A 57671-nucleotide genomic window follows, 5' to 3' on the forward strand; every position below is an offset into this window, starting at 1 on the left:
AGCGATTCATCAGCATTCCAAATGCCCGCATATTTCTGTTCAAAGATTTCGGTAACCCTGCGAGCAATTTCATAGACTCCCAGGCAATGTGAAAAACGGCTGTGTTCAGCGCCGTGAAAGGTAAAAGCAGTAGTCGGAACTTGCTTAATGCGCCGAAGCCGCTGAAATTCTTTCGTATTAATCAAATCGTAAATCAGCTGGCTGCTGACATGGATGTAGTTGTGAACAGGATCACGAAAAACTTTTTCATTCATGGCTTCATTATAACAAAAATTGCAACTTTATTCAGAAATTGGTAGAATAAATCTGGCAATATCAATCAAATAGAAAGTTTTGGCATGCAAGTAGAAATCAAAAATATTATTCAGACAGATAAGCAGACAGAGACAATTCGTGAAGTTCATGACTGTCAGCTGGGCCAAAAAAATGGGATGGCTTATATTTTGTATCAAAATACAGATAAAGAGCGGGTTTTGCTGAAGTACAAAGAACAAGAACTGCTGATGGTTCGTTATTCAGAGCCCAGAACGATTATGAGCTTTCAAGAAGACCGTCTAACGGCTGCTCAAATACCGACTCCCTTGGGACTACAGAAATTGACAGTCGAAACGACTCGTCTTTTCATTCAGCCTGAAAATCAGTATATTGCTGCTGATTATGTTCTGAAACAGGCAGAAACGGAAGATGTTTTTGCCCGTTATCAGCTGACTATCAGCTGGTACTAAGTTTTTTTAGAAGTTAATGCATGATTAAAAGTGATGAAGAAAGAGGAAAGAAATGACTGCAAGCTCAACTGAAAAATTGGCAGAGGCACTCTTGGACTGCCTAGGCGGTTCCGCTAATATTAAGGATGTCCGCTACTGCAGCACCCGTCTGCGTTTTCGCCTGAAAAAAAAGAGCAGAGTTGACAGCGACCGTCTTAAGATGATATCAGGTATTGCAGCTGCGGCAGAGCGTAACGGCCAGTATCAGCTTGTTCTTGTTCATTACAAAACAAAGGACGTTTATGATGCCCTAACAGACAATGGTCTTAAAGGTGTTGGTATGGTAGATGCACAGGATGCTTGGATAAATTAGATTTTTAATAGAGTGAATCGAACCGCCCGAAAACGACAGTTCAGCAGACTTGTTTTCGAGCGGCTTTTTGTTTATTTTTGAAACAAAAGCAGTCTATTTAAGAATAAGAAAAAAGAAAACTGTTTCAAATCAAGACAGTTTATTTTTTATTTGACTTACCTAAAAAGGGCGAAAATATTATGATTAATTTGTTAAGCGCTTACATATTAAAATAAATAACTCGAGGTGTCCTTATGACAATACAAATGATTCTTGCTCTGGGGATTTTGCTTCTGATGATTGTGATGATCATGTCAGATAAATTCGCCTTTGGAGCGCCGCCCGTTTTCGCCTGTCTCCTTCTGGTTGTAACCGGTCTGGCTACTGTTCAGGAGGCTTTTGCAGGTTTTATTAACTCGACGGTTGTTATGATTGCCGGCTTTATGGTTGTCATGGCCGGACTGATGAAAACCAGTTTAATCAGCAGGGTGCAGGCCACTATACTGAATTTAGTCAGTAAAGGAGGGTATAAGAGCTATGTTCTCTTGGTTCTGGTTGTTATGCTGGGAGCCAGTCTGGTGGGGACAGGAGCAACCGGTTACTATGTTCTGATTTTATCTTTAGTGGCTACTATTCCTTACAGTAAAAAACTGCCGACTTCTAAACTGATGATGCCCTTAGGATTTGCTACCAACCATCCGCTCTTTCCGCTTAATGTTGCTTTGACTTATGGCGTGACGGTGAGTGTTTTACAGGCAGCCGGTTACACCGAAACCCTGTCGACCGGCCGTTTTGCTCTAGCCAATGCCTTTCTTTCTCTGGGGTATCTGCTCTGGGCTGTGATTGGCTATCGTTTTCTGCCGGATCACTCGGTGAGAGAAGCTGCTGCTGAGGAAGAGCAGGAGCAGTCTATCAGCCAAAACGATCTCCCTGTCTGGAAAGAGTATGTCACAATCCTTGCTTTTGCAGTCAGTGTTGTCGGTATGATGATGATAAACAGCTTAGGTGAAATTGCCTATATTGTTCCGGCTTTGGCAGCTGCTGTTTTGCTTTTTATTGATGTCCTTGATTTTAAAGAAGTCCGAGATAATATGGCAGGGCCGATTGTCCTGATGACTGCTGGTGTTATCGGTGTGGCTGATGCATTGGGCAATACGGGCTTTACTGCTATGATCGGTGAGGCAGTAGCTAAAGCAGTAGGCGGACAGATTAATCCCTTTATTTTCATTTTCCTTTTTGCCTTGTTAACCAGTACCAGTGCGACTTTTACAGGTTCTAACATGGGCTCTGTTTATATTTTTGCTCCGATTGCCATTGCTTCCGGTATCAGTCTGGGAATCAATCCGGCTGCGGTCGCAACAGCTGTTGTTGTATCCGGCTGGAACGGCGGCTATATGCCAATCGATGGGATGCCGGCTATGATTTTAGGTATGGGCAGTTATAAACTGACTGATTTTTGGAAATTTTCCGTTCCTATGTACTTTGTCCGGCTGGTTGCCCTGTGTATCGGTGCTATTGTTATGTTTCCTTAGCTGCAGGCAGCTGACACCCCCTTCCCTAGGTTGGATCAATTTAAAGTCAGCTCTTTAGCCAGCCTGATATCTTAATCCATTTTTAAGTAGCGCCAAAGAGTTGTCCGGCTGATACCCAGTTCTTTAGCTGTTTTTGACTGGTTGTGATTATTTTTTTCTAAGGCTGCAAGGATAATCTCCTTGTCATAGTCAAATAAGGTCTTGCTTGGCTGATTTGCTGATTCAATCAGCTTGCTGCCGTTGGAGCTTCTGTTCCGCCTTTTTTCCTGCCGAAGAAGATCCAGAACCTGATGTTCAGAAATATAGTAGTGGTGGGTGCTTAAGATTAATTTTTTTAGGACCTGTTCCAGCTGATTAAAGTTTCTTGGCCAGTCATAGGCCAGCAGTGCCTCCATTGCCTGAGGCTGAAAGCCGATAACTTCTCTGTTGCATTTAATATTAAGCTTATTGAGTAAGAGAGTGAGAAGACTTGAGAGTTCATTTTTTCTTTCTCTGACCGATGGGGAATAGAGACTGCCGCAGTCCAAGTGTGTCATAATTCGGTTGTAGATGTATTCGTTATGATCGTTGCTCTTTGTGTTATAGGTGAATAGTAGATTGTTTCTCTGCAGCAGTTTTGTGCTGTCAATAACGGTTAACAGCTTTTCGAGATTGGTGGCAGTTAGCTGCTCGACATTTTTGAACAGCAGCGTGTTTTCTTTCTCCACTAAAGGGCCGTTAGCGGAATTGAGCAGATACTTCCAGGTTCTTTCATCAATCAGTTTGGAATTAATAACAATCAGATGCTGGTTGAACTGTTTTTGCTGCAGGAAAGCCGTATAAGCAAGACTGGTTTTAGCTGTTCCGTTCTCTCCAAAAATAATCATGACACTGTAATGGGCCGTCAGTGTATCAATCAGCTGTCGTGATTTTTCTTGAATAAATGATGTGAAAAGCAGATGGCTGTTTATCTCTTTTTCAATATCCTCTTTATCAAAATACTGGACGCCAAAACTATTTCGGATAATCGGCGGTGTGCTCTTTCTGATATCACAGAAATAATAAGTCTCATTTTCAAGTTTAAACGGTTGCATCCCAATACGGTAGAGGTTGCCGTTAAATGTGTGGTAAAAAATTTTTGAAGGGCTGTCTTTGCTTTTCGACCGTAAAAAATCTCTTATAGAATCTGCTAGTGTCTGATTAATATTGGAGTAAACCGTCTGCAGGTCGTCATCAACAATCAGAGCTTTAGCCGTTTGCTCTTTGAAATAAGCCGTCAGCAGTTTATTTTGTTTTTTGATATGCTGGGTATCTTTGAGAGTCATAAGAGCCTGCTGGAAGGCATGTTTTATACTTTCTGTACCAGATGTTACCAGTATAGTGTTCAGTGATTTTTGGATAGCTGTTTTATTAGTAATGGCATCACACAATATCATGCTGTAACCCTGAGCTTTTAAATCTTCCAAAATGGCGGAAGTATCCGCTGAATCTGTTAAGGTGATGATTTTGATATGGTACTGCAGGATATCGCAAATCAGATGAGCAGGTTCTGTAATACTGGCATAACCGACAATAGCGAGATGATCCGTATAATTTTTGGCTAATTCGATAGCACCTAGAATATCGTAGAGAGAAATAGCGATATCAAAGACTGGAATGGGGACGGTATCGCGGATTAAATGGGCTGTTCCGCCGCGAGAAATAACGGCATCATAGTCCTCGGGATAAAGTTTTTGCGCTAATTCCTTTCCCTGCAGCAAATCTGCAGTAAATACATCGATTTCCAAGTCGGTAAATTCTTTGCTGACAGTTTCCATCGCATGTTTGAGCTCTTCGTAGGGAGCTATTCCTAGCAGTTTAAATTTAGGCATGGCGAGACCTCTCTTTTTGTTTCATATACAAACGATTTTAACGCATTTTTGTCTGTCATACAGGTTTTTTTGAGAAAACGTTTCAAAATTAAACACTTTACTGCTTTTCTCAGCTTATAGATTTTGATTATTGTTTATAGAATAAAAAATATCAATAGGGAAGGAGATGGCCGAATGCTGAAACTATTAATCATTGCTGACGATTTTACAGGTGCTTTAGATACTGGAGTCCAATTTTCTGATCAAGGGATAGAAACCTTAGTGACTACTGACAAAGATATTGATTTTCATTCTCTGGCGCCGGATTTGGAAGTTTTGGTGATTGACAGTGAAAGCCGCTATCTCTCCTTTGAAGCCTCTTACACGCTTATCAGCTCTATCATTCAAAAAGCTAAAAATCATGGGGTGGCTTATATATACAAAAAAGTGGATTCTGCACTAAGAGGAAATATAAGCAGCGAACTTAAAGCTTTGGCTGATCAGTTCCCAAATGAAAAAATTGCCTTTGTGCCGGCTTTCCCCGCAATCAACCGCACCGTCAAAAATGGGGAGCTTTTGATAGACGGCAGGCCGGTAGCAGAAAGTGTTTTTGCCAGCGACCCTTATGAGCCGGTTACTGAAAGCAATATCGCTAAAAGATTGCAGGAGGAAGCCTCACTTGGCTCTGCTCTGTGCAGCAAAGAAAGCTCTTCTTTCGGTGCAGCAGCAGAACAGATTCTTCTTTTTGACAGCGAAATCGATGATGATTTACGAGCCATTTCGCAGCATTTGGCTCAGCAGAGATTATTAAAACTAAGTGTCGGCTGTGCTGGTTTTGCCAAATATCTGCCGGCTCTGTTATTTCCGCAGCAAAGAAAGCAAAGATACACAATAGATTTCCCCTTGCTCGTTATTTCCGGATCGGTTAATCCCATCACCCGCAGGCAGATTGACTATGCAGAAAAACAGCAGGCTGCCCGTTTTTCCTTACAGGCTGCCCAGCTGACTGCTGAGGACTTTTGGGACAGTCGGCAGGGACAGGATTTGTTAGGGCGCTATTTAGTAACAATCAAAGAGCATGATTTAGCCGTTTTTGAGACGCTGAATGCGGCAGCATTGCCAGACTTTTCGGATAAGGATGAAAAAGAAAAAACTCAGCCCGCCTTTCGATTTCAAATTGGTCGTTCATTAGGAAAAATTGCCAAATATTTTTTAGAAAAAAAGCTGGAACGCACCTTATTTTTTATCGGAGGGGATACTTTATTTCAGTCGATGCAGGTTTTGGGTTTGGATGAGATTCAGCCTTTATCAGAGCTTTACCCAGGGGTGGTGCTGTCTCGCATTGTCTGGCAGGGACAAAAAATTCAGCTCATTACAAAATCCGGAGGTTTTGGTCAGCCGGATTTATTAGAAAAACTTAACCAATCAATTATTGATAAGGAGGAGATGTAAGTGTTAACGGATTATAGTTTGAAAATGCCTAAAAATATTTATGCAGGATCGCATGCCTTGGAGCAGATAGCTACTATTCTTCCGGCCGGTCTCAAAAAGGTTGCTATTTTTACAGATAAAGGAATTTTACAAGCTAACCTGCTGACAATTCCTCAAGCTGTTTTGGAGGAAGCCGGTCTGACCTATGAAATTTTTGCCGATATTCCCGCAGAACCTGACTACCATCAAGCGCAGGCGATAGTTGATCAGTTTAAAGCAGCAGATGCAGATTTTATCATGGCTATTGGAGGCGGAAGTGTCATGGATGTGGCTAAACTGGCCTCAATTTTGACAGCAGGTGATTATCAGGTGAAAGATTTGCTGGATAATCCTTTGCTGGCAAAAAAACAGGTACCTGTTCTGATGATACCGACAACCGCAGGTACCGGTTCGGAAGCAACACCCAACAGTATTGTGGGAGTACCAGAGCAGGAATTAAAGATTGGAATTGTCAATCCTGAAATGATTGCTGACTATGTTATTTTAGACGGTCGTCTGCTTAAAAATCTGCCGCAGCCGATTGCTGCCGCAACAGGTGTAGATGCCTTATGCCATGCCATTGAATGCTTTACATCTACAAAACGCAATCCATTCAGCAATACTTTTGCTTTGGAAGCTTTTGATTTGATATTTAATAACATTACTGAAGCCTGCACCAATCCCGAAGCGCTGGCAGCTAAAAACAAGATGCTTTTAGGTTCCTTTTATGCCGGTGTCGCTATCACTGCCTCCGGGACAACAGGTATTCACGCCTTATCTTATCCTTTAGGAGGCAAATACCATATCGCTCACGGTGTCTCAAATGCGATTTTGCTGATGCCTGTTATGCGCTTTAATGAACCCGTTATTAAAGACTACTTTGCACAGGCTTATGACCGGGCTGTTCATGATGGCCGGCAGCATTTATCTGTAGACGAGAAATCTCAGTATATTTTAACGCAGTTTGAACACATTGTGACGAAGCTGGACATTCCGACCAGTCTAAAAACCTTCAATGTTCCTGAAACGGATTTGGAAGATTTAGTGGCTGCAGGTATGCAGGTCAAACGGCTGTTAGTCAATAATATGCGGGAAATCAAATCTGAAGATGCCCGTGCTATTTACAAGCAAGTTCTTTGAAGTGAACTGAACACGGCCTAAACGCTGTGTAAAAAAGATAAAATTTCCTAGAGTCTTAGCGACTCTTCGTCAATTTTCCTATTTTTACTTTGCGTTCTTAACGGCCTTTGTATCTTGTTATAAGGAGGAAGTTATGGTTGCGATTAAGGGAATTATCACTCCAATTATTACCCCGATGCTGGCTGATGAAAGTGTCAACTATGATGAGCTGCGCAGACAGATTGACCGTTTGATTGTTCAAGGGATTCATGGCATCTTTGTTTTTGGAACAAACGGTGAGGGTTATATTTTATCAGAAGAGGAAAAGATACAGATTATGCAGACTGCTGTTGAGCAGACAGCCGGACGTGTCCCTGTCTATGCTGGAACCGGCTTGATTGGTACAAAAGATACGATTCGTCTGTCTCAAAAAGCAGAGGAAATCGGTGTCGACGTTTTATCCGTCATCACCCCGTCCTTTGCAGCAGCATCTCAAAATGAACTGTATGATCATTACAAGGCAGTTGCCGAAAGTGTTGACTTGCCCATTGTTCTCTATAATATTCCGGCACGTACCGGAAATGCTTTAGCACCGGCTACTGTTGAGCGTCTCAGTCATATTGAAAATATTGTTGGTGTTAAAGATTCCAGCGGTAATTTTGACACTATTTTGCAGTATATTGAGAGAACCCGCTGGCGGGAAGATTTTGCTGTCCTATCAGGCAACGATTCATTGATTCTTTGGACCTTGATGGCAGGAGGAGTAGGCGGGATTGCCGGCTGCTCAAACATTTATCCGTTTACAATGGCAGAAATTTATAACGCTTATACAGCAGGGGATTTCGAGCAAGCCAGATTCCATCAGGACTCTATTCGATCATTTAGAAACTGTTTCCGCTTTGGCAACCCTAATACCATTGTTAAATATGCGGCAGCCGAATTAGGCTATCCGGTAGGAAAGTGCCGTGCCCCTTTCAATCAGCTGTCAGAAGAAGGACTTAGGGCTTTGCGTCAGGTTTTAGATGAAAACAAGGCTAAAGGTATGGAAAGCTGAACATGAGCCAATTTTCATGCGGAATTTTAACGGCCTTTGTATCTTATGAATTGAACACGGCCTAAACGCTGCGTAAAAAAGATAAAATTTCCTAGAGTCTTAGCGACTCTTCGTCAATTTTCCTATTTTTACTTTGCGTTCTTAACGGCCTTTGTATCTTATGAACTGAACACGGCCTAAAATCCTAGTGAAAAAGATGGTATAACCATGCTTTGTAATAGCAATTGATTAGAAAAGCCGTAGCCGTCTGAAAGCTTTATCGTCCTAACGGCCGACCGCAGCTTTCTAGTCGTCTTGGCAGAGGTGCGTCTGCGAAATCAGAGATTTCGGACTTACCGTCATTTTCATACGGATTTTTAAACGGCCTTTGTATCTTGTTGGAATTGAACACGCCCTAAGAGCTGTGCAAAAAAGACAGCCCTTCCTTGAGTCTTGAATGACTCATCGGTCAGGCTCCTATTTTTGCTTTGCTCTTTTAACGGCCTTTGTATCTTGGTGAAGGAGTGGAGTGGATGAAAAAAATTATTGGAATTACTTTAGGTGATCCTGCTGGAATTGGTCCGGAGATTTCTTTAAAAGCATTTGGCAAAGCAGAACTTTATGAGCGCTGCCGTCCTTTGCTTGTTGGTGATAAGTCGGTACTTGATTATTATTTAGAAAAGCATCCTGAGCTGGATTTAAAGGTTCATGTTGTTAATGATCCTAAAGATGGGATTTATCAGCTTGGGACTGTTGATTTGATTGATTTGGATAAGATTGATATGTCTGAATTCAAAATCGGTCATGTGTCTTCAAGTGGGGGTGATGCAGCATTTTGCTATGTCAAAAAAGTTATTGAATTGGCTCTTGCAAAAGCAGTGGATGCTACAGTGACCAATCCTCTAAATAAGGAAGCCCTTAATCTGAGCGGACACCATTATGCCGGGCATACCGAAATTTATGCTGATTTAACAGGAACGGATAAATATACTATGCTGCTTGCAGATGGTAATTTGCGTGTCGTCCATGTTTCTACTCATGTTTCTTTACGAGAGGCGTGTGACAGGGCGACAATGGAGAGGGTGCTGGATGTTATACGGATAGCAGACAAGGCCTGTCATAATTTAGGAATCTCTAACCCGCGTATTGCGGTAGCAGGTCTTAATCCGCATTGTGGTGAAAATGGACTGTTTGGCCGTGAAGAAATCGAAGAAATTAATCCGGCTGTTGAAGCTGCGCAAGCAGAAGGAATAAATGTGTACGGCTCATTGCCGGCCGATACCTTATTTTCCAAAGCAAATGGAGGACTGTATGATATGGTCGTTGCTATGTATCATGATCAGGGCCATATTCCGCTGAAATTATTGGGTTTTGTATATGATCAGCAAAAAGCCGGTTGGAAAGCTGTTCAAGGGGTTAATATTACACTTGGTCTGCCTATTATCAGAACATCAGTTGATCATGGTACGGCTTTTGACCAAGCCGGTAAGTGGACAGCCAGCGAATTGAGTCTGGAAAATGCCATTGATTATGCTATCCGTCTGGCAGAGCATTCATAAAAAGGTGAGAGCTGCTGGCAAAGACAGTCATCGTGCTGGTACTATTGCAGCAAGCCTTGTATCTTGGTGAACTAAATATGGCCTAAAATCCTAGTGAAAAAGATGGTATACATCATGGCTTTGTAATAGCAATTGATTAGAAAAGCTGTAGCTGTCTGAAGGCTTTGCAGTCTTTACAGCCTGCCGCACCCTTCTAGTCGTTCTGGCAGAGGTGCGTCTGCGAAATCAGAGATTTCGGACTTACCGTCAGCCGTAAACGACTGAAAGCTTTGTCGCCTTAACAGTCGACTGCACCCTTCTAGTCGTTCTGGCAGAGGGGCGTCTGTCAAATCAAAGATTTCGGACTTACCGTCAGCCGTAAACGACTGAAAGCTTTGTCGCCTTAACAGTCGACTGCACCCTTCTAGTCGTTCTGGCAGAGGGGCGTCTGCGAAATCAAAGATTTCGGACTTACCGTCATTTTTACTTTGCGTTTTTAACGGCCTTTGTATCTTATGAATTGAACACGGCCTAAAATCCTAGTGAAAAAGATGGCTGTCATCGTGATGCCAGCATCACTTGCCATCCCCTATTTTCATACGGATTTTTAAGCGGCCTTTGTATCTTGTTGGAGGAGGGGAGTTATGATAATTGATCGTGCTGAACGTTTGGAATACTATCAGCCTATTTTACCTAAAATTAAAGACGCCTTAGCTGTTTTAGAAGCTCATAAAGATGATTGGGCAGCAGGAGTGTCCTATTCTTTTTCAGGAGGCAGGCTTTTTTTCCAAAAAGGGCGGACAAAACCGTTAGAACTTTCACAGTTTGAAGCCCATCGGAAATTTATTGATGTCCAGTTCGTTTTGGAGGGAGCCGAGTATGTTGCACTGGAAGACTTAGCGGAGTTGTCTGTCGCCCTTCCCTATCAGCAGGAAAAGGATGTTGAAAAATATGAGGGGTCAGTTCGCCATTACATGAAAATCACAGAGGGCATGGCCTACGTTTGTTTTCCATGGGACGCTCACCGGGCAGTTTTCCATACAGACGAGGAGTTGACATTTACTAAGGCTGTGGTTAAATTAGCAGTAGAAGAGAGGAGAGAAGAATGACAACTACATTACCTCAAATACGTGTTGACAACCCAGATGGTGTGCTTTATCATGATCGCTATTTAAATGTTGATTTTGCTTTGCTTCCGACTGGCGGTAAAGCAACTGCCCACGCCCCAACACTGATTGAAACAAAGGACGGCGGGCTTTTATGTGCTTGGTTCGCAGGAAGCTTTGAAGGAAGCGGTGATATTTCAATTGCTGTATCAAAGTACCAGCCTGACGAACAAAGATGGTCTTCACCGCAAATTGTTTCTCAAGGTCAAGGCCGCAGTGAGCAGAATCCAGCTTTCTTTCGGGCACCAGATGGTCAAATATGGCTGATTTACACATCTCAGCTCAGCCGTCAGGAAGGCAAGGATAATATGCAGTTTACTTCAGTCATCATGGTACAGAAATCTAGCGATGAAGGCCTTACTTGGGGAGACGCTCAGGTTCTTTTTCCAGAGCAGGGGACTTTTTCCCGGCAAACGATTCAGATTTTAAGCAACGGCCGCTGGCTTTTTTCAACATGGCTATGTGAAGATTCAGCAGATGGATTGACTAATGATCCGACTGAATTTCGACAATCAGATGATGCCGGAAAAACGTGGAAACGCGTACCGATGCCTGAAAGTAACGGCCGGGTTCATGCCAATGTTGTTGAAGACGAAAGAGGACATCTGCTGGCTTTTATGCGCAGCCGTTTTGCCGACAATATCTATGTCAGTGAATCTTATGACTATGGTGATTCTTGGAGCAGTCCGCACAAAACTGTCCTGCCTAATAATAATGCCAGCATCAGTGCTATAAAGCTGCAGTCGGGGGAGCTTGCTCTTGCTTACAATCCCAATAGAGCCGCTAAGCCGGAATTTGGCAAAGTTGCTTGGCCGGGGCTCCGGCATCCTGTTGCTGTATCTTTGTCGGAAGATTTAGGCCAGACTTGGCCGCTGGGCAGAATTTTTGAGCCAGCAGAAGGCTATATCGGTGCAGAAAACAAGACCAACAATTCGCAGTATGAATATCCGACATTGTATCAAAGTCAAGATGGTATGCTGCATCTGGTTTATGCCTATAAAAACCGTTTGTGTATTAAATACCTCCGTTTTCACTTAAGCGATCTTTTAGGAGATAAGCGGGAGAGTGAAGGGCTTTACAACCCAACCTCTGGTCAGGGTGTTGAAAAATAAAATTTAAAATTTCGGTCTTTCTGTTTCATTTTATTTTAAAGCAAGCACTTGCCAAGACGAAAGATTTTTTGCTATAATGAATTTACATCAAGGGAGTAGCAGACGGTTTTTACCGTGGATCCGGTCGTCATTACGAAAGAAATTTCCGGCTGGACCTTAAACAGCGAGACTTGTTTAGCAAACAGGTCTCTTTTTGTTTTAAAAAAAGCTTGGTGAACTGAACACGGCCTAAGAGCTATGCAAAAAAGATAGACTGTCCTAGAGCTTAGCGGCTCTTCGTCCAGTCTCCTATTTTTACTTTGCGTTCTTAACGGCCTTTGTATCTTAATTTAAGGAGAGATATTTTGTCAAAAGAACAAAAGAAAGAGAATTTTTATACACAAGATGTGGCGTCTGTTCTTTCTGCTTTAAAGAGTTCTAAGAAAGGGCTGACAACGCAGGAAGCTCAGCAGCGTTTGGCTGAATATGGACGCAATGAATTAGATGAAGGCGAAAAGCGTACTCTTTTAGCCAAATTTATTGATCAATTCAAGGATTTGATGATTATTATCCTCTTGGTTGCAGCAGTGCTGTCTGTCATTACTTCGGGCGGCGAAGGAGTGACAGATGCCATTATTATTTTGGCTGTTGTTATTTTGAATGCAGCTTTTGGGGTTTACCAAGAAGGACAGGCTGAAGCGGCTATAGCAGCCTTAAAATCTATGTCCAGTCCTTCGGCACGTGTCCGCCGTGACGGTCATGTTAAAGAGGTCGATGCAAAAGAGTTGGTTCCAGGAGATATCGTGATGCTGGAAGCAGGTGATGTGGTGCCGGCTGATATGCGGCTTTTGGAGGCTAACTCGCTCAAGATTGAAGAGGCCGCCCTTACAGGAGAATCGGTTCCTGTGGATAAAGATTTAGGAGCAGAGATTCCGGGTGATGCCAGCATCGGTGACCGTCTGAATATGGCTTACCAAAATTCAAATGTGACTTACGGCCGCGGTATGGGTTTGGTGACCAATACCGGTATGTATACTGAGGTTGGTCATATTGCCGGTATGCTTGCCAATACTGATGAAACAGACACCCCTCTCAAGCAAAACCTCAATCAGCTGTCTAAGGTCTTAACCTATGTTGTGGTTGTTATTGCCCTTATCACTTTTATAGTTGGTGTTTTTCTTCGCGGTCAGGAAGTGCTGACAGGGCTTATGACTGCTGTAGCGCTTGCTGTAGCAGCAATTCCTGAAGGACTTCCGGCTATTGTGACAGTTGTTCTGTCATTAGGGACGCAGACATTAGCTAAACGCCATTCTATTGTCCGTAAACTTCCTGCAGTTGAAACATTGGGATCAACGGAGATCATTGCTTCAGACAAAACAGGGACACTGACAATGAATCAAATGACTGTTGAAAAAATGTATTACAATGGTCAGCTGTATGATGCTAATGATGATATTGAGCAAAATAATATGGCTCTCCGCGTTATGAATTTTGCTAATGACACGAAGGTGGATCAAAAAGGGAAACTTATTGGGGATCCTACAGAAACAGCACTTGTCCAGTACGGTTTTGATCATAATTTTGATGTGCGGGAGGAGCTGAAGACTGAGCCGCGTGTAGCAGAACTTCCTTTTGATTCTGACCGTAAGCTTATGTCAACTGTTCATAAACTGGGGGACAGCACATTTTTAGTGGCTGTTAAAGGAGCGCCGGATCAGCTGCTTAAGCGTGTGACGCAGATTGAGGAAAACGGTGCTGTCCGTGCTATTACAGAAGCGGATAAGGACACGATTCTGGCAGCTAATAAATCACTTGCCAAACAAGCTCTGCGCGTGCTGATGATGGCCTACAAATATGAAGACACCATTCCGGAACTGGATTCAGAAACTATTGAAAACAATCTTATCTTTGCCGGTTTAGTCGGTATGATTGATCCGGAACGTCCGGAAGCTGCAGAGGCCGTCCGTGTAGCTAAAGAAGCTGGAATCCGTCCGATTATGATTACAGGAGACCATCAGGATACAGCAGAAGCCATTGCCAAGCGTCTAGGGATTATTGAAGCTGATGACAGTGAGGACCATGTTTTTACCGGTGCAGAGCTGAATGAACTGTCAGATGAAGACTTTCAAAAGGTTTTCAAACAGTATTCTGTTTATGCCCGTGTATCGCCTGAGCATAAGGTGCGAATTGTCAAAGCTTGGCAAAATGAAGGCAAGGTTGTTGCTATGACAGGCGATGGCGTAAATGATGCCCCATCCCTTAAAACAGCCGATATCGGTATTGGTATGGGTATTACCGGAACTGAAGTATCTAAAGGAGCATCCGATATGGTGCTTGCTGATGATAATTTTGCGACAATCATTGTAGCGGTTGAAGAGGGGCGCAAGGTCTTCTCTAATATTCAAAAATCGATTCAGTACCTCCTTTCGGCTAATATGGCCGAGGTCTTTACCATCTTCTTTGCCACCCTTTTTGGCTGGGATGTTTTAGAGCCTGTTCATCTGCTGTGGATTAATTTGGTAACCGATACTTTACCAGCTATTGCACTGGGAGTTGAGCCGGCTGAACCGGGAGTTATGCAACACAAACCGCGCGGCCGACAATCCAGTTTCTTTTCAGGCGGTGTGATGGGGGCCATTATTTATCAGGGAATTTTGCAGACGCTGCTGGTTTTAGGGGTTTATGGCTGGGCCATTATTAATCCTGAACATGCCGGCAACCAAGCTATACATGAGGATGCCCTGACTATGGCTTATGCGACACTGGGCTTGATACAGCTGGTCCATGCCTTCAATGTCAAATCGGTTTATCAGTCTATCTTTAAAGTGGGGCTCTTTAAGAATAAACTCTTTAATTGGTCCATTCCTGCAGCATTTATCCTTTTGATGTCAACAATTGCTATCCCGGGCTTCAACAGCTTCTTCCATGTTGCCCGTCTGAGTCTGACACAATGGGGAGTTGTAGTCATCGGCAGTTTAATGATGGTTCTTATTGTTGAACTGGTTAAGGCTGCGCAGCGAGCTGCCGGTCAAGATAAAAAAGCCATTTAAAACTGTTAAGTAAGAGCGGTTTAAATGACACACTGCTTGAGCTGTCAGCCCTTACTTTCAGACAGTCTGCATTTTATAACAAAATTATAAAGTATGGGACAGACCTGTCCCTGCTTTTTTTATTAAAATTCAAAGGCCGTTTAAAATGCAAAAATACTGAAAGGCCGACTGAAAACAGCTATGAGAAGCTTTTTTGAGACATGATACTTTCATTTTTATCTGAAATCAGCTATGAAGCTAAGCTGTTTTATTTGCAGTTTTTTTCAATTAAGATTAAAATAGCGAAAGAAAGGAATTTTATTATGAAAAAGTTTTTTGCTGAATTGATTGGAACTTTCATTCTTGTCTTTGTTGGGACAAGTGCTGCTGTTTTTGGCGGCGGTTTAGCCGGTATCGGAATTACTGGAATTGCCTTAGCCTTTGGTTTGACCATTGTTGCGTCTGCTTACAGTATCGGGACAGTTTCTGGTGCTCATTTAAATCCAGCTGTTTCTATCGCTATGTTTATTAATAAGCGTATAAGCAGTAAAGATTTGCTGATTTATATTTGTGCGCAGATTGTTGGCGCTTTTTTAGGAACTCTGGCCTTAGAAGGGCTAATAGCTAATATCGGTGTGGTAACGGATAATCTCGGGCAAAACTTGTTTAATGGAGTTGATGCAGCCGGCGCTTTCCTAGTTGAAACAATTTTGACTTTTATCTTTGTTTTAGTCATTGTGACAGTGACTTCAGCCAAAAAGGGGAATGCTAAACTGGCTGGTCTAATAATCGGCTTGACCCTGACACTTATCCACTTTGTCGGAATTCCTTTGACTGGGATGTCTGCCAATCCGGCACGGAGTTTGGCTCCTGCAGTTTTAGCCGGTGGGGATGCCCTCAGTCAATTATGGGTCTTTATTTTAGCGCCGATTCTTGGCGCTGTTCTGGCAGCTCTTGTCGGCCGTTACTTGATCGGAACAGAAGACTGACAGTTTTGCATTAAAATACTGAAATGATGCCGTTTTAAAACCCTTCTGAGCTTTATTCTTATTAAGCTCAGAAGGGTTTTTCTGTTTTTAATTAAGCAAAAAAACAGTCATTGATCGCCTAAACTCTTCAGCCAAATGCTCTTTTTTATAAGCTAAAAAATCTTTTTGTTTTTTTACTGCATTGTAACGTTTGCTCAGATTCCATGTGCCACTGGGATTGTAGATGGGGTGCTGATTGACAAAGTCAATGGTCAGATTCCATTCACGGATATAGCCTAAAGGCCGGGAATGGTAGGCAATGCCGTCAATAGTTTGACTGCCGTAGGATCTGTGAGCGTGTCCGAAAACCACATCTGAAACAGCATATTTTTTAAAAATATCATGGAAAACCTGACTGCCTAAAAAGGCGTTAAAGGGTCTGAATTTTTCATGGGTCATAGTAAACTGCCTGTGCGGCACAAAATGCATGCTGACAATAAGCTGATGGTGAGGACTAAGATCTGCCAGAATTCTATCAAGTCGCTGAGCAGTTTGCACAGTCAACTCCTTATCTGTCATGCCGCGTTTAAGCCTTCTGTCAAACCAGAATGTTTTTTTAAATTTGAGGTTCTCGTTTTCTGTCCTGTCAGGATAAAAAGAGTAGTCATACCAGCCATGAAAGGCGAGGAGTGTCCTGTTTCCAAGCGGAACAACTTGGAAATCCAACTGTTCAATTTCGCGCTCTGAAAGATCCAGCATATCGTGGTTGCCTAAATTATAAGTAAGGGAAAAATGTTCAGCCAATTTTTCCATAAAAGGCAGAGAAATAGTATAGAAATGATTGGACATATCACCGTTCAAATGCAGATGGCTAATCCTTTTTTCTTCCAGCACGGCAATAAGTGTATCGGTTTCAAAGTCACCGAACTGATTGAGATCTATATGCAGATCACTAATAATAGCGAGTTTAGTCATAGATTTATTTTAACAAAAAAACAGCAATAATGCTTTTGAACTGTTTATGCGAAGTCTCTTGTTTATCAGATAAAAGGGGACAGGGAATCCGATTATATGATAAAATAAAAGCAGAAAAGAGGTTTACAGATGATTAGAGCAGTGATTTTTGATATGGACGGTGTTTTATTTGACACTGAAAGTTTTTACTTTAAGCGCCGAAAGAAATTTTTGTCTGAAAAAGGTATCTCTATTGATCACTTAGAAGCCAGAGACTTTGTCGGCGGCCGGCTGGATCAGATTTGGGGCAGGATATTGGGTGATTTGTCTTCTGACTATGATACAAAAGATCTGGAAAGACAGTATATTTTGTATAAAGAGGAACACAGAGCTCCCTATGAGCAGCTGATTTTTCCCGATACCAAACAGGTGATTGAAAAGCTGAAGCAATCAGGTATCCGTTTAGCCTTAGCATCAAATTCTGAATATGGTGATATATTTTTTGCACTGGACAGTGTAGGGCTAAAAAACAGTTTTGACCCAGTCCTTTCAGGCAGCGATTTTACAGAAAGCAAACCAAATCCAGCTATCTACAATAAAGCTTGTGACTTGCTGGGTTTTGATAAGAAAGAAATTGTTGTAGTGGAGGACAGTTTAAAGGGGATAGCTGCCGGAAAAGCTGCCGGATTGCGTGTGTTTGCGATCCGCGATCATTTATTTGACCTTGATCAGTCACAAGCTGATTTTCTTGTTGATGGCCTGAGCCAAGTACAGAAACATATTGCAGAAGAAAATGAAGGAGGCTGAGACCAAAATCGGCCTAGCCTGAGCGGTTGATTTTCCTTGCCTCTCTGGCCGCAGGTCTAAAAACTCGGAACTGCTTGTCTGGCAAAGAAAAAAATATAAGGGCTTGGGGTATTTTTGCTTAAAATGCGCGCTGCAGATCTGTGAAGTGACTGTAGTTTTGTCAAGATTAATCCTGCTGTTTTTGCCTTTTTTGATGGACCGTTAAGCAGATCAATAGTTAAAAATGAAGTCTCAGATCAATCTTGCAGTCCTTACTTTTTTGCTTTAGAATAATGTTATGGATATCAAAGGAGAAATAAAAAAACTGGCTGCCGATATCGGCATTTCAAAAATCGGCTTTGCAAAAGCGGATAATTTCGCTTATCTAGAAAAGTCTCTGCGACTGGCTGTTGAAGAGAAGCGAAATTCAGGCTTTGAACATAAAGTAATCGAAGACCGTCTTGATCCCAAACGTTCACTTGCTTCTGCCAAGACGATTATCGCTATTGCTGTCGCCTATCCGCATAAACTGCCGTCTAAACCGCCTAAGACTCAGTACCGACGCGGGAAAATATCCCCAAATTCCTGGGGCACAGACTACCATCATGTTTTACAGGAGAAGTTAAATCAGCTGGCTGCAGGTATCGAGGCGCTCTGTGCAGATTTTCCTTTGGAACACAAAGCCATGGTGGATACAGGAGCTTTAGTTGATACAGCAGTCGCCAGACGAGCAGGAATCGGTTTTATCGGTAAAAATGGTTTGGTCATTTCGAAAGAATTCGGTTCCTATATGTATTTAGGAGAATTGATTACAAATTTAGATCTTGAACCCGACCAGCCGGTTGATTATGGCTGCGGTGACTGCAGACGCTGTCTGGATGCCTGCCCAACTTCCTGCTTGCTTGGCGATGGGACTATGAATGCTAGACGCTGCTTGTCTTTTCAGACACAGGACAAAGGCATGATGGATTTGGAATTTCGTAAAAAAATCAAGACGGTTATTTACGGCTGTGATATCTGCCAAATCTGCTGTCCCTATAATAAAGGGATTATGAATCCACCTGCCAGTGCTATTGACCCAGACTTGGCTATGCCTGAGCTGCAGCCTTTTCTGGATTTAAGCAACAAGTCTTTTAAAGAAAAATTCGGTCAGCTTGCTGCAGCCTGGCGGGGCAAGAATATTCTGCAGCGCAATGCGATTATCGCCTTAGCCAATATTCACGATAAAAGTGCTCTGGTTAAGCTGATGGAAATTATTGATAAAAACAATAATCCTATTCATACAGCAACAGCTATTTGGGCCATAGGAGAGATTGTCAGAGAACCAGATGCTGCACTGCTGGATTTTTTGCATCAGCTGAATCTTAAAGAAGCAGACAGTCAAAAAGAATTGGCTTTAGTATTTGCAAAATGGCAAAAGTAACATTTTTATGATAGACTAGTAAAATAGGTAGAGCTCCAGAATGATACGCATTTTTTGCGTTTCTTACCGGAAATTTACCTGTCTTTACAGAGCTATTATCGTTATAAAAATTGAACACGGGCTAAGAGCTGTGCAGTGAAATCATCCAGTGGAAGATTTCAGCCCGAACCTAGAATCGGGAGAGTGAGGGGCTGGAAATTTTTGTCGTTACTTAGTTACCGCCAGCCGTAAACGACTGAAAGCTTTGTCGCCTTAACAGTCGACTGCACCCTTCTAGTCGTTCTGGCAGAGGGGCGTCTGCGAAATCAAAGATTTCGGACTTACCGTCAGCCGTAAACGACTGAAAGCTTTGTCGCCTTAACAGTCGACCGCACCTTTCTAGTCGTTCTGACAGGGGGGCGCAGACGAAATCAGAGATTTCGGACTTACCGTCAGCCGTAAACGACTGAAAGCTTTGTCGCCTTAACAGTCGACCGCATCTTTCTAGTCGTTCTGGCAGAGGTGCGTCTGCGAAATCAAAGATTTCGGACTTACCGTCTTTTTGCTTTGCTCTTTAAACGGCCTTTGTATCTTATCGGAACTGAACACGGCCTAAGAGCTGTGCAAAAAAGATAGACTTCCCTTGAGTCTTTGGTGACTCAGCGGTCAGGCTCCTATTTTTGCTTTGCTCTTTTAATGGCCTTTGTATCTTATTTTAAAGGAGTGGTATTGTGGAATTAGCTGAAATTCGTCAAAAAATAGCAGAAAATCAAGAGAAGTTGACTGACTTCAGGAGGTCTCTTTGACTTAGAGCGATTGGAAGAAGAGATTGCCCTTCTTGAACATCAAATGACTGAACCGGATTTTTGGGAGGACAATAAAGCTGCTCAGAAAACATCGCAGGAACTCAGTGAGCTGAAATCAACCTATGAAACCTTTCAAAATATGGCCGAGCTGTGTGATGAAACAGAGCTCCTTCTGGAAATGCTTCCGGAGGATTCGTCTTTGCAAAAGGAATTAGAGGAAAAACTGGCTGAGCTGGCTAAAATCATGGCTAATTATGAGATGACTCTGCTTTTATCAGAGCCTTACGACCATAATAATGCTGTTTTAGAGATTCACCCGGGTTCAGGCGGGACTGAGGCCCAAGATTGGGGAGATATGCTTTTGCGTATGTATACCCGTTTTGGTAATGCTAATGGTTTCACGGTTGAGCTTTTAGATTATCAGGCTGGCGATGAGGCCGGCATTAAGTCAGCCACTTTAGCTTTTACTGGAGCTAATGCTTACGGACTTTTGAAGTCAGAAATGGGCGTGCACCGATTGGTGCGCATCTCTCCTTTTGATTCTGCAAAACGCCGTCATACTTCTTTTGCGTCAGTTGAAGTGATGCCTGAGCTCGATGATACTATCGAGGTAACCATCCGAGACGATGATATCAAGATGGATACTTTTCGTTCCGGCGGTGCCGGCGGTCAAAATGTTAATAAGGTTTCCACCGGTGTCCGTCTGACCCATATCCCGACAGGGCTTGTGGCGGCATCAACAGTTGACCGTACTCAGTACGGTAACCGTGAACGAGCGATGAAACTTCTTCAGGCTAAGCTTTATCAGCTGGAAGAAGAAAAAAAAGCACAGGAGATCGATGCCCTCAAAGGAGATAAAAAAGAGATTACCTGGGGCAGTCAGATTCGTTCTTATGTCTTTACGCCTTATACAATGGTCAAAGACCATCGAAGTGGATATGAAATCGCTCAGGTTGACCGAGTGATGGACGGTGAACTGACAGGCTTTATTGATGCTTATCTCAAGTGGCGAATGGCTGATTAGGTATTTATTTCTGGTCAATATGAGATGCTGGCTGGACTGGCAGTGCCTTGTGATAGCGGGCTTGCATGGACAGTCAGCAATATGAAAATGGATAAGTTTTAGTCAGGTCTTATACTTTTTGCGCAGAAGAGTTAAGATCATACTTCAAGACTTTTTCTGCGTTAAAAATTTAAAGAAAAGGAAAGAAAAACATGGCTTTAATTGAAATGAACGGTGTCAGCAAAAAGTACCACCGTTCAACCACTGCCCTGAGAGATATTACCATTTCGGTGGATCAGGGAGAATTTGTCTATCTTGTCGGTCCATCAGGAGCTGGGAAATCGACGTTTATCAGACTGCTTTACCGGGAGGAAGCGCATACTAAAGGAACGCTCAAGGTTGGCAAGTTTAATCTGGATAAAATAAAGAAAAGGGAAATTCCTATGCTGCGCCGCAGTATTGGAGTTGTTTTCCAAGATTATAAGCTGCTTCCGGCTAAAACGGTCTATGAAAATGTTGCTTATGCGATGCAGGTTATCGGTGCCAAAAAACGTGACATTCACAGACGCGTTACAGAGGTTCTTGATTTAGTCGGATTGAAACACAAGATGCGTTCTTTCCCCGATCAGCTGTCAGGCGGTGAGCAGCAGCGTGTCGCTATTGCCCGGGCAATTGTCAATAACCCTAAAGTACTGATTGCCGATGAACCGACAGGAAACCTTGACCCTGAAATTGCTTGGGAAATTATGCAGCTTCTGGAGCGGATTAATGTCCAAGGAACGACTGTCTTAATGGCAACTCATAACAGCCAAATTGTTAACTCACTTCGCCATCGCGTTGTCGCAATTGAAGATGGTCGTGTGGTACGTGATGAAGAGGAAGGAGAATACGGTTACGATGATTAGAAATTTTTTCCATCATTTGTGGGAATCTATGAAAAGTTTGAAGCGTAATTTTTGGATGACACTGGCTTCTGTCAGTTCAGTGACGATTACGCTGACCTTGCTGGGGATTTTCGGTGCAGTCCTGCTCAACACTGAACGTTTGGCAAGCGGGATTGAAAATAATATTCAAATCAATACTTACCTGCACGTTGATTCAACAGATAATTCTGAAACAACAACTGATCCTGCCGGCCAGCCAGTTGCTAATGAAAATTTCCATAAGGTCTACGACCAGATTGCGGCCTTGTCAGGGGTTAAGTCCATCACCTTTTCCAGCAAGGATGAGCAGCTGAAGCAGCTTCAGGACACATATGGCGATGACTGGTCGCTTTTTGATGGCGATTCTAACCCTCTGCAGGATGTCTATATTGTTGAAGCGGCTGATCCAGAGGATGTTAAAACCTTGGCAGACAGCATCAGTGGGATTGAAGGCGTAGAATCTGTTGATTATGGCGGTTCTGACTCGGATCAGCTTTTCAGATTTGCCAACCTCATTCGGACTTGGGGCCTTATCGGTACAGGTTTGCTCGTTTTTGTAGCTGTCTTTTTGATTTCAAATACAATTCGGATTACCATTATTTCAAGGCGCCGTGATATCGAAATTATGCGTCTGGTTGGTGCTAAAAATTCCTATATTCGCGGTCCTTTCTTTTTTGAAGGTGCTTGGGTAGGGTTTCTAGGTGCAATCATTCCTTCCCTGATTGTTTACATCCTTTATTTATATGTGTACAGAGCCTTTAGTCCAAGTTTGGAGCTGCAGAGCCTCTCGCTGTACGATCCCGGCTTTTTCATTCCGTCCTTAATTGGCGTTCTGTTTCTTATCGGTATTGTAATCGGTTCAATAGGTTCACTGCTCTCAATGCGCCGTTATTTGAAATTCTAAAATAAACATAAAAAACCTGCCCTTTAAAGGGCAGGTTTTTTAAGATAGCAAAAGCAATCAAAAGAGAAGCAAACTAGCAAGTTTGGCTTCAAACGAGTACAATTTTGACAAGTGCTAGGATAGCTAGTTGCTTTTAGCCGTTTTACTGTAAAAAAGGGTTGAAATTTTTTTCATGAGCAATGGTGGTATTCATTCCATGGCCGGGATAGACTTTATAGTGATTGGGCAGAGTGAAAAGTTTCTGCTTAATACTGGAGATCAGCAACTCCAAATCACCGGTCGGCAAATCGGTCCGTCCGATAGTTTCCTTAAAGAGTGCGTCTCCTGTCAGAACCAGTTCATCGTCAGGGAAAATAAAGGAGACCCCTCCGGCAGAATGGCCCGGCGTTTCAACAACGGTAAAGTGAAAACCGGCAATATGATAGGGAATTTGATAAGTAAAATAATGCTCTGCAGGCCGCGCAGTGATATCTGCCATATCTTGATGCCGTTCAAGACCTGAAAGATTGTCTTTAGGGGAGTCCAGCCAGTCGGCCTCTTTTTCTGAAACATAAACCGGCGGGCTGCCGAAAGCATCACGCACAAGGTCCAGACTCATAATATGATCATAATGCGTATGGGTTAAAAGGATAGCAGCAAGGGGCTTTTTTAAGGTCTTGATTCGCTCAATAATCGCACTGCCCTTGCTTCCGGGATCAACTAGGATAAGGGCCTGCTCATTGCAGAGAATATAGGTGTTTTCACGAGCAACCGGATTTAGTAATTTATAAACTTCCATATCTTTTAGTCTAACAAAAAATCCTTGATTTTAAAATAAAAAGCAGGGTCTTTTGCTCTTTTTTAGAGGGAGCTGTTTTTGAAGTCTTATGCCTGCCAATTCTCTTTATTTGAAGAGACAGCTCACTGGAAATTATCTGAATTGATATTATTTTCAGAAAACTTACTAGAAATCAGCCTTGAATTATGGTACACTGGAAGAAAAATAAAAATGAGGTAAATGAAATGACAAGACCAATGAATTTTGTGATGATTTCTCCCCATTTTCCTGCTAATTTCGAGACATTTGCTCATCGGCTGCATGAAAGTGGTTTTCATACACTTGGTATTGCAGATGCTGCTTATGATGAGTTAAGCACCGGTCTCCGGGAAAACCTGACAGAATACTATCGTGTAGATAATATGGAAGATTATGATCAGGTTTATCGTGCAGTAGCATATTTTGCTCATAAATACGGCCGGATTGATCGCATAGAATCACACAATGAATATTGGCTGGAATTGGACGCTGCTTTACGGACGGATTTCAATGTTTTTGGCTATAAAAATCAAGATATGCTGGCCATTAAAACTAAGGCACAGATGAAAGAGATTTTCCGCCAGCATGGGCTGAAGGTTGCCAGAGGCCGAGTATTCCATACAGATGACGAGGCGCGTGCCCTCGCTGCTGAACTGGGTTTTCCTGTTATTATTAAACCCAATTCCGGTGTCGGTGCTTCGGATACCTATAAACTGAGATCTCCCGAAGCCTTAGAAGACTTTTTTACTTATAAAAATGCCGATGTCGAGTATATCATGGAAGAATTCGTTGAAGGCGATATTATAACCTTTGACGGCTTAACAGACCATGATGGCAATATTGTCTTTTATTCCAGTTTGGAATACTCTGAGGCAGTACTGGCAACCGTGGAAAAAGATCATGACATGTTTTACTATGTACCGCGGGTTATTGCTGATGATTTGATTCAAGCCGGTCAAATCTGCGTCGACGCTTTCAAGGTCAAGGAACGTTTCTTCCATTTTGAATTTTTCCGTCTTAAGGAGACCAAGGAGCTGATTGCTCTTGAAGTTAACTGCCGGCCGCCTGGCGGACTGACAATTGATATGTGGAATTATGCTAATGACTTTGATATCTTTAGAGAATATGCCAATATCGTACGGGATAATATTTTTGAAGCTGAAATTACACGTCCTTACAATGTTGTTTATATCTCCCGTAAGGCTAATCAGAATTATGCTCACAGTGTCAATACTGTTGTTGATAAATTCAGGCCTAATATTATCAGCGTAGAGGCAGTACCGGGCATTTTTTCTAAAATTATGGGAGAAGTAGGGATTTTAGCCCGAACCGATCAGATGGAAGAAATGCGCGATATTGTTCAATTTGCACATGCTAAGCAATAAGACTAGCTTAGATGAAAAGCAGCTAGTTAAAACCTCAGACAGGTATAAGTCAACTCCCTTTGTCATAGCCTCCTGCAGTCAGTTTATGTCAGCTTCTCTCAGATTTTAACAATCTGTTAAATGAGACAGTCAAAGCTAGGAAAATTTAAAATAAAAAACAGCAAAATACAGTAGGGCTGGCTGCATTTTGTCTATGGGCTGAAGCGGCGTGCTAGGGGGTTATATCTAAGTCGCTTGAGATAACATTAAGGAGAGAAGAAAAAATTATGCATTTTGAAAGAAGAAGTCACTGGTCCGGGGAACTTGGAAGGGAAATGTATTTTAATATCTATGGTCATGCCGGAAAACCGATAGTTGTTTTTCCTTCATCAGGGGGGAGTCAAAATGAATACGGTGATTTTGGTATGATCGAAGCCTGCCAGCACTTCATTGAACGCGGTCTTATTCAATTCTATACTCCGGAATCGTACGATAGCGAATCCTGGTTGAATTTAGGAAAATCCGGTCACGACATGGCTTTGGCCCATGAAGCCTATGACCGCTACATTGTCAATGAACTAACTCCGCTTATCCGTTATGAGTCCGGCTGGCAGGGTGGCCTTGCTGCCACAGGCTGTTCAATGGGAGCCTATCACACCGTTAATTTCGCCCTGCGCCATCCAGATCTTTTCGATCTTTCTATCGCACTTTCTGGTGTTTATGATGCCCGCTTTTTTACAGGAGAATACTTTGGCGATAATGCCGTTTACTACAATTCTCCGATTGACTATCTTTGGAACCAAAATGATCCGTGGTTTCTTTACCATTACCGGAAAAATCGCTTTATTATTGCTGTTGGTCAAGGGGCTTGGGAAGAGCCGCATATTGCAGATACCAAACGTTTAGAAGAAGCTTTTGCAGCCAAATCCATTCCTGCTTGGTTTGACTATTGGGGAAGCGATGTGGCTCATGACTGGGACTGGTGGAGACAGCAAATGCCGTATTTTCTAGGAAAAGTTGAAGCAGAAGGACGAATCTAAGTTTTTTTGCAGTCTCGATTTCTATCTGCAATTATCTGATGGCAGACTTTGCTCCTTATAAAATAAATGAAGCTGAGACTCTTTTTCTCAGCTTCATTTTTGGCATGTCAGTCTTTTAGAGTAAACTGTAAAAATTCAACAAAATGATCGGCCCAGTGTTTTTCATGGTGAATCTCATTAGCCATAATACGTAGCCGAATATTCTCCAAAGGCAGTCCTGTTTTTATGAGAGACTGGTAATAGTGGAGACTGCAGTCAATGTAGGCCTGATTCATATCTGGAGCAAAAGCCTCATCCACCTCATCACCTTCTTTTGTTCCAACCTGAATGTAGACTTTGCTTTTTTGATTAAGGCCATGGTGATTGCAGTAGCGCAGGAAATCCCGTTCACTAAACCATGAGGCTAATGAGAAGACACCTAAGCTGCCAAATATGTGAGGATAAGCAGCTCCCATATAGGCTGTGATAATACCGCCCATAGATGAGCCGGCAAGCAAGGTATGGGCTCTGTCTGGTTTGGTACGGTAGTGCCTGTCAATAAAGGGTTTAACAGTATTAACGACCCATTCTCCATACTCCATACCATCTCCTCCTACGCTGGCAGTTTCCGGTGTCGACCCCACATCGGTCATCCAGGGAGCATATTCATTGAGCCGGTTTTCTTCAGCATTATCAATGCCAACGATAATGAGCTTAGGAAATTCCTTATGTTTTTTTATAGTGGGGATAATTTTCCAAGAATAGCCGGAAAAAGATTCCTTGCTGTAAAAAATATTCTGACCGTCATGCATGTACAGAACAGGGTAGTCAGCCCATTCTTCCTTTTTATAATCTTTGGGAAGCAGCACCCGGATTCGCCGCTCCTCATCATAATAAGGGACATACAAATAGTGCTCTTTCATTTCGAGATAGTAATTGTTCAGTTTGGTCCGTCTCATGGTTACTCCTAGGTATTGCAAATTCTTCTGTCTGAGTTTTCATTATACCATAAAGAGCCTGAGAAAAACACTTGGCTAGACCTCCGGAGCAGCTCTACATTTGCTGGTCCAAAACGTACAAAATGGCTGTATAAGTTGCTTCAAATAATTTTACAGTGTTTTCAGGCTTATTCCCTTTAAAAATGATAGGAATGCAGCAGCTTTTGCCTGTCAGAGAAGAAGCTGACTTACGGCTGATAAAAGCCGGCTTATTATGGTATAATCTTAGTGTTATGACTGATAAGAATGATAGAAAATACGCTATTGTTGATTTAGAAGCAACCAGTGCCAGTTCCTCGGCGATGATTATTCAGGTGGGGATTGTCATTATCAAAAATGACCAAATTATAGAGACATACCAAACGGATGTCAACCCTCATGAAAAATTAACGCAGCATATAACTGAACTTACAGGAATCACTGACAAGCAGCTAGCACTGGCTCCAGAGTTTTCTCAGGTGGCGCCGGCTATTTATGATTTGATAAAAGACTGTGTCTTTGTCGCCCATAATGTCAAATTTGATGCCAATCTGTTAGCCGAACATTTATTTTTGGAGGGTTTTGACTTACGTACGCCAAGAGTTGATACAGTAGAGCTGGCTCAGGTTTTTTATCCGCATTTTGAAAAATATTCTCTGACCAGTTTAGCAGCAGAACTTCAGCTTGATTTAACTGATGCTCATACAGCTATTGCTGATGCACAGGCAACTGCTCAGCTTTTTTTAAAATTAAAAAAGAAGGTGGAAGCTCTGCCAAAAGAAGTTTTGGAAAAACTGCTGCCTTTGGCTGACAGCCTCCTATTTGAATCGCGTATTCTGCTTGACGATGCACTGATAAAAGCTCCTCTGCTATCAAAAAAAGATTATGTTGAAACAGGTCAGTTAGTTTTAAGAAGGATAAAAGCACAAAAAGACAGCCGGGAATTATCGCAGGATTTTTCGGTCAATATAGCCTTGCTCGGACTGGATGTGCGCGAAAAGCAGGAAGCTTTTGCCCAGTTAGTTGAGGACGGATTTAAGGACAGCCGTCCCAGCTTCTTAGAAGCTCAGACCGGCCTTGGAAAAACCTATGCTTATCTGCTGCCTCTTTTGAGTAAAATTTCTGGGGAGCAGCTGATTGTTTCAGTGCCGACAAAGGTGCTGCAGGATCAAATTATGGCTAATGAAATCCAAAAAATTGAGTCTGTCTTCCATATCCCCTGCCACAGTATTAAAGGACCAAATAATTACATTAAGCTGGATGCTTTTGCAGAAAGTCTCAGACAGCAACATGATAACCGGCTGATTAACCGTTATAAAATGCAGATTCTAATCTGGCTGCTGGAAACTGAAACCGGAGATTTGGACGAAATTCAGCAGAAGCAGCGCTTTGAGAGCTATTTTGACTCTCTCAGGCATGATGGCAAAATCAGCAAAAAATCTCTTTATGCCACAGTCGATTTTTGGCAAAAAAGCTATGAAAAAGCTAAGACAAGCCGCCTGCTGCTGATTAACCACGCCTATTTTTTGGAACGTGTACAAGATGATAAAGCATTTATTGAAAAGAAAGTGCTTGTTTTCGATGAAGCCCAGAAGCTGTTACTCAATTTAGAAAATTTCTCACGAAAAAGCCTAGACTTGACTTATTTTTTGTCAGTTATTCAGGAATTAAGCAGCAAAAACCTTAATCTTTTAGAAAAACGTCTGCTTGAAAGTCTGACCTTTAATCTGGATGATATTGTGACACAGTTTCATCAGACAAGCAAAAATCGTCTGCCCTCACAGGCAATCAGCCGCCTGAGGCAAAATCTACTGGAACTGAACTTAGCGGAACTGGCCCCGCTTAGAGAGCTGTTTGCTGAGCCCTTTTCTGAATTTTGGCTGTCTTCAGAAATGAATCAGGAAAAGCGGCAAATCTACCTGAATGCTGGCAGAGACGATTTTCTTGACTTTAAGCATTTTTTGCCGGAAGTCAAAAAACTTTATTTCATTTCAGCAACTTTAGATATCAGTCCCAAAGTTCATTTAGCGCAGCTCTTGGGATTCAGGGAAGCTGTTTTTGCGGGGCTGCCAAAAGCGAAGACTGACAGTCAGCATATCTGGCTTGACTCAACGATGCCGATGCTTAATCAGCTTTCTTCAGCGGAATATGCACAGGAGACTGTTTGGCGCCTGCTCAGACTGTTAAGACTGGGAAAACCAATTTTAGTGCTTTTCACTTCTGTTCAAAGTATGATGACAGTTTCCCAGCAATTAGAAAAAGCTGGTGTTTCACATTTAACTCAAGGAAAAAACGGTTCTGCCTCAAAAGTGAAACGAAAGTTTGAGGAAGGTGCCAGCCAGCTGCTTTTAGGCACAGGAGCTTTTTGGGAAGGGGCGGATTTTGTTGCTGCTGATCGGATGATCGAAGTCATAACACGTCTGCCTTTTGATAATCCTGAAGATTTTTTTGTCAAAAAAATGAATAGCCGTTTAAGGCAAGAAGGAAAATCACCTTTTTACGATTACAGCCTGCCCTTGATGATTTTACGGCTGAAACAGGCAATCGGGCGAACCATGCGGAGAAACAGCCAGCGTTCCGCTGTCCTGATTCTGGATAAACGTGTCTCACATGCCTCCTATGGTGATGTGATTTATCAGGCTCTGGATAAGGAATTTTACCTTTCTGAGCAAAAATTTACTGACTGTCTGGCAGAAATAGAAAATTTTTTGATATAATGTTATCAATAGTGTATTTTAGGAGATAGTCATGAAAAAGGCAAAGCTGTTAAAATGGAGTCTGTTTGCTTTTAGCCTGTCTGCTTTTCTGGTTCTGCTGGCAGTTTTTTTGGTTTTATTTTTTGCGATGAAACCTAGCTTTGATGCTCAGCATTCTGCTGAACAGATAGCGAAAAAACGGACAAATTTGGTACATTTCACTGATTTTCAGCTTTATCACGGAAAAGAGACTTACTACAGTCTGTTTGGCACAACAAAATCTGGGATTAAAGAAGTTGTTGCGATTGCTAAAAATAGCCAGAAAGTTTATACTTATCGTTTAAACAGTGGCATCAGTCAAAAACAGGCAAGGCAGGCAGCAAATAAAAATGGCGCTAAAAAGATAAAAACAATTACTTTTGGTGTCTACGATGATTTTCCTATATGGGAAGTTGCAGCGGAAAACGGCTACTATCTTATTGATTTTGAAACAGGTGACTTTATAAAAAAGAATTGACTAGAATCCGCACAAGCAATAATAAATGGTTTTGTAAATAAGGAGGAACTATGGAACTAGCAAGGCGAGTATTGAATATGGAAGAGAGTATCACTTTTGCAGCCGGAGCTAAGGCACAGGCACTAAAGGCTAGCGGGCGCGATATTTTGAGCTTAACCTTAGGAGAACCGGATTTTGTGACACCTGAGAATATTCGGCAGGCAGCACAGGCAGCTATTTTAGACGGCAGGTCAAGCTTTTATACACCTGCTGGTGGCTTGCCCGAATTAAAACAAGCGATTGCTCGCTATTTTGAAACGTTTTACGGATATTCTGTTAAACCCAATCAAATCGTCGCCGGAACCGGTGCTAAATTTTTGCTTTACACTTTTTTTATGACAGTTTTGAATGAAGCAGATGAAGTGATTATTCCTACGCCTTACTGGGTCTCTTATGCCGATCAAGTTAAGCTAGCAGCAGGAGAACCGGTTTTTGTTCAGACCAGTGAGGAGGAAGCTTTCAAAGTCACAGTTCCGCAGCTGGAAGCGGCCAGAACATCTAAAACTAAGGTTCTTCTTCTTAACAGTCCGTCCAACCCGACAGGGATGATTTATACTCCGAATGAGCTGGAAGCAATCGGCAACTGGGCTGTTGAGCATGATATATTGATTTTGGCAGATGACATTTACGGCCGCCTAGTATACAATGGCAGTCAGTTCACACCAATTTCTACTATCTCGGAAAAAATAAAAGATCAGACTATTGTGATTAATGGACTATCCAAGACCTATGCCATGACTGGATGGCGGGTTGGTTTTGCAGCCGGAAGTGAAGATATTATTGCCGGTATGGCTAAAATTATCAGTCAAACAACCTCCAATTTAACAGCTGTATCACAATACGCAGCTATTGAAGCCTTGACTGGACCTCAGGATTCTATTGAAATCATGCGCCAGTCTTTTGAAAAGCGGTTAAACACAATCTATCCTCTGCTTGAACAAGTACCAGGATTCGAACTTATTAAGCCTCAAGGCGCCTTCTATTTGTTTCCTAATGTCAAAAAAGCGATGGCTTTAAAAGGCTACAGTGATGTGACGAATTTTACAAACGCTGTTTTAGAAGAAGCAGAGGTTGCTCTGGTAACGGGAGCCGGATTCGGCGCCCCTGAAAACGTACGCCTCAGTTATGCTGCTGAACTTTCAACATTAGAAGAAGCAGTCCGACGTCTTAAAGTTTTTATGGAAAAATAAAGGAATTAGAAAAGAGAAAATATGTCGAAAAACTATGTTTCTATTGCTGATGTTAAAGACTATGTCGGTCAGGAAGTGACAATTGCTGCCTGGGTTGCTAATAAATCCGGTAAGGGGAAGATTGCCTTTCTCCAGCTTCGTGACGGTACAGCTTTTTTCCAAGCTGTAGCTTTTAAGCCAAATTTTATCGAAAAATTTGGTCAAGACAAAGGAGAAGAAAAATTCAATACAATCCGGCATCTTAACCAAGAGACGGCGATTCTTATCAAAGGGATTGTCAAAGAGGATAAACGTTCAAAATTCGGTTACGAGCTTGATGTGCTTGATCTTGAAGTGGTAGGCGGCAGCGAGAACTACCCTATTACACCTAAAGAACACGGAACTGACTTTTTGATGGATCACCGTCATTTATGGCTTCGTTCACGTAAACAAATGGCCATTATGCAAATTCGAAATGCTATTATTTATACAACCTACGAATTTTTTGACCGGAATGGATTTATTAAATTTGACAGCCCGATTTTATCCGGCAATGCTGCTGAAAATACAACTGAACTGTTTGAAACCGATTATTTTGGGACACCGGCCTTCCTCAGCCAGTCGGGCCAGCTGTATTTAGAAGCTGGTGCCATGGCTCTCGGACGTGTTTTTGACTTTGGCCCGGTTTTTCGTGCTGAAAAATCGAAAACCCGCCGACATTTAACAGAATTCTGGATGATGGATGCAGAATACGCATTCTTAAGTCATGAAGAGTCACTTGACCTTCAGGAAGCCTATGTTAAAGCCTTAATTCAAGGTGTTTTAGACCGTGCTTCACAGGCTTTAGAAACCTTGGAGCGCGATACAGACCTGTTAAAAAAATATATTGAGGAGCCTTTCAAGCGGATTTCTTATGATGACGCCATTGATTTGCTTCAAGAACATGAAGCAGACCAAGATACGGACTATGAACATTTAGAACATGGCGATGATTTTGGATCGCCACATGAAACTTGGATTTCTAATTATTTTGGTGTCCCTACTTTTGTCGTTAATTATCCGGCGGCTATTAAGGCCTTCTATATGAAACCTGCCCCGGACAATGAAGATCGGGTTCTCTGCGCCGACCTTCTTGCGCCGGAAGGTTATGGAGAGATTATCGGCGGATCTGAACGTGAAACAGACTATGATCGCCTACTTAAAAAGATTCAGGAAAACGATCTGAATCCGGCCGACTATGATTTTTACCTTGATCTTCGTAAGTACGGTTCGGTACCGCACTGCGGCTTTGGACTGGGGCTGGAGCGTTTGGTAACCTTTATTGCCGGCACCAAACATATCCGTGAAGCCATTCCTTTTCCGCGCATGCTTCACCGTTTGAAACCATAAATAAGCAGCAGTCAACTATTTTAGACTTAAAACAGCTTTTTGTACACAGTAAAATGAAGGAGAGTATTATGGGAAACATCATTCATACTGATAAAGCACCTGCGGCCATCGGCCCTTATGTTCAGGGAAGGATAGCTGGTCCTTTTCTCTTTGCTTCGGGCCAGATTCCTCTGTCTCCTTCCACAGGCGAAATTATCGGCAGCACGATTGAAGAGCAGACTCGGCAGGTCTTGAAAAATATCAGTGCCATTCTGGAAGAAGCGGGAACAGATTTTGACCATATCATCAAAACAACTTGTTTTTTGAATGATATCAATGATTTTGCTGCATTTAACCAGACCTATGCTCAGGTTTTTAAAGATGACTTTCCGGCTCGTTCGGCAGTTGAAGTTGCTCGTCTGCCAAAAGATGTTAAAGTTGAAGTGGAAGTCATCGCCTACATTGATTAAATAACAAAACTAGGTGACTTGCAGTGACAGTGCGCTAATCATCCTTAAGCCGCTATATTTTCGTTAAAAAGAACATTTGAACCGGAGCAGATATCCACTGTTCTGGTCTTTTTTATTCCTGCTGATTTTTTAGTTTATGTGTTTTTTTAATGGAGGAGCAGCTAGGTACCGAGAAACAGTAAAATCTCAATAAACGGATTTAGAAAATTAAGATGACTGGTTAAAAAGAGCTGTACAGTCTGCAATGGACATCTCAGCACTACTTTTGTGGCGTTAGAATAAGTTTTTATTTTCCTTTATCATATCATTTGAAAGAACAAATACTTTGAAGAGTGCTATAATATTTGAAAATATTACGAAAAGGAGTTAAAATAGAAACGGTGCGGACATGAAATGTAATAATCCGAATGACATTGTAAAAAATTACAATGACTATTAAAAATTGAACAAGGGCAGAGCTTCAGAAAAGACAGTCTGCTTTCATGCCGGTTGTTGCATGAATCAGTTCTCTGTTTTTGACAGCTTTCAGTTGCCTTCTGTTCTGATGTAAAAGGAGAGGTCAACTTGAAAACATTATTAATTGGTAACACAAAGGCTGTTACAAAGTCTTTCATCGAGGCAGCATTTCCAAAAAGCCGGGTATTGATTTTAGGAGAAACCAGTTTAAAGACATCCCGATTGGATAAAATCACTGTCTTTTCAGATTATGTTAAAGAAAACTTTATCGAAGAAGTTTTTGAATCTTATGAGTTTGATCAGATTATTTATTTTTCTAACACTCTGTCCTTTAAAAATGAAAGTGTCGGTGAGCTGGAAAGGCTGCAGGCAGTGCTTCGTTATACGCAGGATCAGGAGAACCTTAAAGTTATTTATCTCACTGGTCCCGAAATTTCCAGCTATAAACAGGTGCTGGATAGAACTGCTGAGGACTTATGTCTGAATTGGAATAAGCGTTCCAATTCAGGTATTAAAGTCCTCCATAGCCCTTATCTTTATTCAAAACAGTCAGTGCAAATCTTAGCAGGACTCTTGAAAGACACAGGCGATCAAGAAATAAAGGAGCTTTCTGAAAATTCTCAGGAAATAGCTAATTTTATCGATTTAGAGGAGTTAGCTGACCTTTTTTATAAGATTTTAGACAGTTGGGATACCAATAGCGATGTGTTCACAATTACCAATCCTTATAAAATAACTTTGCAGGAAGCAGTTTCTGCATTTAATCAACTGGCTGAAAGAGAAGTCATCTCATTCAAAAAGAAACAAGCCCAAAAGCGTGTTTATACGGAAAAACAAGAGGATATCCTTAAAAAACGCTACGGCTGGACGATGACAGCTTCCGTTTTGGATAGGCTTCCTGAGCTCTATCAGCTTGCTGTCAAAGAAGCGAAAAAAATTCAAAAGCGGCGTCGGATCACTCATATTTTGCGAAGAGTCCGCTCTCAGGGACAGATTCAAAAATTGGGAGAAGTCGGAGTTCTCTTTCTATTATCTGAAATTCTTAATTCCTATACGAGCGCTAATCTGCAATTCAGACTTGTAGATATTCGCTTGCTTTTTGTAGTGCTTATCAGTACAGTGTTTGGAACTTATTTTGGTTTATTTGCTGCGGGGCTGTCAGCTCTGGCCCTCTTTTTTTCCAATATGGCTTCGGGTACTGACTGGCGGATTATGCTTTATAACACTGAGCAGTGGGTGCCCTTTATTGCTTACTTGTTCGTTGCTGCTGTTTGTGGTTTTGTACAGACCAAAAATCAGGATGAGAACCGTTCACTGCAAAAAGAAAATGCTGTTTTAAAGGAGCAAAACACGTTTGTACAAAGTGTTTATGCCAATATTATACAAGATAAGCAGAAGCTAAAATACCAAATCATCAGCAGCCGTGATGGGGCAGCGAAATTATTCCATGTCTTTGAGGAGCTGGATAATCATCCTTATGATGATATTCTGCGTAACAGTACAGCTATTTTGGCAGAGTGGCTGGATTCTGATGATGTTCGTATTTATACCTTCCGAAACAGTGTGTTTACCGGGCAGCTCCAGGCTTCTTCCAAAGAACTTCCTGCTGGACAGCAGACCGTAGAATTGATGGATTACCCTAAGGCTATCCGGCAAATCAAAAATGACGATATCTGGGTGAATAAATCGTTATTGAAGCAGTATCCGACTTATGCTGTCGGCATCAGAATAGCGGGCAAGCTGCAGCATTTGCTGTGGGTTTCTGATATTAATTATGCCCAGCTGAGCCAGTACCAAATTAATGCTTTTCATATGGTCAGCCAAATGCTGAAATCAGCTCTGGAAAAGGCTTACTATCAAGAAAAATTTCAACGAAATATTGCTCAGGAACATTCTCCGTTTGATAGTTCCGGTAATGATAGTATCATTCATATTGAAGATAGAAGGGCTGATTAACATATGGAAATAAGACTTGGTTTAGTTATCCTTATTTTTTATCTGCTACTTTGTTTAGGCTTCTATCTGTTTATTCGTAAAAAATTTGCCTTTCCTGCCTATTATATAATTTTTATCTGCGGATTACCTCTCATCGGTCTTTTGCTGATTGGGATTACGGCTGCTACGCGGCAGGCGGCTTCTGGCAGAATAGATATTGACAGTGACGAAGACGATATCAAACAGGAAGGGCCTAGTGACCGAGAGCTAATCCCGAATGATGAAAAAGACAGTAAAAACCTGATTTCTTTGGAAGAAGCTCTTCTTTTGAAAAATTCTGATTTGGCCAGAGATATTCTATTGGATATTATCGGTGAAAATCCGGAAGAATTTTTGGATTTGTTCTACTTGGCCAGACTTAATGAAGATGCTGAGGTTGTTCATTATGCAACGACAGTTATTGCAGAACTATCCAGGCAGTATGATTTAAAAATGGCTCAGATGGAAAAGGCGCATGCCAAAGAACCGAATAATCTGGAGATTTTAGCAGAATACTGTAATCTGATGGATGCTTATATAAAAAATGCATTTGTGACAGGACAGATGGCTCACTCACTGCGCACAGATTTGATAAGTCTCCTAGAGAAAAAAATCCGATTGAAGGAAAGCTTGGTTGATTATGCTAATCTGGTTGAACATCTTTTGAGTGTGCAAAATTATGACCGTGCTCAAACCTACATAGACTACATGATGCAAAGCTGGCCCGAAAATGAAAACCCCTGGCTGCTTCAGCTGCAGCTTTTTCTTGGATTGCAGCAAGGAGATGAAGCCGTGGCTTTAGCCCAAAAAATGAAAGAAAAGAACATCTATATTTCTGCCGAAAATAGAGAAATCGTTGACTTTTGGCAGGTGGCATAAATTGAACACGCCCTAAACGCTGCGGGAAAAAGACGGTCAAATACACAATTGATTTCACAGTTAGGTAGCCGTAAACGTCTGAAAGCTTTGCAGTCTTAACAGCCAGCCGCACCCTTCTAGTCGTTCTGGCAGGGGTGCGCAGACGAAATCACAGATTTCTGGCTTACCGCCATTTTCCTTTTGCGTTTTTACGGGCTTTGTATCTTGGTGTAATTGAACACGGGCTAAGCTCTTTGCAAAAAAGACATAGTAAGATTAGAATTGATTTCAAGTCAGCTAGCCGTAGCCGTCTGAAAGCTTTGTCGTCCTAGCGGCCGACAGCAGCTTTCTAGACATTCTGGCAGGGGTGCGCAGACGAAATCACAGATTTCTGACTTACCGTCATTTTTGCTGTGAGCTTTTACGCCCTTTGTATCTTGGTGAGGAGTGAAAGAGTGATAAAGAAAAGAAGGAAAATTTTCCGAAAAGAGGCTGTTTTTGTTTTAATTATTTTTTTAGCTATTACGGGTTTTCTTTTCGTACAAAAACGAGGGGAAGTCTACAAAGTGGATTCACAAAATGATACATATCTCACAGGGGATGTTCCCTCCAGCAGTGAAGTGTTTGCGTCTTTAAGTAAGGATACTTTGCTTATTGTTGACTCAGCAGATCCTTCCAGTCTGGCTGCTCAAGAACAGTTTGAACAGATTCTAAAAGATATGAGAATGGGCTATCAGACTGTGGATGTCGAAAAAGAAACTATTCCTGATTTTTCAGCTTATCAAAAAGTCGTTGTTCTGTTATCAGCACTTGACCTTATGCAGGAGCGAACTCCTGATTTAATGTCTTGGGTTTCTGACGGCGGCAATGTTCTGTTTGGGACAACTTTATTTCAAGAGGAAATCTTAAAGGGAATCGATCGGGATTTGGGTGTTGTGGATTCAAAAGTTGAAAATGCCGTAGTTACCAGTGTTTTTATTGATGAAGCTTTTATGATTGGCGGCGGGAAAGCCTATAAAATTGATGAACCTTTTGATGCTGCCAGAACAGTTTCTCTGACTGATGACAGCAAGGTTTATGCTTGGGTTGATGATGATGCTAAAAATCCGCTGGTTTGGGAAAAAGACTATGGTTCCGGTCATTTTGTCATTGATAATTTAGGTTTTTATAATAAATCTGTTCGTGGGATACATGCTGCTTCTTACAGTCTGCTTACTGATATAGCTGTTTATCCTGTTATTAACGGATCAACTTATTATCTGGATGATTTCCCTTCTCCTGTTCCAGCTGGAGATGCCAGCTTCATTAAGCGTGACTACAATATGTCGGTCTCAGATTTTTACACCAATGTCTGGTGGCCGGATTTATTAAAGCTCCATGAAAAGTACGCTATCAAATACACTGGTCTGGTTATTGAAAATTATGAGGACGATACGTCTGGAAACATTAAGCGTCAGGATGATACAGAAAGATTCAGTTATTTCGGCAATTCTCTGCTGGCAAATGGTGGTGAAATCGGTTATCATGGCTATAATCACCAGCCTTTCAGTCTGGATAATGTTGATTATGGTGATATTTACCCTAACTATAAAACCTGGGCCAGTACAGAGGCTATGGCAGCCTCACTGACAGAACTAGACAGTTTTATTAAAGAGCTTTTTCCCAATATCGAGACGTCAGTCTATATCCCGCCGTCTAATGTTCTTTCAGCTGAAGGCCGGCAAATGCTGGTCAGCCAGTTTCCTCAGATTAAAAGTATTGCCAGCAATTATTTTTCGGATGACCTTGCTTACAGTCAGGAATTTGAAATTGCCGATGACGGGATGATTGAACAGCCACGGACGGTTTCAGGGACAATTTGGGATGATTACACTAAATTGACAGCTTTTTCTGAATTGAACATTCATTTTGTCAATAATCACTTTATGCACCCTGACGATGCCTTAGATGAAGACCGAGGTGCTGCAAATGGATGGGCAAAAATGATTGAGAGCTTTGAGGGCGATGTTGCCTGGCTGCAGGCATCTGCTCCTGATTTACGTAATCTGACAGGTTCTGAGCTTGCTGGAGCTGTGCAGCGTTATGCTATTTTGAAAGTCAGTCAGACCCAAAATGAGAATCGTTTGGCTATTGAACTGGAAAACTTTCATGATGAGGCCTATTTAATGGTTCGGCTCAATAATGATGCCAAACCGGGGTCTGTTTCAGGAGGGGACTTAAGCCATCTGACCGGCAACCTCTATCTTTTGCATGCCAAAAGCGGAACAATCTCAATTGAATTAAATTAAGGAAATACGATGAAAATTTGTTTAGTTTTAGAAGGGTCCTACCCCTATGTCCACGGCGGTGTTTCGACTTGGGCCCACCAGTATATAACTGAAATGAAGGAACATGAGTTTATTATCTGGGCTATCGGGGCCACGAAGAAGAAACGCGGTCAGTTTGTTTATACACTGCCTGAAAATGTTGTGGAAGTCCATGAAGTTTTTTTGGATGATTTAGATACGGATAAGAATGGAGCGTCAGGCCGTGGCCGAAAACAGCTGACAAAAAATGAATTTCAGGCCTTATCTCAGCTGGTATCCTGTGAGCAGCCCAACTGGTCGACTCTGTTCAAACTTTTCCAGTCGGGACAGCTACACCCAACCGAATTTTTAGAAAGCGAAGACTTCCTGCAAATGGTTAGGGAAATCTGCTCAGAAAAGTATCCTTTTATTCCATTATCAGATGTCTTTCATACCATGCGCTCGATGCTGCTGCCTCTGCTTTGTCTTTTGACTAAAGAAGCACCAAAGGCTGACCTTTATCATGCGATCTCAACGGGTTATGGCGGTGTTTTAGCAACGCTTGGCGGCTATGTCTATCACAAACCAGTTCTTTTAACAGAACATGGCATCTATACGCGTGAAAGAGAAGAGGAGATTATTCGGGCTGATTGGGTTTTACCTTCTATGAAAAAACAGTGGACTGACTTTTTCTATATGCTGTCAGAAGTAATCTATTCACGGGCTGACCGTGTTACCAGCCTGTTTACGAAAGCTCGGGAGACGCAGATTGAAATTGGCTGTGACCCAGCTAAGTGTCAGGTCATTTCTAACGGTATTGACTATGACAGTTTTTCCAAAATCGCACGAAAAGAGGCTGATGGCTGGATTGATATCGGAGCAGTTATTCGCTTAGCAGCGATAAAAGATGTAAAAACCCTGATTTACGCTTTTTACGAGGTATCCTCGCGTCTTCCTAATGTCCGCTTGCATATTATGGGCGGCGTAGATGATCAGGAGTATGCGAATGAATGTTATGCTTTGGCAGACAAACTGCAGCTGGATAATCTTATTTTTACAGGACGGGTAGATATTAAAGCCTATATGGAAAAACTGGACTTTACAGTTCTGACAAGTATTTCTGAAGGGCAGCCCTTATCTGTTTTGGAATCAATGGCTGCGGGGCGGCCTTGCGTAACAACAGATGTCGGCTGCTGCCGGGAACTGCTTGAAGGAAAACCAGACGACTCACTTGGTCTGGCAGGCTACTGTGTCCCGCCGACTTACCGCGAAGGTTTAGCTGAGGCAATGATAAAAATGAGTGAACATCCTATCGCCAGAACACAGATGGGAGCCATTGCCCAAAAGCGTGCTGAGCGCTATTATCAATATCCGCAAATGATTCAGCAGTATCGACAATTATATAAGGAGTATGAACGTTCATGGCAGGTATAGGTTTTGAACTAAGAAAAATTCACAATCGGGAAGGATTGCTGTCGAAACAAAAGGCTTACAGTTATGCCGGTATTATTTACGGGGGACCGGTTATCTTAGGAATAGCGCTTAACGCTGCTGTTGTTTTTCTAAGCTTTACGGGTAAAATGGATAATAGTCAGCGTGACGGTCTGATGGTCTTGCTTTCTTATGCTATTTTAGCATCATTGGCAGTGTCTAATCTATTCTCTTTTATTGTTACGCGCTATATTTCGGATATGCTCTACGAACATAAAACAGAACGCATTTTACCTTCATTTTACGCTTCCAGTGCCTGTGCATTGTTTTTGGGAGAAATTTTATACGGAACGTTTCTGATTGTTTCAGGTATTTCCCCCTTGCAGATGATTTTGTCTTTGCTGCTGTTTGGGGAATTAACGCTTATCTGGAATGCTATGAACTATTTGACGGTCATTAAGGATTACCGCAGTATTATCACAGGTTTTTTGGCTGCCGTTGTCACTACCCTTCTGCTTGGCTTTTTCAGTCTCTCTCTGGCTTTTTCAGACGGCCTGCTTTGCAGTGTTGTTTTAGCTTACGGCCTGATGCTTTTGTGGTTGGTTTGGCTTTTAAACCGATATTTTCCTGCTAATCACCGGCCTTCTTTTGAATTTTTAAAATGGTTTGATTCCTTCTTTGACTTATGCAAAGTCGGCATTTATTTGTTTATCGGGCTTTTTGCCCATATTGTTGTGATTTGGTTCAGTCCTTTAGGCAGAGAAATGGCAGGCATTTTCCGCAGTGCTCCGGCTTATGATATTCCGGCTATGTTTGCTTTTTTAACCACTCTTGTGTCAACTGTTAATTTTGTGATATCTGTTGAGGTTTTCTTTTATCCGAAGTTTAAAACCTATTACCGGCTTTACAATGAAGGGGGAAATCTTTTAGAAATTGAAGAGAGTGAAGTCGAGATGCTGGAGGTTCTTAATAATGAATTAAAGTATTTGGGCTGGAAACAGTTGTTAGCCACTATTTTGGTTATGTTTGCTGGGACGACACTTTTAGATTATTTGCCTCTGGGTTTTAATGGTCAGATGCGGGGCTATTTTCAGACTCTTTGTCTGGCTTACGGTCTGTATGCTGTCGGCAATGCCTATTTGATGGCCTTGCTTTACTTTGCTGATTATAAGGGAGCTAAGAAATGTGCAGGACTTTTTGCTGTGGCCAGCCTTTTCTTGACTATTGCTTCGCAGTTTTTTGATAAATATTTTTATGGTTTTGGTTTTCTTGCAGCATCAGCCTTGCTGTTTATCTTTGCCTCTGCCAGATTAAATACTTTTACAGAAGACTTACCCTACCATGTGCTGGGCAGACAGCCACTGAATCATGCAGAAAAGAGCGGTTTTTTCACACATTTGGCAAACTGGCTGGGGAATGAAGAAAAAAACTTTGATTGATAAATAGCTTGTTCAAACAGCGGTAATTTAGTATAATGACAGGGATATTTTACTAACTTAGAAAAGGCGGGATAATGAGAAAGAAAGTGCTGATAAGTTTTATCGTTCTGACTGTTGTCGGTTTAAGTTTTTTAATTTCAACTTATTTCATGAAAAGATCTATATATAAAAGGACTTATTCCTATTCGGATAATATTTTAGCCAATCCCTTGATGGGATATGCACCATCCGCCCTTGAAGATGTAGTATCTGATGATATCAGCTTAGTGTATGTGGACATTACCTGGAAAGAGCTGGAAGCTGAAAAAGGGGTTTATAATTGGGAAGCCATTGAAGAAGAAAATCAATTTGCCAGATGGCGGGATGAAGGCAAACACATCGTCCTGCGTTTTGTTTTAGACTATCCGTCTGATGACAGACACCAGGATATTCCTGAATGGCTGACAGATGAGATGGCTGATCCTGGCGACTGGTACCGTTCGGAACTTGGGAAGGGTTTCTCACCGAATTATGCTGACGAAAATTTAATCAGCTATTACCAAAGGGCTGTAGAAGCAATGGGAGAGCACTGGGGAAATGAAGAGTTAATCAGTTTCATTGAACTTGGCGGCTTAGGACACTGGGGAGAATGGCATGTTGACCTCGAGGCTGGTATCAGACAGCTCCCCGATGCATCTGTGAGAGAACAGTATATAGAACCTTGGCTGTCTGCTTTTCCTAAGGCGGATTTGCTGATGCGCCGGTCTTTTAAAGCTGCTGAGAAGTATCAGCTTGGCCTTTATAATGATATGGCCGGCCATCTGACCAGCACCAATGAATGGCTGGACTGGATTGAGTCAGGCGGTGTTTATGATCAAACAGGAGAAAAGGATCTTGTGGCCATGCCGGATGCTTGGCAGGAATCGCCAATTGGCGGTGAATTTACCAGCTCTAATACGATGAAGACCATGCTGGTGAAGAATTTAGAACAGACCGTCCATCTCATCCGGGAGTCTCACACAACTTTTCTCGGTCCTAAAATTGCTCAGAATGTCAGCGATAATAAAAAAGGCTATAACACGGTTTTAAAAAATATGGGCTACCGTTTATGGCTCTCTGCAGCAGATCTGAAGGAGAGCGGCAGCAGTACAGAACTGACTATGACATGGAAAAATTCTGGGGTAGCCCCTTTTTACAGGGACTGGCAGGCTTATGTCTATGTTCAGGATCTTACGGGAAGAGTGGTTGAAAAGGCGGAACTTCCTCTTGAGCTGACTAGTTTGCTGCCGGATACAGAGCAAACAGTCTCCGTAGATTTAACAACAAAAGATGTGGCTGATGCCACTAAAAATCAATACCGTATTTCAATAGGAATTGTTGATCCAATGACAGGCAAAGATGCTGTCTATTTTGCAGTGAAAGGCCAGGAAGAGCAAAATCGCTTGGTTTTATTTGAGTGACAGATGTCCTGCTATTATTTAGAAAATGAGGTAAAATATGTCCATTTTAGTAACTGGAGGTGCCGGCTATATCGGCAGTCATACTGTTGTCGAACTGATTGCAGCGGGATTTGATGTGGTCGTAGTTGATGATTTTTCTAACAGCTCTCCTGAAGTATTAAACAGGCTAAAGATGATTACGGGCCGGAAAATTCCTTTTTATGAAGGTTCAATCTTGGATAAAGAGTGCCTGGATCAAATTTTCAGGGAGAATGCGATTGAGTCTGTCATTCATTTCGCAGCATTTAAAGCTGTCGGCGAGTCCGTTGAGCAGCCCTTGAAGTATTATCACAATAATGTTACAGGCACTATCACTCTTTTAGAGACGATGGCTGAGAACAAGGTTAAAAACATTGTGTTTAGTTCCAGCGCAACCGTATACGGCATGCATAATCCTTCCCCTTTAACAGAAGATATGCCAACTTCGGCAACCAATCCCTACGGTTATACAAAAGTCATGATGGAACAAATTCTGAATGATGTCGCAGCGGCAGATCCGGAATGGTCGCTGACCAATCTGCGCTATTTTAATCCTATCGGTGCCCATAAAAGCGGTCTGATTGGGGAAGCGCCAAATGGTATTCCAAATAACATTATGCCTTATATTACTCAGGTTGCGGTCGGAAAACTGAAGGAATTGAATGTTTTCGGCAATGATTATGATACATCTGATGGTACCGGTATCCGCGATTATATACATGTTGTTGACTTAGCAGAAGGCCATGTTCTTGCTGTGAAAAACAATCTTAAACGAAAAGGAGCCAAGGTCTACAATTTAGGGACAGGAAGTGGATACAGCGTTCTTGATTTGGTTAAAACGTTTGAAACCATCAATCAAGTAACGATTCCTTATACGATTAAAGCACGACGTGCCGGCGATATAGCGATTTGCTATGCTGACCCGAGTAAGGCAAGGACAGAACTGGGCTGGACGGCTAAAAGAGACTTATCAGATATGGTAAGAGATGCCTGGAGATGGCAAAGCCAAAATCCTGACGGCTATCAAAAATAAGTCTGGAGTTTCTGGCTGCAATAAAAAAGAAAAACACGGCTTTGCCGTGTTTTTATGCTATAATGGAATTTAGAACACAACGTATAGCTGGCTGACAGTAATAAGGCTGCTTCTCAGTCTGACAGACTGAGAGTTCTGCTAAAAACTGCAGTCAGCAACCATATCCAATAAGGAGCGAAATATGCCTGATAATAAAACCAGTCTTGTGATTGTCACAGGAATGAGCGGTGCCGGAAAAACTGTTGCTATCCAGTCATTTGAAGATTTAGGCTATTTTACTATTGACAATATGCCGCCGGCTCTGGTTCCTAAATTTTTAGAACTGGCTGAGACAAGCGATGACAACGACAAAGTTGCTTTGGTTGTTGATATGCGTAGCCGTCATTTTTTTAAAGAACTGCAGAATATTCTGGATGAAATCGAGCTGAATCCGGCGGTTGATTTGCGCATACTTTTTTTGGATGCGACAGACAGCGAACTAGTCTCCCGCTATAAAGAAACCCGCCGCAGCCACCCGCTTGCCCCGGCTGGCCGCGTCATGGACGGAATCAAGATGGAACGAGAGCTTCTGGCTCCTTTAAAAAATTTAAGTCAGAACGTCGTCGATACAACGGATTTAACACCGCGGGCGCTGCGAAAAACGATTTCCGAACAGTTTTCCAGCGAGACAGACCAATCTGCTTTTCGGATTGAAATCGTGAGTTTTGGCTTTAAATACGGTCTGCCCTTGGATGCTGACTTGGTCTTTGATGTCCGTTTCCTGCCTAATCCTTATTATAATCCGCAAATGCGCGAACTGACTGGACTGGATCAGAAAGTCTTTGATTATGTCATGGCGCATGAATCCTCACAAAGCTTTTATCAGCACCTGCTGGACCTGCTTGTCCCTATTCTTCCGGCCTATCAGAAAGAAGGCAAATCTATTTTGACAATTGCAGTTGGCTGTACAGGCGGTCAGCACCGCAGCGTTGCCTTTGCCCACCGTTTAGCTGAAGAGCTCAAGACCAACTGGGCGGTTAACGAAAGCCATCGTGATAAAAACCGCCGTAAGGAGACCGTAAATCGCTCATGAAAAAACCTAAAATAACTGTTATTGGAGGCGGAACCGGCATACCGGTTATTCTCAACAGTCTTCGTTTGGAAGATGTGGATATCACTGCAGTTGTAACTGTAGCCGATGATGGCGGTTCATCCGGTGAAATACGGTCAGCCATGCAGCTGACACCGCCGGGAGACCTGCGTAATGTTTTGGTCGCCATGAGTGATATGCCCAAATTTTATGAAAAAGTATTCCAATACCGCTTTAAAGAGCAAGATGGAGCTTTGGCCGGCCACCCTTTAGGGAATCTGATTATCGCCGGAATCTCTGAAATGCAGGGGTCAACTTACCATGCAATTCAGCTTCTGACAAAATTTTTCCATATCACGGGGAAAATCTACCCTTCAAGTGAGCAGCCATTGACACTGCATGCCGTCTTTCAGGATGGCCACGAAGTCGTAGGAGAAAGTCAAATTGCAGACTATAAGGGGATGATTGATCACGTCTATGTGACCAATACCTATAATGATGAGGTGCCCAAAGCCAGCCGCAAAGTGGTAGAGGCCATTATGCAAAGCGATATGATCGTTCTTGGGCCTGGCTCGCTTTTTACCTCTATCTTGCCCAACTTAGTTATTCCCGAAATCAGACAGGCGCTTGTCGATACTGCAGCAGAAGTAGCATATGTCTGCAATATTATGACCCAGTATGGGGAAACTGAGCGTTTCACAGATGCAGACCATGTTGCTGTTCTCAACCGTCACCTCGGGAAAGATGTCATTGACACTGTTTTGGTCAACGTTGAAAAAGTACCGCAGGACTATATGAATTCCAATAAGTTTGATGAGTATCTGATTCAGGTTGAGCATGATTTTCAAGGCTTAAGCCAGACGGTGAAACGTGTGATTTCTTCAAATTTTCTGCGTTTAGAAAACGGCGGAGCTTTCCATGACGGAGAATCTGTTGTCGAAGAATTGATGAATTTAGTAAGGATGCGAAAAAGATGACCTTTACCCGGACAGTCAAGGAAGAGATTCTAAGAGTACAGACAAACGACAAAAACGAATTGGCGGCAATTATCAAAATGTCCGGCAGTCTCAGTCTAACTGACCACAGCCTTAACTTATCCATAACGACTGAGAACGCAAAGATTGCCAGATACATCTATGCTCTTATTGAAAGTATTTACCATACTGTACCTGAGGTCAGCTACCATCAAAAGCCTAATTTACGCAAAAATCGAATTTACACTGTATTATTGGCTCAGCATGTAGCAGAGCTGCTATCCGATCTGAAATTGGCCGATTCATTTTTTGGCCTTGCAACTGGGATTGAACCGCATATTTTAGATGATGATGAAGCCGGCCGCTTTTATTTGCGGGGGGTCTTTCTTGCTGCCGGAACTATTCGCGATCCTGAGTCAGGGAAGTATCAGCTGGAAATATTTTCAGTCTATCAGGATCATGCTGAGGATTTAGCCAATCTGCTGCACAAATTTATGCTGGATGCTAAAGTGATTAACCGTAAAAACGGAGCTGTAACTTATCTGCAGAAAGCAGAAGACATCATGGATTTTCTTATCCTAATCGGTGCAATGCAGGCGAAAGAAGTTTTTGAGGAAGCAAAGATAATGCGTGAAACACGCAATGATTTAAATCGTGCTAATAATGCAGAGACAGCCAATATTGCTAAAACGGTGGCAGCCAGCATGAAAACCATCAGCAATATCCTTAAAATAAAAGAGACCATCGGTTTTGAAGCACTGCCTGCCGAACTCAGGCAGGTTGCCCAAATCAGACTGGATCATCCGGACTATTCTCTGCAGGAAATCGCTGATAAATTGGAGACACCTCTAAGTAAAAGCGGTGTTAATCACCGTCTGCGCAAGATTAATAAATTAGCAGCTGAGCTGTAGGAGTAATTTAAGGATGCTTTTTTGTTCTGCTGTACATACTATGTGAAGCACTAAGAGAAGGCAGGCATAAATGAGGTGCCAAAACCGCTTGATCTGCATTTAGACATGTTTATCGAAAGGAGAAAGCCAAATGGGCTGTACAACAATTTTAGTGGGGAAGAAGGCAAGCTACGATGGCTCTGCCCTGATTGCCAGAACAGAGGATTCACAAAAGGGTAGTTTTTGCCCAAAAGCATTCAAGCTTATTCAGCCAAAGGATCAGCCTGCTGAATACCAGTCAGTTTTGTCATCATTTAGGCTGCCCTTGACCGAGGTGCCTCTGAGCTATACCTCTGTGCCAAATGCTCTTGCTGATGAAGGCATTTGGGGAGAAGCTGGGATTAATGAAGCGAATGTTGCCATGAGCGCAACTGAAACAATTACCAGCAATGCGCGTGTGCTAGGTGCTGATCCTCTGGTTGCCTCTGGTATCGGAGAAGAAGATATGCTAACCTTAGTCTTGCCTTATATCCGATCAGCAAGAGAAGGGGTGGAGCGTCTGGGAGCCTTACTTGAAAAATACGGCACTTACGAGGCCAATGGTGTAGCCTTTGCCGATCTTAATGAGATTTGGTGGCTGGAAACCGTCGGAGGCCATCACTGGATTGCCCGCCGTGTGCCGGATGACTCTTATGTGACGAATCCTAACCAGCTGGGAATAGATTATTTCGAGTTTAATAATCCTAAAGACTATCTCTATGCCAGTGATTTACGCCGATTTATTGAAAACCATCATTTGGACTTGACCTATACCCATGAGCATTTTAATCCGCGCTATGCTTTTGGCAGTCAAAGTGATAAAGACCGCCGTTATAATACACCGCGCTCATGGATTATTCAGCGTTTTTTAAATCCCGACATCCAGCAAGATCCTCAGTCTTTTTTCCTCCCTTGGTGTCAAAAACCTTATCGTAAAATAACGATAGAAGATATCAAATATGTCTTAAGCAGCCATTATCAGGATACCATTTACGATCCATACAGTTCTGCAGGCAGCCAGACGAGCCAGCGTCTTTTTCGTCCAATCGGGATTAACCGGACCAGTCAAACTGCTATCCTGCAGCTGCGTCCTGATCAGCCTCAGGAAACAAGCGGTATTCAGTGGCTGAGCTATGGCTCGATGCCATTTAATACCATGGTTCCTTTTTTCACTCAGGTAAGCACAACACCAGCTTATTTTGCAGAAACAGGAGAGAAAGTGACCACTGATAGTTTTTATTGGACTAATCGACTGATTGCTGCTCTGGCAGACAGCCACTATCAGGAGCATGAAGAGACTATTATGGCTTATGTAGAGAAAACTATGGCACAAGGGCATGCCATGATTAATAAGGTTGATTGTGCTTTGGCTAATGGCCGCTCTGTCGATTTTGAAGCTGAAAACCAAGCAATGAGCGACTTTGTCGAAGAGGCTACTCAAAACCTGCTTAGTCAAATCCTTTTTAAAGCCAGCGAATTGATGACTAATCGCTTTTCTGCCAGCGATTAAAAGTTCAAAACTAGGTGAGGCAGACTGCTTTCTATTTCTAAATTAGATAATCAGAAACCAGCATCGTGTGCTGGTTTTTGATTATCGCTGATTTTCTTGCTATTTGGGGAACTGTTTGGCGCTGTTTGTCTTTAAAACTATTTTTTAGGATTTAAATAAAAAAATAGTGACAAACCGAAAAAGTTTTGCTATACTTAACTGGTAAACAATTAACTGGTTAACAAAAAGGAGGCCTTATGAAAAAGCAATTGGTATGGCTGCTGAGTTTCGTCAGCTTGTTTTTAATCGGTTCAGCAGTATCAGTCAGAGCTGTTTTTGCAGATGAAAAACTGAATCTTGTGACAACTTTTTATCCTGTCCATGAGTTTACTAAAGCTGTTGTAGGAGATGAGGGGAAGGTTACAATGTTGATTAAAGCAGGTACAGAGCCGCATGACTTTGAACCGACCACCAAAAATGTGACAACTATCTCTGATGCAGATGTTTTCGTTTATTTGGATGAGAATATGGAGACTTGGGTACCAGATGTCAAAAAATCTTTAGATTTAGATAAGCAGACCGTTATCAAGGCGACCGGAGATATGCTGCTTATGGCAGGCAGTGAAGAAGGTGAAGAAGAAGGACATGAGGGACACTCTCACGCATACGATCCGCATGTCTGGCTCTCACCAAAGCGGGCTGTAACTCTTGTGGAGAATATCCGCGACAGCTTAATTAAAAAATATCCGGATAAGAGCGCTGTTTTTACTGACAATGCTGCAGCCTATATTGAAAAACTTAAGAGCTTAGACCAAGATTATACGGAAGCTCTATCGCAGGCTAAACAAACGAGTTTTGTAACCCAGCATGCTGCTTTTGGCTATTTAGCATTAGATTACGGTCTGGAACAAATCCCTATTACCGGTGTTTCAGCTGAGACTGAACCCAGCGCTAAACGTCTGGCCAGCTTGACAAAATATGTTAAAAAGTACGATATCAAATATATTTATTTTGAGGAAAATGCTTCCAGCAAGGTTGCAAAAACATTAGCTGATGAAGTCGGAGTTAAAACTCAAGTGCTCAATCCTCTGGAAAGTTTGAGTAAGAAACAAATCGAAGCAGGAGAAGACTATTTTTCTATTATGCAGGCCAATCTCAAAGCTCTGCGATTAACAACAGATGTTTCCGGCAAGACCATTAAGGCCGAAAAGGATACTGAAAAAACAGTGGCCAACGGCTACTTTGATGATGATGATGTAACCAACCGTTCTCTTAAGAACTGGCAAGGTGAATGGCAGTCTGTCTACCCTTATTTGACAGATGGTACACTGGATGAAGTATGGGATTATAAGGCAAAGGCAAATAAAGATATGTCTGCCCAAGAGTATAAAGCTTACTATACAACCGGCTATCAGACTGATGTTGAAAAAATCACAATTGATGGCAAGAAAAAAACAATCACTTTCCAGCAAAACGGTCAAGAACACACTTATACCTATAAATATAAAGGATATGAGATTTTGACTTATAAAAAGGGAAACAGAGGCGTGCGTTATCTTTTTGAAGCAACAGACGATAATGCAGGAGAATTCAAATATGTCCAATTCAGCGACCATGGCATCACCAGTCAAAAAGCGGAGCACTTCCACCTCTACTGGGGCGGAGAAAGTCAAGAAAAGCTGCTGGAAGAGCTGGAAAACTGGCCGACATATTATCCGGCAGATTTAAGCGGCCGGGAAATCGCTCAGGAAATTATAGCACACTAAAGCCTGAAATAAACAAAAGTCTGGAACTCTTGTTCCAGACTTTTTGACTGCAAATTTTTCTGAAGGACGCCTCGCTGCTTTATCCATTATTGACTGTTGGAAGCTCTGCCAGCTGAGCAGTGATGATGCGTTTCTTAGAATAACGTAAAAAAGTTCTGCCTGCTGAGAGTATGGGCTGGCTTATGCTATACCGCCAGACGTTTCTTTTACTTCTACAATCTGAAAAACCAGGCGGAATGTGTTTTTCATTTTAATTTTACACTTTTATTTACCCATTTTTTCTGCTTGTGGTATATTATAGTAAAAAGCAGAAATGGGGGATTGTTTTATGAAAGCAGCCGTTGTTTATCAGCCCGGCGGACCTGAAGCTCTTGTGGTAGAAGAGAGAGAGAAGCCAGAACTTAAGGAAGGCTGGAGTTTAGTTGAAATTTTAGGTTTTGGTCTCAATCATTCAGAAATTTTCACCAGGCAGGGCCTGTCTCCCAGTGTTACTTTTCCCCGCATCTTAGGGATCGAATGTGTCGGTCAAATCGCGGAAACCACATCTGATGACTTTCAGATCGGTCAGACAGTTATTTCAATTATGGGAGAAATGGGCCGGGATTTTGATGGTTCATATGCAGAATACACCCTGCTGCCAAATAGCCAAATTTACCCTGTAGAGAGCCAGCTTCCTCTGGAGCAGCTGGTCGCTTTGCCGGAGACTTATTACACTGCTTATGGAGCGCTGAAAAACCTGCAAATCAAGGCCGGTGATACCACTCTTATTCGAGGAGCTGCATCGGGAGTAGGTATTGCCATGCTGAGATTAATAAAGGCTAAGTTTCCGAATAATCAGGTTTACGGCAGCAGCCGCAGCTTATTAAAAGAAAAGGAACTTCTGCAAAAAGGTTTTGATGGTATCATTGTTGATCAGCAAAATACATTGCAGACATCACGGAGCTTTGATAAGATTTTAGAGCTGATTGGACCGGCTTCGATCAAAGACTCTTTCAGTCATATTAATGAACATGGCATTGTCTGTTCTAATGGTCAGCTTGGCGGGAAGTGGTATTTAGAAGAATTTGATCCGATTATGGAACTCAAAAACAACAGCTATCTGACCAGCTTTTATTCCGGCATTGTCAGCCAAAAAGGGATACAGGAACTGCTGGATTATGTCAGTCAATATCATGTTGATGTCCGGCCCGAAAAAATTTTTTCACTGGAGCAGATTGCTGAGGCACATAGCTATCTGGAAAGCCGCTCAGGATTAGGCAAAGTGATCGTTCTTAACCAAATTGTAAAAGACAGTTAACGGACTGTCTTTTTTGTTTAATAAAAAAATAAGAAAAAGGCTGTATTCTAATAAACATGATTTCATTCATTCAGCGGTTATTCAGACAAAATCAAAAGGTTATGGCTGTATAACAAGCCTAAGATATATTTGAAAAGCGCCTTGTGCAATCAGACAAATCCGCCATTGAGGCAAGGACAGGAAAATTTTTTGAATACACTGAATAGTCGTATAATGTTTGATTTAGTTAACTAATTGTTGTTAGAAATAAAGGAGAATGAACATGGTTAAAGAACTTGAAACCAGTTTTAAACGTATTGAAACAAAATATATTGTAGACGCAGAAAATGTTTCTGCCTTGCTAACTGATTTGAAAGAATATCTAGTCGAAGATGATTTTCCCAGATCCACTATTTCCAATATCTATTTTGATAATCAGGATTTTCAAGTTATACGTGATTCTATAGACAAAAAAAACGGCCGCGAAAAAATTCGGATGCGCACATATGCGGATAATCCAACAGCAACCAGCCGCGTTTTCCTTGAACTGAAGAAAAAAGATGCTGAAGGTATCGGTCACAAGTACCGCATCGCATCAGACTTATCTTCGGTTCTTCGGTTCATGGAAGATGGGAGAACAACCAATGCAACGGTTGACGACAAAGAGCTCATTAATGAGCTGACGGCTTTAAAAGAACGTTACACTGACTTGATGCCCAAAATGTATATCTATTATGAGCGCTATTCTTTAAAAGAAAAACACTCTATTGAAGGCTATCCTCAAACAAAAGTTCGGGTTACAATTGATCAGAATTTAATTTACCGCGACTATGATGTCACCATGCTGACAGAACATTATGGGAGAGATTTAGTCGGGGAAGGGAAAGTGATTATGGAAATTAAGGCACCTGGTGAACAGCCGGAATGGCTTCAGGAAATTTTAAAAAAACATCAGCTTGAACCGGCTTCTTTTTCAAAATACGGCACAGCTTACCGCAAGTCTCAAGGAATTTTGCAATAGAAGCGCCTGATTTACTGTTCAAATCACTATAGAGTTGTATCGCTCTAGCACTATTGATCAGCCAGGTAAAGGGCTTTACTTGCTACAGAACTGTATGGGCTTGAACTTAACAAGAAAGAAAGGACAGCAGAAAAATGACAGATTTATTTGACAGTGTTTACACACAGACAACAGCAGCAGTTGAACCACGAATGCTTTTCTTATCTTTGGTAACCAGTCTTATCTTAGGAGCAGCTCTAGCCTGGGTTTACAAATATCGTACTTTTTATACGAAAGAATTCGTTGCCACTCTGATTTTACTGCCAAGTATTATCAGTTTAATTATCTTTTTGGTTAACGGCAGTTTAGGAACCAGTGTGGCGGTTGCAGGGACTTTCAGCTTGGTTCGCTTCCGTTCAGCAGCTGGAGGTGCCAGAGAATTGCTTTCACTCTTTCTGGCCATGGCAATCGGTCTGACGGTAGGTATGGGCTATCTTTTGCTGGCACTACTGTCAACGGCACTTTTTCTTATTATTTGGCTGCTTATGGAAAAATTTTCTTTGCTCAACAGCAAACAAACCAGACGGTATCTAACGGTAGAGGTACCAAAAGAAAAGGAAGAAGAAATACGAATCAGCACTGTCCTCAAGAACAGCTGCAGCAGCTCAGACCTTATTTCTGTCAGCAGTTCTAAGGAAGGCAGCTACTTGCGCTTAGATTATGAGGTTGATTTAAAAGATGGTGTGGACGATTATTATTTAACTAATCAGCTGATTCACAGTGTTAACCGCATTGACCTCTCTCTGAGTAAAAAACCTAAGAAGAAAAAGAATCTTTAATGATTTTCTATATTTCTAGTTAAGAAATGAATTGAGCAAAATCTAAAATCCCAGTGCAAAAAAACTGTACCGGCTTAAAACCGTAAGAGGCGTCTGCGAAATCAAAGGTTACGGCCTTACCGCCAGCCGTAAACGACTGAAAGCTTTGCCGTCTTTACAGCCGACCGCACCTTTCTAGTCGTTCTGGCAGGGGTGCGCAGACGAAATCACAGATTTCTGGCTTACCGCCAGCCGTAAACGTCTGAAAGCTTTGTCGCCTTAACAGCCGACCGCAGCCTTCTAGTCGTTCTGGCAGGGGTGCGCAGACGAAATCACAGATTTCTGGCTTACCGCCTATTTTCCTTTTGCGTTTTTAACGGGCTCTGTATCTTGACTGGGAATTGTGGTAAAATAAGATTATCTCTTAAGGCAGTGTAGGAGCTGTTTGGCTGTCAATGGTCTAAAAACTGAAATTACCTAGGAAGATGGCCTGTCTTTTACTAAACGGGAAAATGTTTTCCAGTTTTCATTCTGTGTAAAATAAAAAGGAAGTATGATAATGGCTTATATTAACAAAATTAAACAAGCACAGGTTCTTGATTTAAAAAAGGAAGTTCCTATAGAGGAAGATCAAATACTGTCCTGTACCTTGGTGCAGCGAAAAGATTTGGGGCTGACAGTATTTTCACTGGATAAGGGGCAGGAAATCGGACGCCACACAGCCTCAGGCGATGCAATGGTGAATATTTTAAGCGGCAAAGCTAAGATCACGATTGATCAGGATGACTTTATCGTCAAAGCCGGTGAAACGATTGTCATGCCAGCAGATATCCCCCATTCACTGTATGCAGAGGACGCTTTTCAAATGTTGCTTACTGTTGTTAAGAAAGAGAATTAAATCATGAAAATTAATCTCAGTCAGATGGTTCGCTACCATGATGGTCAAATTACCAGCCGCTCTTTATCAAAAAAACTGGGTCTTAGCAATCCGATAATGATTTATTCACTGGATAAAGGAGAGACAATAAGCAGTGAAAACAGTCTGCGAACAAAAATTATTCAGGTTTTAGATGGCCGTTTAGAGGTGGCACTTGCTGATAAAACTGCGCAGATTTTATCCAAACAGGATTTAATGGTTATTCAGAAGAATCAGACTCACGCTTTTAAAGCCATACAAAGAAGCCAATTTTTACAGATAGAATTATAGGAATTTAAGCTGGATGTGCCGGCAAATATGTCAGGGAAATAAGTCAGGTGTTAAAAACCTTTTGTTGATGAGAATAAAATACATGTATACTCTTAGAAGCGCTGTGTTTATCAGCATACTTTTAGGAGTTTTTTATTGGGCAAAAAAAGGAAAGGCAGATCTTTTTCTCAGAAAGAAGAAGTTATTATTACAACTTTATAACAAAAGTCTTAATTATTTGTCTAAAAAAGCTGTATTATCAAGGATTAAGAAGGGAACAGCAAAAAAATGAAAAATATAATTTTTAACCAATCAGAAATATAAGAATCATTTGTTTTTAATATTTCTGTGAGATAATCACAAAAGTGCTTTTTGAGCTTTGATTATCAAGGGGTTTCGTTTAGTAACAAATTAACCAAAGTGTAAAAAAGACAATCAATTTATAAGGATTATTCTTATTAAGCTATGAAAAAAGTAAAAGTAATGCTTGTTTTCGGAACAAGACCAGAAGCGATTAAAATGGCTCCTCTTGTACATCAGTTAAAGAAGCAGGACGATTTTTTTGAAACAATTGTCGTTGTTACCGGCCAGCACCGAGAAATGCTGGATCAGGTTTTAAAAGTCTTTGCCATCACGGCAGACTACGATTTGGATATCATGGAAGCCAATCAAGGCTTAACGGATATCACTGCTAATATTTTTACGGCTTTGGATCCTGTTTTAAAAGAAAGCAGGCCGGATCTTGTTCTGGTTCACGGAGATACCACAACAACTTTTGCTGCTGCTACAGCAGCATTTTACAATCAAATTAAAGTCGGCCATGTCGAGGCCGGACTTCGGACTTGGGACAAATATTCGCCGTTTCCTGAGGAAATGAACAGACAGCTGACTGATGCTGTAGCAGATCTTTATTTCGCTCCGACTGAAGAAAGCAGGCGGCACTTATTAAAGGAAAGCCGTCCTGAGGAGACTATATTTGTAACAGGTAATACGGCTGTTGATGTCTTGAGCCTGACTGTTAAAGACGATTACCGCCATCAGCTTTTGGACAGCCTTTCTCCTGGCCGCAAAATGATTTTGGTGACCATGCACCGGCGTGAAAATCAAGGAAAACCCATGCAGCAGGTGTTTAGGGCTCTCAGAGAGATTGCAGATTCTTACGATGATATTGATATTGTTTATCCGGTTCATCTCAGTCCAGCAGTTCAAAAAACAGCTCAGGCCTTTCTTAGCGGCCATGATAGGATTCACCTAATTGCCCCTTTAGATGTTGCTGACTTCCATAATTTTGCTGCCAGGAGCTATTTCATTATGTCTGATTCAGGCGGTGTACAGGAGGAGGCGCCTTCTCTGGGGAAACCGGTGCTTGTTTTGCGTGACACAACAGAGCGTCCTGAAGGTGTTTTGGCAGGAACCCTGAAGCTGGTTGGGACAGAAGGCCAAAATATTAAAAAAGCTGTAACAGAGCTGCTGACAGATTCAAAAAGCTATCAGCGGATGGCTCAGGCGGCTAACCCCTATGGTGATGGGGATGCTGCCAAACGCATCACACAGGCCATTGCTTATTATTTTGGTCTGTCGGCTAACCGGCCTCTTGATTTTGGAATTAAGGAGTCATAATGTATCAAAGAAAGTATCTTATTTTAGAAACACTGGGTCTCGTCTTATTGAGTGGGGCGATTGTTGCCTTTACGCTTACCATGGCTGACGGCTTTTTATATGAAATTGTACTCCTGCTTATCCTTGCTTTGCTGAGTGCTGTTTTTCTCAGTGATATGATGGCAACATGGCTCACTTTATTTTCATTGGCGCTCTCAACCATTATTTTAGTAGCCGGTGTTGTTTATATTCCGCTTTATCAGAGACTGTTGCTTGCTCTTACCTTTCCGCTTGTTCTGGAATTAGCCAAGCGGCTGGTCTATCAGCACCATCTGCGCCTATCCAAAGTCAAAGATGAAACGCAAAAGGCTTATCATTATTATCAGGATTATGCCGCAATGATTGAGACTGAAAGTGAAGAAGAACTGCAGATTTATCTGATGCACTGGGCTCACAATGATTATTTTGAGCAAATCCATTCTAAAGAATTCCGCCGCATGCTGAAACGAATCAAGATGACATTGCATAGATACTGCAATTACGGTTCAAAGATTTTTTATTTATCGGATGGTGATTTCATTATCTTTTCTCCCGATAGTAGTGATAATTTTCAGACATTTTTTCAAGAACGGGTTTTGCCTGAGTTAGCAACTCTGCATTTTCGCAACACCAAGAGTGTCCACGAAGTTCAATATCAAGGTGGCTATCTTTTGCTTAATAAAGCTAATCTGCATGACTACCAAGATTTTGATGATGCCCTAAACCATTTGCTCAGACAACTGGAGACTGATATTATTGTGGAATATTAACAAGGAGCTTCTATGTTAACGGATATTTTTTTCATTTTTGCTTTAGTACTGAGTTTGTTTTTTGCGGGCTGTTTTTTAATTTTATTTATTTGTTATCTAGTTATTTATAATAAAGTCAATAAAAACTTTAAGGTGGTTAAACATGATTAGTCAGATTATTATGATTGTAACGCTGGTTTCAATCTGGTTTTCACTGGCCTGGAGTCTGATGACTCTATCTTCGGCTACACATTTTTGGCTGAAACACAGTAATTTTAAGGTTAATACTGATCCCTTAGAGGAGTATCCTGTAGTAACAATTGTTGTTCCTGCACATAATGAAGATGTCGTTATTGCACAAACAGCCAGTGCGATTTTGGATATGAACTACCCGCATGATAAAGTCGAACTTTTGCTGTTCGCAGATAATTGTGATGATAATACCTATTCAGAATGTCTGAAGGTAGAAGCACTGCCTAAGTATGCTGGCAGGGATATCACGATTATTGACCGTAAAGGGACAGGCGGCAAGGCCGGAGTTCTCAATGATGCTTTAAAAATGGCTAAAGGTGACTATATCTGTGTCTATGATGCGGATGCAATGCCTGAAAAGAATGCCCTCTATTTTTTGGTCAAGAAGGTTTTAGAAAATCCCGACCGTCATGTTGCTGCCTTTGGCCGCAATAAAACACGCAATGCTAAGCAGAATTTTTTGACACGCTGCATCAATCAGGAAATTGTCGTGACTCAGCGCATTCAGCATGTCGGTATGTGGCATCTCTTTAAAATAGGCCGTATTCCAGGCACAAATTTTATCATC

General features: G+C 41.9%; 48 protein-coding genes (2 of these 48 cut by a window edge). 43 read left to right on the top strand and 5 right to left on the bottom strand.

The features are described from left to right. Window positions 1-254, bottom strand: partial view of an HD domain-containing protein gene (locus A0O21_RS02760; RefSeq protein WP_067060882.1) — the start only. The gene continues 1051 nt to the left of window position 1, outside the view; only the first 254 of its 1305 coding nucleotides appear in the window; its start codon is at window positions 252-254; its stop codon lies beyond the left edge, outside the window. Between the two features lie 84 nt (window positions 255-338). On the opposite strand from A0O21_RS02760, the gene A0O21_RS02765 reads away from it, so the two are divergent. The 3 genes from A0O21_RS02765 to A0O21_RS02775 all read left to right on the top strand — a co-directional run bounded on the left by A0O21_RS02765 (window position 339) and on the right by A0O21_RS02775 (window position 2588). After that, on the top strand, window positions 339-725 hold the full coding sequence (locus A0O21_RS02765) for a YwiB family protein (protein ID WP_067060886.1): 387 nt from the start codon (window positions 339-341) through the stop codon (window positions 723-725). A gap of 52 nt (window positions 726-777) precedes the next feature. Further along, on the top strand, window positions 778-1077 hold the full coding sequence (locus A0O21_RS02770; RefSeq protein ID WP_067060889.1) for a PTS transporter subunit EIIB: 300 nt from the start codon (window positions 778-780) through the stop codon (window positions 1075-1077). 233 nt (window positions 1078-1310) lie between these two features. Then, window positions 1311-2588: an SLC13 family permease gene (locus A0O21_RS02775; RefSeq protein ID WP_067060891.1), complete on the top strand. Its 1278-nt coding sequence runs from the start codon at window positions 1311-1313 to the stop codon at window positions 2586-2588. A 71-nt stretch (window positions 2589-2659) separates the two neighbouring features. Here A0O21_RS02775 and A0O21_RS02780 read toward each other — a convergent pair whose 3' ends face one another. Next, window positions 2660-4438 (bottom strand): PrpR N-terminal domain-containing protein, encoded by a 1779-nt coding sequence (locus tag A0O21_RS02780; protein WP_067060895.1) that lies wholly within the window; start codon window positions 4436-4438, stop codon window positions 2660-2662. Between the two features lie 174 nt (window positions 4439-4612). Between A0O21_RS02780 and A0O21_RS02785 the strand changes: the two genes are divergently transcribed. The 8 genes from A0O21_RS02785 (at window position 4613) to A0O21_RS02820 (ending at window position 15852) form a co-directional block, all read left to right on the top strand. Then, window positions 4613-5869: a four-carbon acid sugar kinase family protein gene (locus tag A0O21_RS02785; protein ID WP_067060898.1), complete on the top strand. Its 1257-nt coding sequence runs from the start codon at window positions 4613-4615 to the stop codon at window positions 5867-5869. Then, window positions 5870-7027 (top strand): iron-containing alcohol dehydrogenase, encoded by a 1158-nt coding sequence (locus A0O21_RS02790; RefSeq protein WP_067060902.1) that lies wholly within the window; start codon window positions 5870-5872, stop codon window positions 7025-7027. A gap of 133 nt (window positions 7028-7160) precedes the next feature. Next, on the top strand, window positions 7161-8060 hold the full coding sequence (gene dapA / locus A0O21_RS02795) for a 4-hydroxy-tetrahydrodipicolinate synthase (protein ID WP_067060905.1): 900 nt from the start codon (window positions 7161-7163) through the stop codon (window positions 8058-8060). Window positions 8061-8572: 512 nt separating this feature from the next. Beyond that, complete coding sequence (gene pdxA, locus A0O21_RS02800) at window positions 8573-9598, top strand: 4-hydroxythreonine-4-phosphate dehydrogenase PdxA (protein ID WP_067060909.1); 1026 nt, start codon at window positions 8573-8575, stop codon at window positions 9596-9598. A 623-nt stretch (window positions 9599-10221) separates the two neighbouring features. Next, complete coding sequence (locus A0O21_RS02805) at window positions 10222-10686, top strand: NanQ anomerase/TabA/YiaL family protein (RefSeq protein WP_067060914.1); 465 nt, start codon at window positions 10222-10224, stop codon at window positions 10684-10686. Beyond that, a complete protein-coding gene (locus A0O21_RS02810) occupies window positions 10683-11855 on the top strand; it encodes a sialidase family protein (protein ID WP_067060916.1) in 1173 nt (390 codons plus the stop codon). The genes A0O21_RS02805 and A0O21_RS02810 overlap by 4 nt, the downstream gene beginning before the upstream one ends. 344 nt (window positions 11856-12199) lie before the next feature. After that, window positions 12200-14884: a cation-translocating P-type ATPase gene (locus A0O21_RS02815; protein WP_067060920.1), complete on the top strand. Its 2685-nt coding sequence runs from the start codon at window positions 12200-12202 to the stop codon at window positions 14882-14884. Between the two features lie 302 nt (window positions 14885-15186). Next, a complete protein-coding gene (locus A0O21_RS02820; RefSeq protein WP_067065074.1) occupies window positions 15187-15852 on the top strand; it encodes an MIP/aquaporin family protein in 666 nt (221 codons plus the stop codon). Between the two features lie 87 nt (window positions 15853-15939). Here A0O21_RS02820 and A0O21_RS02825 read toward each other — a convergent pair whose 3' ends face one another. Then, complete coding sequence (locus tag A0O21_RS02825) at window positions 15940-16806, bottom strand: metallophosphoesterase (RefSeq protein WP_067060922.1); 867 nt, start codon at window positions 16804-16806, stop codon at window positions 15940-15942. Window positions 16807-16935: 129 nt separating this feature from the next. Between A0O21_RS02825 and A0O21_RS02830 the strand changes: the two genes are divergently transcribed. From A0O21_RS02830 to ftsX, 5 genes are all read left to right on the top strand, one after another. Next, the gene (locus A0O21_RS02830) at window positions 16936-17592 is read left to right on the top strand and encodes an HAD family hydrolase (RefSeq protein WP_067060925.1); all 657 of its coding nucleotides are present in this window, start codon (window positions 16936-16938) and stop codon (window positions 17590-17592) included. Window positions 17593-17869: 277 nt separating this feature from the next. Beyond that, window positions 17870-18994, top strand: a complete 1125-nt coding sequence (gene queG / locus A0O21_RS02835) for a tRNA epoxyqueuosine(34) reductase QueG (protein WP_067060928.1) — start codon at window positions 17870-17872, stop codon at window positions 18992-18994. Window positions 18995-19704: 710 nt separating this feature from the next. Further along, a protein-coding gene (prfB, locus tag A0O21_RS02840; protein ID WP_099092209.1) for a peptide chain release factor 2 occupies window positions 19705-20803 on the top strand; the annotation gives its coding sequence in 2 pieces (ribosomal slippage) (window positions 19705-19776 and window positions 19778-20803; 1098 coding nt in all). Between the two features lie 191 nt (window positions 20804-20994). Next, on the top strand, window positions 20995-21687 hold the full coding sequence (gene ftsE / locus A0O21_RS02845) for a cell division ATP-binding protein FtsE (RefSeq protein WP_067060934.1): 693 nt from the start codon (window positions 20995-20997) through the stop codon (window positions 21685-21687). Continuing rightward, the gene (gene ftsX, locus A0O21_RS02850) at window positions 21680-22609 is read left to right on the top strand and encodes a permease-like cell division protein FtsX (RefSeq protein ID WP_067060936.1); all 930 of its coding nucleotides are present in this window, start codon (window positions 21680-21682) and stop codon (window positions 22607-22609) included. The genes ftsE and ftsX overlap by 8 nt, the downstream gene beginning before the upstream one ends. A 142-nt stretch (window positions 22610-22751) precedes the next feature. Here ftsX and A0O21_RS02855 read toward each other — a convergent pair whose 3' ends face one another. After that, entirely contained in the window at window positions 22752-23387 is a 636-nt protein-coding gene (locus A0O21_RS02855) for an MBL fold metallo-hydrolase (protein WP_067060939.1), read from the bottom strand. Window positions 23388-23611: 224 nt separating this feature from the next. On the opposite strand from A0O21_RS02855, the gene A0O21_RS02860 reads away from it, so the two are divergent. After that, window positions 23612-24790, top strand: a complete 1179-nt coding sequence (locus A0O21_RS02860) for an ATP-grasp domain-containing protein (RefSeq protein WP_067060942.1) — start codon at window positions 23612-23614, stop codon at window positions 24788-24790. A gap of 266 nt (window positions 24791-25056) precedes the next feature. Continuing rightward, window positions 25057-25809, top strand: a complete 753-nt coding sequence (locus A0O21_RS02865; RefSeq protein WP_067060945.1) for an esterase family protein — start codon at window positions 25057-25059, stop codon at window positions 25807-25809. A gap of 107 nt (window positions 25810-25916) precedes the next feature. On the opposite strand, the gene A0O21_RS02870 is transcribed toward A0O21_RS02865, so the two are convergent. Next, entirely contained in the window at window positions 25917-26747 is an 831-nt protein-coding gene (locus tag A0O21_RS02870) for an alpha/beta hydrolase (RefSeq protein ID WP_067060948.1), read from the bottom strand. A 272-nt stretch (window positions 26748-27019) separates the two neighbouring features. On the opposite strand from A0O21_RS02870, the gene A0O21_RS02875 reads away from it, so the two are divergent. From A0O21_RS02875 to A0O21_RS03000, 25 genes are all read left to right on the top strand, one after another. Continuing rightward, window positions 27020-29482 (top strand): bifunctional DnaQ family exonuclease/ATP-dependent helicase, encoded by a 2463-nt coding sequence (locus A0O21_RS02875; protein WP_067065077.1) that lies wholly within the window; start codon window positions 27020-27022, stop codon window positions 29480-29482. 31 nt (window positions 29483-29513) lie between these two features. Next, on the top strand, window positions 29514-29978 hold the full coding sequence (locus A0O21_RS02880; RefSeq protein WP_067060951.1) for a cell wall elongation regulator TseB-like domain-containing protein: 465 nt from the start codon (window positions 29514-29516) through the stop codon (window positions 29976-29978). 50 nt (window positions 29979-30028) lie between these two features. Continuing rightward, window positions 30029-31207: a pyridoxal phosphate-dependent aminotransferase gene (locus tag A0O21_RS02885; protein ID WP_067060954.1), complete on the top strand. Its 1179-nt coding sequence runs from the start codon at window positions 30029-30031 to the stop codon at window positions 31205-31207. Between the two features lie 21 nt (window positions 31208-31228). Then, on the top strand, window positions 31229-32575 hold the full coding sequence (gene asnS / locus A0O21_RS02890) for an asparagine--tRNA ligase (RefSeq protein WP_067060957.1): 1347 nt from the start codon (window positions 31229-31231) through the stop codon (window positions 32573-32575). 68 nt (window positions 32576-32643) lie between these two features. After that, complete coding sequence (locus A0O21_RS02895; RefSeq protein WP_067060960.1) at window positions 32644-33024, top strand: RidA family protein; 381 nt, start codon at window positions 32644-32646, stop codon at window positions 33022-33024. 564 nt (window positions 33025-33588) lie between these two features. Then, window positions 33589-35436 carry a DUF4118 domain-containing protein gene (locus A0O21_RS02900; RefSeq protein ID WP_067060963.1) on the top strand — a complete coding sequence of 616 codons (1848 nt, stop codon included), beginning with the start codon at window positions 33589-33591 and terminating at the stop codon, window positions 35434-35436. Window positions 35437-35439: 3 nt separating this feature from the next. Continuing rightward, the gene (locus A0O21_RS02905) at window positions 35440-36333 is read left to right on the top strand and encodes a hypothetical protein (protein ID WP_067060966.1); all 894 of its coding nucleotides are present in this window, start codon (window positions 35440-35442) and stop codon (window positions 36331-36333) included. Window positions 36334-36770: 437 nt separating this feature from the next. Continuing rightward, window positions 36771-38600 carry a DUF2194 domain-containing protein gene (locus tag A0O21_RS02910; RefSeq protein WP_067065079.1) on the top strand — a complete coding sequence of 610 codons (1830 nt, stop codon included), beginning with the start codon at window positions 36771-36773 and terminating at the stop codon, window positions 38598-38600. A gap of 9 nt (window positions 38601-38609) precedes the next feature. Continuing rightward, complete coding sequence (gene pelF / locus A0O21_RS02915) at window positions 38610-40031, top strand: GT4 family glycosyltransferase PelF (RefSeq protein WP_067060969.1); 1422 nt, start codon at window positions 38610-38612, stop codon at window positions 40029-40031. Further along, complete coding sequence (gene pelG, locus A0O21_RS02920) at window positions 40019-41467, top strand: exopolysaccharide Pel transporter PelG (protein WP_067060972.1); 1449 nt, start codon at window positions 40019-40021, stop codon at window positions 41465-41467. Before pelF ends, pelG begins: the two co-directional genes overlap by 13 nt. Window positions 41468-41541: 74 nt before the next feature. Further along, the gene (locus tag A0O21_RS02925) at window positions 41542-42906 is read left to right on the top strand and encodes a DUF4832 domain-containing protein (protein WP_067060975.1); all 1365 of its coding nucleotides are present in this window, start codon (window positions 41542-41544) and stop codon (window positions 42904-42906) included. Window positions 42907-42943: 37 nt separating this feature from the next. Beyond that, entirely contained in the window at window positions 42944-43957 is a 1014-nt protein-coding gene (galE, locus tag A0O21_RS02930) for a UDP-glucose 4-epimerase GalE (protein ID WP_067060978.1), read from the top strand. A gap of 181 nt (window positions 43958-44138) precedes the next feature. Further along, window positions 44139-45029 carry an RNase adapter RapZ gene (gene rapZ, locus A0O21_RS02935; protein ID WP_067060980.1) on the top strand — a complete coding sequence of 297 codons (891 nt, stop codon included), beginning with the start codon at window positions 44139-44141 and terminating at the stop codon, window positions 45027-45029. Next, window positions 45026-46003, top strand: a complete 978-nt coding sequence (locus A0O21_RS02940; RefSeq protein ID WP_067060983.1) for a YvcK family protein — start codon at window positions 45026-45028, stop codon at window positions 46001-46003. The genes rapZ and A0O21_RS02940 overlap by 4 nt, the downstream gene beginning before the upstream one ends. Next, window positions 46000-46911 (top strand): DNA-binding protein WhiA, encoded by a 912-nt coding sequence (gene whiA / locus A0O21_RS02945; RefSeq protein ID WP_067060986.1) that lies wholly within the window; start codon window positions 46000-46002, stop codon window positions 46909-46911. Before A0O21_RS02940 ends, whiA begins: the two co-directional genes overlap by 4 nt. A gap of 130 nt (window positions 46912-47041) precedes the next feature. Further along, window positions 47042-48439 carry a C69 family dipeptidase gene (locus tag A0O21_RS02950; protein WP_067060989.1) on the top strand — a complete coding sequence of 466 codons (1398 nt, stop codon included), beginning with the start codon at window positions 47042-47044 and terminating at the stop codon, window positions 48437-48439. A 236-nt stretch (window positions 48440-48675) separates the two neighbouring features. Further along, the gene (locus A0O21_RS02955; RefSeq protein ID WP_067060992.1) at window positions 48676-50184 is read left to right on the top strand and encodes a zinc ABC transporter substrate-binding protein AdcA; all 1509 of its coding nucleotides are present in this window, start codon (window positions 48676-48678) and stop codon (window positions 50182-50184) included. Between the two features lie 328 nt (window positions 50185-50512). Beyond that, window positions 50513-51481 carry a zinc-binding alcohol dehydrogenase family protein gene (locus tag A0O21_RS02960; protein WP_067060995.1) on the top strand — a complete coding sequence of 323 codons (969 nt, stop codon included), beginning with the start codon at window positions 50513-50515 and terminating at the stop codon, window positions 51479-51481. Between the two features lie 262 nt (window positions 51482-51743). Next, window positions 51744-52481: a polyphosphate polymerase domain-containing protein gene (locus A0O21_RS02965; protein WP_067060998.1), complete on the top strand. Its 738-nt coding sequence runs from the start codon at window positions 51744-51746 to the stop codon at window positions 52479-52481. Between the two features lie 134 nt (window positions 52482-52615). After that, on the top strand, window positions 52616-53299 hold the full coding sequence (locus A0O21_RS02970; RefSeq protein ID WP_067061003.1) for a DUF4956 domain-containing protein: 684 nt from the start codon (window positions 52616-52618) through the stop codon (window positions 53297-53299). 538 nt (window positions 53300-53837) lie between these two features. After that, on the top strand, window positions 53838-54176 hold the full coding sequence (locus A0O21_RS02975) for a cupin domain-containing protein (protein WP_067061006.1): 339 nt from the start codon (window positions 53838-53840) through the stop codon (window positions 54174-54176). Between the two features lie 3 nt (window positions 54177-54179). Next, entirely contained in the window at window positions 54180-54485 is a 306-nt protein-coding gene (locus tag A0O21_RS02980) for a cupin domain-containing protein (protein ID WP_067061010.1), read from the top strand. Window positions 54486-54929: 444 nt separating this feature from the next. Next, complete coding sequence (wecB, locus tag A0O21_RS02990) at window positions 54930-56084, top strand: non-hydrolyzing UDP-N-acetylglucosamine 2-epimerase (RefSeq protein WP_067061017.1); 1155 nt, start codon at window positions 54930-54932, stop codon at window positions 56082-56084. Continuing rightward, window positions 56084-56872, top strand: coding sequence for a hypothetical protein (locus tag A0O21_RS02995; RefSeq protein WP_067061020.1), 789 nt, complete (start codon window positions 56084-56086; stop codon window positions 56870-56872). The genes wecB and A0O21_RS02995 overlap by 1 nt, the downstream gene beginning before the upstream one ends. Before the next feature lie 142 nt (window positions 56873-57014). Further along, window positions 57015-57671, top strand: partial view of a glycosyltransferase family 2 protein gene (locus A0O21_RS03000; protein WP_067061024.1) — the 5' portion only. It continues 654 nt past the right edge of the window; the window shows 657 of its 1311 coding nt (coding positions 1-657); it begins with the start codon at window positions 57015-57017; its stop codon lies beyond the right edge, outside the window.

This window comes from Streptococcus pantholopis (assembly GCF_001642085.1).
Lineage (GTDB): Bacteria > Bacillota > Bacilli > Lactobacillales > Streptococcaceae > Streptococcus > Streptococcus pantholopis.

Coding starts and splice junctions, on each gene's coding strand:
- A0O21_RS02765 (WP_067060886.1), top strand. CDS start 339: ATGCAAGTAGAAATCAAAAATATTATTCAGACAGATAAGCAGACAGAG.
- A0O21_RS02770 (WP_067060889.1), top strand. CDS start 778: ATGACTGCAAGCTCAACTGAAAAATTGGCAGAGGCACTCTTGGACTGC.
- A0O21_RS02775 (WP_067060891.1), top strand. CDS start 1,311: ATGACAATACAAATGATTCTTGCTCTGGGGATTTTGCTTCTGATGATT.
- A0O21_RS02780 (WP_067060895.1), bottom strand. CDS start 4,438: ATGCCTAAATTTAAACTGCTAGGAATAGCTCCCTACGAAGAGCTCAAA.
- A0O21_RS02785 (WP_067060898.1), top strand. CDS start 4,613: ATGCTGAAACTATTAATCATTGCTGACGATTTTACAGGTGCTTTAGAT.
- dapA (WP_067060905.1), top strand. CDS start 7,161: ATGGTTGCGATTAAGGGAATTATCACTCCAATTATTACCCCGATGCTG.
- pdxA (WP_067060909.1), top strand. CDS start 8,573: ATGAAAAAAATTATTGGAATTACTTTAGGTGATCCTGCTGGAATTGGT.
- A0O21_RS02805 (WP_067060914.1), top strand. CDS start 10,222: ATGATAATTGATCGTGCTGAACGTTTGGAATACTATCAGCCTATTTTA.
- A0O21_RS02810 (WP_067060916.1), top strand. CDS start 10,683: ATGACAACTACATTACCTCAAATACGTGTTGACAACCCAGATGGTGTG.
- A0O21_RS02820 (WP_067065074.1), top strand. CDS start 15,187: ATGAAAAAGTTTTTTGCTGAATTGATTGGAACTTTCATTCTTGTCTTT.
- A0O21_RS02825 (WP_067060922.1), bottom strand. CDS start 16,806: ATGACTAAACTCGCTATTATTAGTGATCTGCATATAGATCTCAATCAG.
- A0O21_RS02830 (WP_067060925.1), top strand. CDS start 16,936: ATGATTAGAGCAGTGATTTTTGATATGGACGGTGTTTTATTTGACACT.
- queG (WP_067060928.1), top strand. CDS start 17,870: ATGGATATCAAAGGAGAAATAAAAAAACTGGCTGCCGATATCGGCATT.
- ftsE (WP_067060934.1), top strand. CDS start 20,995: ATGGCTTTAATTGAAATGAACGGTGTCAGCAAAAAGTACCACCGTTCA.
- ftsX (WP_067060936.1), top strand. CDS start 21,680: ATGATTAGAAATTTTTTCCATCATTTGTGGGAATCTATGAAAAGTTTG.
- A0O21_RS02855 (WP_067060939.1), bottom strand. CDS start 23,387: ATGGAAGTTTATAAATTACTAAATCCGGTTGCTCGTGAAAACACCTAT.
- A0O21_RS02860 (WP_067060942.1), top strand. CDS start 23,612: ATGACAAGACCAATGAATTTTGTGATGATTTCTCCCCATTTTCCTGCT.
- A0O21_RS02865 (WP_067060945.1), top strand. CDS start 25,057: ATGCATTTTGAAAGAAGAAGTCACTGGTCCGGGGAACTTGGAAGGGAA.
- A0O21_RS02870 (WP_067060948.1), bottom strand. CDS start 26,747: ATGAGACGGACCAAACTGAACAATTACTATCTCGAAATGAAAGAGCAC.
- A0O21_RS02875 (WP_067065077.1), top strand. CDS start 27,020: ATGACTGATAAGAATGATAGAAAATACGCTATTGTTGATTTAGAAGCA.
- A0O21_RS02880 (WP_067060951.1), top strand. CDS start 29,514: ATGAAAAAGGCAAAGCTGTTAAAATGGAGTCTGTTTGCTTTTAGCCTG.
- A0O21_RS02885 (WP_067060954.1), top strand. CDS start 30,029: ATGGAACTAGCAAGGCGAGTATTGAATATGGAAGAGAGTATCACTTTT.
- asnS (WP_067060957.1), top strand. CDS start 31,229: ATGTCGAAAAACTATGTTTCTATTGCTGATGTTAAAGACTATGTCGGT.
- A0O21_RS02895 (WP_067060960.1), top strand. CDS start 32,644: ATGGGAAACATCATTCATACTGATAAAGCACCTGCGGCCATCGGCCCT.
- A0O21_RS02905 (WP_067060966.1), top strand. CDS start 35,440: ATGGAAATAAGACTTGGTTTAGTTATCCTTATTTTTTATCTGCTACTT.
- pelF (WP_067060969.1), top strand. CDS start 38,610: ATGAAAATTTGTTTAGTTTTAGAAGGGTCCTACCCCTATGTCCACGGC.
- pelG (WP_067060972.1), top strand. CDS start 40,019: ATGGCAGGTATAGGTTTTGAACTAAGAAAAATTCACAATCGGGAAGGA.
- A0O21_RS02925 (WP_067060975.1), top strand. CDS start 41,542: ATGAGAAAGAAAGTGCTGATAAGTTTTATCGTTCTGACTGTTGTCGGT.
- galE (WP_067060978.1), top strand. CDS start 42,944: ATGTCCATTTTAGTAACTGGAGGTGCCGGCTATATCGGCAGTCATACT.
- rapZ (WP_067060980.1), top strand. CDS start 44,139: ATGCCTGATAATAAAACCAGTCTTGTGATTGTCACAGGAATGAGCGGT.
- A0O21_RS02940 (WP_067060983.1), top strand. CDS start 45,026: ATGAAAAAACCTAAAATAACTGTTATTGGAGGCGGAACCGGCATACCG.
- whiA (WP_067060986.1), top strand. CDS start 46,000: ATGACCTTTACCCGGACAGTCAAGGAAGAGATTCTAAGAGTACAGACA.
- A0O21_RS02950 (WP_067060989.1), top strand. CDS start 47,042: ATGGGCTGTACAACAATTTTAGTGGGGAAGAAGGCAAGCTACGATGGC.
- A0O21_RS02955 (WP_067060992.1), top strand. CDS start 48,676: ATGAAAAAGCAATTGGTATGGCTGCTGAGTTTCGTCAGCTTGTTTTTA.
- A0O21_RS02960 (WP_067060995.1), top strand. CDS start 50,513: ATGAAAGCAGCCGTTGTTTATCAGCCCGGCGGACCTGAAGCTCTTGTG.
- A0O21_RS02965 (WP_067060998.1), top strand. CDS start 51,744: ATGGTTAAAGAACTTGAAACCAGTTTTAAACGTATTGAAACAAAATAT.
- A0O21_RS02970 (WP_067061003.1), top strand. CDS start 52,616: ATGACAGATTTATTTGACAGTGTTTACACACAGACAACAGCAGCAGTT.
- A0O21_RS02975 (WP_067061006.1), top strand. CDS start 53,838: ATGGCTTATATTAACAAAATTAAACAAGCACAGGTTCTTGATTTAAAA.
- A0O21_RS02980 (WP_067061010.1), top strand. CDS start 54,180: ATGAAAATTAATCTCAGTCAGATGGTTCGCTACCATGATGGTCAAATT.
- wecB (WP_067061017.1), top strand. CDS start 54,930: ATGAAAAAAGTAAAAGTAATGCTTGTTTTCGGAACAAGACCAGAAGCG.
- A0O21_RS02995 (WP_067061020.1), top strand. CDS start 56,084: ATGTATCAAAGAAAGTATCTTATTTTAGAAACACTGGGTCTCGTCTTA.